Source organism: Mesorhizobium sp. M8A.F.Ca.ET.165.01.1.1, assembly GCF_004792065.1.
Lineage (GTDB): Bacteria > Pseudomonadota > Alphaproteobacteria > Rhizobiales > Rhizobiaceae > Mesorhizobium.
In genome coordinates this window covers 1-57,671 of sequence record NZ_SRTH01000025.1, presented here as the reverse complement: position 1 = coordinate 57,671, position 57,671 = coordinate 1, and the positions used below count along the sequence as shown (strand labels likewise).

At 64.2% G+C, this 57,671-nt stretch carries 42 protein-coding genes, 1 tRNA gene and 1 pseudogene (1 of these 44 running past the window's edge); 25 read left to right on the top strand and 19 right to left on the bottom strand.

From position 1 onward, the window contains the following. Positions 1–43: the 5' portion of a winged helix-turn-helix domain-containing protein gene (locus EN808_RS33255; protein ID WP_135883964.1), read on the bottom strand. 641 nt of this gene lie to the left of the window's left edge; 43 of the gene's 684 nt are visible here — the first part of the coding sequence; the start codon lies at positions 41–43; its stop codon lies off the left edge, out of view. Between the two features lie 107 nt (positions 44–150). Continuing rightward, positions 151–936, bottom strand: a complete 786-nt coding sequence (locus EN808_RS33250; protein WP_135918077.1) for a hypothetical protein — start codon at positions 934–936, stop codon at positions 151–153. 234 nt (positions 937–1,170) lie between these two features. On the opposite strand from EN808_RS33250, the gene EN808_RS33245 reads away from it, so the two are divergent. Beyond that, positions 1,171–1,806, top strand: coding sequence for an isoprenylcysteine carboxylmethyltransferase family protein (locus EN808_RS33245; RefSeq protein ID WP_127278164.1), 636 nt, complete (start codon positions 1,171–1,173; stop codon positions 1,804–1,806). 4 nt (positions 1,807–1,810) lie between these two features. Here the strand turns inward: EN808_RS33245 and EN808_RS33240 are convergent, their stop codons facing one another. After that, complete coding sequence (locus EN808_RS33240; protein ID WP_127873604.1) at positions 1,811–2,296, bottom strand: hypothetical protein; 486 nt, start codon at positions 2,294–2,296, stop codon at positions 1,811–1,813. 219 nt (positions 2,297–2,515) lie between these two features. Between EN808_RS33240 and EN808_RS33235 the strand changes: the two genes are divergently transcribed. Both EN808_RS33235 and EN808_RS33230 read left to right on the top strand, forming a co-directional pair. Further along, positions 2,516–2,881 carry a RidA family protein gene (locus tag EN808_RS33235; RefSeq protein ID WP_135918076.1) on the top strand — a complete coding sequence of 122 codons (366 nt, stop codon included), beginning with the start codon at positions 2,516–2,518 and terminating at the stop codon, positions 2,879–2,881. 30 nt (positions 2,882–2,911) lie between these two features. Beyond that, positions 2,912–4,147 (top strand): amidohydrolase/deacetylase family metallohydrolase, encoded by a 1,236-nt coding sequence (locus EN808_RS33230; RefSeq protein ID WP_135918075.1) that lies wholly within the window; start codon positions 2,912–2,914, stop codon positions 4,145–4,147. 194 nt (positions 4,148–4,341) lie between these two features. Here the strand turns inward: EN808_RS33230 and EN808_RS33220 are convergent, their stop codons facing one another. Together EN808_RS33220 and EN808_RS33210 are read right to left on the bottom strand one after the other, a co-directional pair. Beyond that, entirely contained in the window at positions 4,342–6,132 is a 1,791-nt protein-coding gene (locus tag EN808_RS33220) for an NAD(P)/FAD-dependent oxidoreductase (RefSeq protein ID WP_135918074.1), read from the bottom strand. A 234-nt stretch (positions 6,133–6,366) separates the two neighbouring features. Further along, complete coding sequence (locus EN808_RS33210; RefSeq protein ID WP_127872734.1) at positions 6,367–7,305, bottom strand: MurR/RpiR family transcriptional regulator; 939 nt, start codon at positions 7,303–7,305, stop codon at positions 6,367–6,369. A 314-nt stretch (positions 7,306–7,619) separates the two neighbouring features. Between EN808_RS33210 and EN808_RS33205 the strand changes: the two genes are divergently transcribed. From EN808_RS33205 to EN808_RS33180, 5 genes are all read left to right on the top strand, one after another. Next, complete coding sequence (locus EN808_RS33205; RefSeq protein ID WP_135867728.1) at positions 7,620–8,447, top strand: ABC transporter ATP-binding protein; 828 nt, start codon at positions 7,620–7,622, stop codon at positions 8,445–8,447. Then, on the top strand, positions 8,444–9,286 hold the full coding sequence (locus EN808_RS33200) for an ABC transporter permease (RefSeq protein ID WP_127872736.1): 843 nt from the start codon (positions 8,444–8,446) through the stop codon (positions 9,284–9,286). The genes EN808_RS33205 and EN808_RS33200 overlap by 4 nt, the downstream gene beginning before the upstream one ends. A 66-nt stretch (positions 9,287–9,352) precedes the next feature. Continuing rightward, on the top strand, positions 9,353–10,516 hold the full coding sequence (locus EN808_RS33195; protein WP_135918072.1) for an ABC transporter substrate-binding protein: 1,164 nt from the start codon (positions 9,353–9,355) through the stop codon (positions 10,514–10,516). 260 nt (positions 10,517–10,776) lie between these two features. Continuing rightward, complete coding sequence (locus EN808_RS33185; RefSeq protein ID WP_135918071.1) at positions 10,777–11,865, top strand: Gfo/Idh/MocA family oxidoreductase; 1,089 nt, start codon at positions 10,777–10,779, stop codon at positions 11,863–11,865. A 304-nt stretch (positions 11,866–12,169) separates the two neighbouring features. After that, entirely contained in the window at positions 12,170–13,606 is a 1,437-nt protein-coding gene (locus EN808_RS33180) for an amidase (protein ID WP_135918070.1), read from the top strand. Between the two features lie 226 nt (positions 13,607–13,832). Here EN808_RS33180 and EN808_RS33170 read toward each other — a convergent pair whose 3' ends face one another. Beyond that, positions 13,833–15,077, bottom strand: a complete 1,245-nt coding sequence (locus EN808_RS33170) for a Xaa-Pro peptidase family protein (RefSeq protein WP_135918069.1) — start codon at positions 15,075–15,077, stop codon at positions 13,833–13,835. A 70-nt stretch (positions 15,078–15,147) separates the two neighbouring features. Beyond that, complete coding sequence (locus EN808_RS33165) at positions 15,148–15,693, bottom strand: invasion associated locus B family protein (RefSeq protein WP_245512167.1); 546 nt, start codon at positions 15,691–15,693, stop codon at positions 15,148–15,150. Positions 15,694–16,027: 334 nt separating this feature from the next. Between EN808_RS33165 and EN808_RS33160 the strand changes: the two genes are divergently transcribed. The 6 genes from EN808_RS33160 (at position 16,028) to EN808_RS33135 (ending at position 31,830) form a co-directional block, all read left to right on the top strand. Beyond that, a complete protein-coding gene (locus EN808_RS33160; RefSeq protein ID WP_189524225.1) occupies positions 16,028–28,261 on the top strand; it encodes a hypothetical protein in 12,234 nt (4,077 codons plus the stop codon). Positions 28,262–28,461: 200 nt separating this feature from the next. Further along, positions 28,462–28,959, top strand: coding sequence for a tail fiber protein (locus tag EN808_RS33155; RefSeq protein WP_135883949.1), 498 nt, complete (start codon positions 28,462–28,464; stop codon positions 28,957–28,959). 12 nt (positions 28,960–28,971) lie between these two features. Then, positions 28,972–29,481, top strand: coding sequence for a tail fiber protein (locus EN808_RS33150; protein ID WP_127276705.1), 510 nt, complete (start codon positions 28,972–28,974; stop codon positions 29,479–29,481). A 10-nt stretch (positions 29,482–29,491) separates the two neighbouring features. Then, positions 29,492–30,025 carry a tail fiber protein gene (locus tag EN808_RS33145; protein ID WP_135867719.1) on the top strand — a complete coding sequence of 178 codons (534 nt, stop codon included), beginning with the start codon at positions 29,492–29,494 and terminating at the stop codon, positions 30,023–30,025. A 30-nt stretch (positions 30,026–30,055) separates the two neighbouring features. Beyond that, complete coding sequence (locus tag EN808_RS33140) at positions 30,056–31,294, top strand: hypothetical protein (protein ID WP_189524224.1); 1,239 nt, start codon at positions 30,056–30,058, stop codon at positions 31,292–31,294. A 17-nt stretch (positions 31,295–31,311) separates the two neighbouring features. Further along, positions 31,312–31,830, top strand: coding sequence for a GNAT family N-acetyltransferase (locus EN808_RS33135; RefSeq protein WP_245525179.1), 519 nt, complete (start codon positions 31,312–31,314; stop codon positions 31,828–31,830). A gap of 230 nt (positions 31,831–32,060) precedes the next feature. Here EN808_RS33135 and EN808_RS33130 read toward each other — a convergent pair whose 3' ends face one another. Continuing rightward, positions 32,061–32,336 (bottom strand): hypothetical protein, encoded by a 276-nt coding sequence (locus tag EN808_RS33130; RefSeq protein WP_135918068.1) that lies wholly within the window; start codon positions 32,334–32,336, stop codon positions 32,061–32,063. Between the two features lie 319 nt (positions 32,337–32,655). On the opposite strand from EN808_RS33130, the gene EN808_RS33125 reads away from it, so the two are divergent. Next, the gene (locus EN808_RS33125) at positions 32,656–33,462 is read left to right on the top strand and encodes a SapC family protein (protein ID WP_135918067.1); all 807 of its coding nucleotides are present in this window, start codon (positions 32,656–32,658) and stop codon (positions 33,460–33,462) included. 241 nt (positions 33,463–33,703) lie between these two features. Here the strand turns inward: EN808_RS33125 and EN808_RS33120 are convergent, their stop codons facing one another. The 4 genes from EN808_RS33120 to EN808_RS33105 form a co-directional block, all read right to left on the bottom strand. After that, a complete protein-coding gene (locus EN808_RS33120; RefSeq protein ID WP_135918066.1) occupies positions 33,704–34,066 on the bottom strand; it encodes a hypothetical protein in 363 nt (120 codons plus the stop codon). A 42-nt stretch (positions 34,067–34,108) separates the two neighbouring features. Continuing rightward, positions 34,109–34,705 carry a hypothetical protein gene (locus EN808_RS33115; protein WP_127276719.1) on the bottom strand — a complete coding sequence of 199 codons (597 nt, stop codon included), beginning with the start codon at positions 34,703–34,705 and terminating at the stop codon, positions 34,109–34,111. 27 nt (positions 34,706–34,732) lie between these two features. Beyond that, complete coding sequence (locus EN808_RS33110) at positions 34,733–36,064, bottom strand: hypothetical protein (RefSeq protein ID WP_135918079.1); 1,332 nt, start codon at positions 36,062–36,064, stop codon at positions 34,733–34,735. A 138-nt stretch (positions 36,065–36,202) separates the two neighbouring features. Beyond that, positions 36,203–38,080, bottom strand: coding sequence for an adenylate/guanylate cyclase domain-containing protein (locus EN808_RS33105; RefSeq protein ID WP_135918065.1), 1,878 nt, complete (start codon positions 38,078–38,080; stop codon positions 36,203–36,205). Between the two features lie 888 nt (positions 38,081–38,968). On the opposite strand from EN808_RS33105, the gene EN808_RS33095 reads away from it, so the two are divergent. Further along, complete coding sequence (locus tag EN808_RS33095; RefSeq protein WP_127276725.1) at positions 38,969–40,498, top strand: lytic transglycosylase F; 1,530 nt, start codon at positions 38,969–38,971, stop codon at positions 40,496–40,498. Between the two features lie 482 nt (positions 40,499–40,980). Here the strand turns inward: EN808_RS33095 and EN808_RS33090 are convergent. Continuing rightward, positions 40,981–41,055, bottom strand: a tRNA-Gly gene (locus tag EN808_RS33090). 317 nt (positions 41,056–41,372) lie between these two features. On the opposite strand from EN808_RS33090, the gene EN808_RS33085 reads away from it, so the two are divergent. From EN808_RS33085 to EN808_RS33070, 4 genes are all read left to right on the top strand, one after another. Continuing rightward, positions 41,373–41,870 (top strand): prolyl-tRNA synthetase associated domain-containing protein, encoded by a 498-nt coding sequence (locus tag EN808_RS33085; RefSeq protein WP_127281199.1) that lies wholly within the window; start codon positions 41,373–41,375, stop codon positions 41,868–41,870. A gap of 84 nt (positions 41,871–41,954) precedes the next feature. After that, on the top strand, positions 41,955–42,962 hold the full coding sequence (gene trxA / locus EN808_RS33080; RefSeq protein WP_135867713.1) for a thioredoxin: 1,008 nt from the start codon (positions 41,955–41,957) through the stop codon (positions 42,960–42,962). A 107-nt stretch (positions 42,963–43,069) separates the two neighbouring features. Beyond that, the gene (locus tag EN808_RS33075; protein ID WP_127281055.1) at positions 43,070–43,741 is read left to right on the top strand and encodes an LON peptidase substrate-binding domain-containing protein; all 672 of its coding nucleotides are present in this window, start codon (positions 43,070–43,072) and stop codon (positions 43,739–43,741) included. Between the two features lie 168 nt (positions 43,742–43,909). Next, entirely contained in the window at positions 43,910–44,152 is a 243-nt protein-coding gene (locus EN808_RS33070; protein WP_127872755.1) for a Trm112 family protein, read from the top strand. 235 nt (positions 44,153–44,387) lie between these two features. Here the strand turns inward: EN808_RS33070 and EN808_RS33065 are convergent, their stop codons facing one another. Genes EN808_RS33065 through EN808_RS37395 form a run of 3 tightly spaced genes read right to left on the bottom strand, consistent with a single transcriptional unit; the run spans position 44,388 to position 50,186 of the window. Then, positions 44,388–47,738, bottom strand: a complete 3,351-nt coding sequence (locus EN808_RS33065; RefSeq protein ID WP_135867712.1) for an error-prone DNA polymerase — start codon at positions 47,736–47,738, stop codon at positions 44,388–44,390. Further along, positions 47,735–49,213, bottom strand: a complete 1,479-nt coding sequence (locus EN808_RS33060; protein WP_135867711.1) for a DUF6504 family protein — start codon at positions 49,211–49,213, stop codon at positions 47,735–47,737. The genes EN808_RS33065 and EN808_RS33060 overlap by 4 nt, the downstream gene beginning before the upstream one ends. Continuing rightward, on the bottom strand, positions 49,155–50,186 hold the full coding sequence (locus EN808_RS37395; protein WP_135883925.1) for a hypothetical protein: 1,032 nt from the start codon (positions 50,184–50,186) through the stop codon (positions 49,155–49,157). The genes EN808_RS33060 and EN808_RS37395 overlap by 59 nt, the downstream gene beginning before the upstream one ends. Positions 50,187–50,363: 177 nt before the next feature. On the opposite strand from EN808_RS37395, the gene EN808_RS33050 reads away from it, so the two are divergent. Continuing rightward, positions 50,364–50,786 (top strand): metallopeptidase family protein, encoded by a 423-nt coding sequence (locus EN808_RS33050; protein ID WP_127280999.1) that lies wholly within the window; start codon positions 50,364–50,366, stop codon positions 50,784–50,786. Between the two features lie 92 nt (positions 50,787–50,878). Here EN808_RS33050 and EN808_RS33045 read toward each other — a convergent pair whose 3' ends face one another. Both EN808_RS33045 and EN808_RS33040 read right to left on the bottom strand, forming a co-directional pair. Then, positions 50,879–51,085 carry a DUF1737 domain-containing protein gene (locus EN808_RS33045; RefSeq protein ID WP_027145959.1) on the bottom strand — a complete coding sequence of 69 codons (207 nt, stop codon included), beginning with the start codon at positions 51,083–51,085 and terminating at the stop codon, positions 50,879–50,881. A 37-nt stretch (positions 51,086–51,122) separates the two neighbouring features. Beyond that, a complete protein-coding gene (locus EN808_RS33040) occupies positions 51,123–52,013 on the bottom strand; it encodes a CoA ester lyase (RefSeq protein ID WP_135918064.1) in 891 nt (296 codons plus the stop codon). A gap of 459 nt (positions 52,014–52,472) precedes the next feature. Between EN808_RS33040 and EN808_RS33030 the strand changes: the two genes are divergently transcribed. The 4 genes from EN808_RS33030 to EN808_RS33015 are packed head-to-tail and all read left to right on the top strand — an operon-like array spanning position 52,473 to position 57,505. Then, positions 52,473–54,008, top strand: coding sequence for a DUF4173 domain-containing protein (locus tag EN808_RS33030; protein ID WP_245525178.1), 1,536 nt, complete (start codon positions 52,473–52,475; stop codon positions 54,006–54,008). 3 nt (positions 54,009–54,011) lie between these two features. Next, positions 54,012–54,704 carry a response regulator transcription factor gene (locus EN808_RS33025; protein WP_127276548.1) on the top strand — a complete coding sequence of 231 codons (693 nt, stop codon included), beginning with the start codon at positions 54,012–54,014 and terminating at the stop codon, positions 54,702–54,704. Continuing rightward, positions 54,695–56,311: an ATP-binding protein gene (locus tag EN808_RS33020; protein ID WP_135918062.1), complete on the top strand. Its 1,617-nt coding sequence runs from the start codon at positions 54,695–54,697 to the stop codon at positions 56,309–56,311. The genes EN808_RS33025 and EN808_RS33020 overlap by 10 nt, the downstream gene beginning before the upstream one ends. 27 nt (positions 56,312–56,338) lie before the next feature. Then, complete coding sequence (locus EN808_RS33015) at positions 56,339–57,505, top strand: FAD-binding oxidoreductase (protein WP_135918061.1); 1,167 nt, start codon at positions 56,339–56,341, stop codon at positions 57,503–57,505. 61 nt (positions 57,506–57,566) lie between these two features. Here the strand turns inward: EN808_RS33015 and EN808_RS37875 are convergent. Further along, positions 57,567–57,671 (bottom strand): annotated as a pseudogene (locus EN808_RS37875) (IS110 family transposase); the annotation flags it as partial.

The window sequence follows — 57,671 nt, the reverse complement described above, 5'->3', positions numbered from 1 at the left end:
AATCGGCCGTCCTTTGGTCGTCCTCGACAAGAAGAAGTCGCATCGCTGTTCCGGTTGATTGCCGATGTCGGGGGCAGGCTATCACCGGCACGGGTTGGTTCCTAGGACCGCGGTGAAGCTGGCCGATCCCGCGGCGCTCGCCGCCTGGGTTCAATCCGAGTCCAGCAACATCTCGTCGAGCTCGTCGGCATTCTTTCTCAGCGTCATGTAGAGAACCAGGGCGACGATGCAGCCGAGGAAGGCCAGGCTGGTGAAGGTGGTGCCGAAGCCGAGGCCGCCATATTCGACGGGCTGCGACAGCCAATCGCCGAAGGACGCGCCAAGCGGCCGCGTCAGGATGTAGGCGAGCCAGAAGGCCAGGATGCCGTCCAGACGGAGCAGATAGTAGGCGAGAGCGATGAGCGCGATGACGCCGCCGAACAGCAGGCCCGTGGTCAGATAGCCCATGTCGAAGCTCTCGGCGACCAGATCGCCGGCGGCGGTGCCGAGCGAGAAGGTGAAGAGGATCGCCAGCCAGTAGAAGATCTCGCGCCGGGTCGTGAAGATGGTGTGGATCGACAGCGTCCGTTCGGCTGCGTACCAGACCGCGAACGTCGCCGCGAGCACGACGCTGAAAGCAATCGTGGTCGTTTCGAGACGCACGCCGAAAGTGTCGACGAGATTGTCGGTGATCAGCGTGCCGACGACGCTGATCAGCACCACCGCCAGCCAGTAGGCCCAGGGCACGTAGCGCTTCTGCGCGAACTGGACGGCAAGGGCGACGATCAGGACGCCGGTCATGATCAGCGAGGTGACGGTCAGCCCAAGACCGAGGTTGACTGCGAGATAGTCGGCCGCCGTCTCGCCCATGGTGACGGCCATCAGCTTGATCAGCCAGAAATCGAGAGTGACGTCGGGAACCCTGTTTTGGTTTGGTGCGGTGGGAAGCGCGAGCATGGCAGATATCCCGATGTCGATGGTTGCGGTGGCGATCCGGCATCCGGACAATAGGCAAACGGCTTCACCCCAGCCTGTCCGCTGGCATACAAATTCGTAAGGATCGCTGTCGTTGACGCAAAAGGCCTTTACGAAAGCCTCGCGGTGCGCTGATAGAGGGCGAGCGCCTTGTATCCGCCATCAATGGCGTGCCCCAGTGGCCGGGCTCGCACGGAGCGCCCCAGGAAAACCCGAATGACCTACGCCTCCCTCAAGCCGGTTTCGAAGGCTTTCGATCAGCGCAAGCGGCTGATTTTCATCCGCATCGCGGCGGCGCTGGCGGTGCTGCTCCTGTTCCTGACCAAACCGGCGCTCAGCGAAGGCTCGGATGGGCACGAAACGCTCGAACTGGTCGGCTTCTGCCTGGTGCTGATCTGCGTCGTCGGCCGGCTGTGGAGCATCCTCTATGTCGGCGGCAAGAAGAATGAGGAGCTGGTTTCGACGGGACCGTTCTCGATGAGCCAGAACCCGCTCTACTTCTTCTCGACGGTCGGCGCGGTCGGCATCGGCCTGCTCTACGGCTCGCTGGTGGCCGCCGCCGCCCTTGGCGTTGCCAGCTTCCTCATCTTCCGCGTCACGGCGCGCAAGGAAGCCGAATATCTCCTGGGCAAGTTCGGCGCGGCCTATACAGCCTATATCAAGGCGACGCCCCGGTTCTGGCCGAACCCGCTGCTCTACCGCGACAATGACGAGCTGCAGTTCTCGACGCGCGCGCTGCGGCGCACCTTCTTTGACGGACTCTATTTCCTCGCCATCTTCCCGGCCATCGAGCTTATCGAGTATTTGCGGGAGACCGGCGTGATGTTCCCGGCCTTCGTCACGCTTTACTGAGCGCCTAGCCGCCCAGCGGATAGGGCATGTAGCCGACGAAGCCTGATATCTTCCAGTTCGCCCCGACCTTCCGGCAGAAATACAGCGTCTGCCATTTCAGCCGGTCGACGCTGCCGTCTGCCTTGGCGACGCTGCCGTCGAACTTCTTGTGCAGCACGGCGCGGTCGCCGTCGACATCGATGTCGCGCAGATTGGTGACGCGAAACAGCGCCTCGCGCAGCGGCTCGGCGAATTTGGTCGCCGCCGTCTCCTTGGCCTGGCGCAGCCACTCGTCGCGATAGATTTCCAGCCTGGGGAATTGCAGCCGCCAGGCATCGGCGTTGGCTAGGAAATGCGCGTGCATGCCAAAGAAGCTCTCGGCGACGAAGTCGTTCTCGACCATGGACCAGTCCTGGCCGATGAAGGCGTCGATGTCGCGCCGCACCAGCATCTCCCACAGCGCGTGGCGGTCGGCGTCGCCTGAAGGAAACGGGTTCTTGTCGAAGGTCATTGTCGGGGTCTCCGTCTCGCAAGGGCGTCTGTCCGTCGTGGCGTCGAGCCCGTCCGGCAAGCGCGTACGATGCAAGCGCTTCTGTAATAAAGCAACACGGATTTCGAAGAATGTTGCTTTCCAACAAGGCCCCTATCGGGATCGCCCCGATCGCGGTAAATCTCCCCCCAAAGCGGGGGCCGCCTCGGTGCCTCGCCGCGTCATCGGAGGAGCCATCCCGTGCCCAAGCAGACTTTTGGAACGTCCCACGTGCCGCTGTCGCCCGCCGTGCGGGCCGGCGATTTCGTCTTTATCTCGGGCCAGGTTCCGGTCGGCGGCGACGGCATCGTGGTCAAGGGTGGCATCACGGAACAGACCGAGCAGGTGCTCGCCAACGTCAAGGCCGCGCTGGCGCTGGCCGGCTGCACGATGGACGACGTGGTCAAGACCACTGTCTGGCTGGAGGATGCGCGCGACTTCGGTGCCTTCAACGCGGTCTATGCCAAGCATTTTCCAAAGAATCCGCCGGCGCGAACCACGGTCGAATCGCGGCTGATGATCGACATCAAGATCGAAGTCGAGGCCGTCGCGTACAGGCCGGCCTGAAAGACGAAGCAACAAGGCGGAGGCATCTCCATGCAATTCGACCTCCTGCTGAAGGGCGGACGGCTGATCGATCCGGCGTCCGGCATCGACGCGCCGCGCGATGTCGCCATCGCCAATGGCCGTGTCGCCGCGGTCGACGCCGACATCCCCGTGACCAGCGCCGCGCAGGTGGTCGATGCGACCGGTTGCATCGTCGCGCCCGGCCTCGTCGACCTGCACAGCCACGTCTATTGGGGCGGCACCTCGCTCGGCGTCGATGCCGACCGGCTCGCAGCGAAAAGCGGAACCACCACCTTCATCGATGCCGGCAGCGCCGGTGCGGGCAATTTTCTCGGCTTCCGCCGCCATGTCATGGAGCGCTCGAAGGTGCGCATCCTGGCCTATGTCAACGTTTCCTTTGCCGGCATTTTCGGCTTCTCGCAGACGGTGTCGGTCGGCGAATGCAGCGATCTCCGGCTTTGCGAGCCGCGCGAGGTGGTGGCCGCGGCGCGCGAGCACGCCGACGTCGTGGTCGGCGTCAAGGTCCGCTCCGGCAAGCATGCAGGCGGCACCAGCGGCATCGCGCCGGTGGATCTGGCGCTGGAGGCCGCCGACAAAGCCGGACTGCCGCTGATGGCGCATATAGACGAGCCGCCACCCGGCCGCTCCGAAGTGCTGCCGCGCCTGCGCCGGGGCGACATCCTCACCCATTGCTTCCGGCCGTTTCCCAACGCGCCGGTCTTCGCTTCCGGCATGGTGCGGCCCGACATGCGGCTGGCGCGCGAGCGCGGCGTCATCTTCGATCTCGGCCACGGCATGGGCTCGTTCGACTTCGACGTCGCGCGCGCGATGCTGGCCGAAGGGCTGGCGCCCGACGTCATTTCGAGCGACGTGCATCTCTACTGCGTCGACGGGCCGGCCTTCGACATATTGGTGTGCATGTCGAAGCTGATGGCGCTCGGCATGCCGCTGGTCGAGGTCTTGCGCGCCGCGACGCAAGCGCCGGCGCGGGCGATCGCGCGGCCGGACCTCGGCACGCTGGCGGTCGGCAGTGTCGGCGACGTCGCCGTGCTGCGGCAGCGGCCAGGCCGCTTCACCTTCGTCGACGCGGTTGGCACCTCGCTGGTCGCCGATCAGCGGCTGGTCTGCGAAGGCATTGTCATCGGCGGCACCTGGTGGCCGAACGAAGCGGTCGACGATGTCGGAGAGACCGAGCGTTTCGCGGCGCATGCGCGACATACGCATGTCGAGGTGGCGGCCCGGCATTTCGGGCACCGGCATGAATGATCAGCCAATCTCCCCCTCGTGGGGGAGATGCCCGGCAGGGCAGAGGGGGGCGCGAAGGAACGCAAACCCTGGCCATCCTGCGACCTGCAAAGAACCTGTGCCAAGCGCAATTGCAATCGGCTGAGAGGCCGGCGGGACAGCGCCCCCCTCTGGCCTGCCGGCCATCTCCCCCACGAGGGGGGAGATCAGCAGCTTCACTGCCTGGCGTTACTAGGCTTGCCATAAACCGGCGTATCGATCCCTTCCATCCGCGCCTTGATCTGCAGCGCGACATACTTCGAATAAAATCGCGACAGGGCCAGATTGCCGCCGTGGAACCATAGGGCTTCCTGTGCGGTCGGTTTCCACATGTTGCGCAATTCGCCTTGCCAGGGGCCGGGGTCGCCCTTGACGCCGGAGCCGAGGCCCCAGCAGGGGCCGACCTTGTCGGCGACCTCGCGCGAGACAAGCGCCGCCACATTCTCGTTCATCGACTGGTAGCCGGTGCAGGCGACGATGGCGTCGGCCTCGAGCTCGCTGCCGTCCTCGAACAGGATGCCTTTCGGCGTCAGTGATTTGATGGCGACGCCGCTGCGGATGCCGACCTTGCCGTCGATGATCAGGTCCGAGGCGCCGACATCGATGTAATAGCCCGAGCCGGTGCGGTAGGCCTTCATCAGCAGGCCGGTTTCGTCGTCGCCGAAATCCAGCGCGAAGCCGGAGGCGGCGAGACGCTCATAGAAGGCCGCGTCGCGCGCGCGGATGACGTCGTAGAGCGCGCGCTGGCCCTTGGGCACCAGCGCGAATGGCGTCGAGGCGACGATCATGTCGGCCTTTTCGGTGGTGATGCCGCGCGCCAGCGCATCCTCGGAGAAGATTTCGAAGCCGACCTGCATCAGCGTGTCCGACTTGACCACGGTGGTCGGCGAGCGCTGGATCATGGTGACGTCGGCGCCGCTCTCCCAGAGATCGACGCAGACGTCGTGCCCGGAGCTGGCCGCGCCGATGACGGCGACCTTTTTGCCGCGGAATTTCTCGCCGCTGGCATACTGGCTGGAATGCAGCAACTCGCCCTTGAATTGGTCCGCGCCGGGCAGCTCGATCTTGCGCGGCGGACCGTAGGCGCCGGTGGCAAAGACGATGTGCTTCGGCTTCAGCGTGATCTGACGACCGACACGATCGACCACCACGGTCCATTCTTTCTCCGCCTCGTCGTAACTGGCGCTGAGGCACCTGGTGGCGACCCAGTAATTCAGCTCCATGACGCGCGTGTACATCTCCAGCCAGTCGCCCATCTTGTCCTTGGGCGTGAAGACGGGCCAGTTGTCGGGGAACGGGATGTAGGGCAGATGGTCGTACCAGACCGGGTCGTGCAGCACGAGGGTGCGATAGCGGTTGCGCCAGGAATCGCCCGGCCTTGCGTTCTTCTCGATGACGATGGTGGGCACGCCGAGCTGACGCAGCCGTGCGCCGAGCATGATACCGCCTTGGCCGCCGCCGATGACCAGGCAATAGGGCTGCTCCGAGACGCCGAGCTCGCGCGTCTCGCGTGCCCGCGCCTCCGACCAGGTCTCGCGTTCGGGATCGGCCTTGTGGCGCACGCCGAGCGGCCGCGTCGGTCCCTTGCGCTCCTCGAACCCCGTGAGGTCGGTCATCGCCGTGAACAGGGTGCGGCAGCGGCCATCGCGCAGACGCATGATGCCTTGTCCCGTGGCCACCGCCGTTTCGAAGGTGAACCAGGCCTCGATGGTGCCTTCATCCGAGGTCGCTTCGCCGGTGATCCGCCAGCCGGTTGGCCTGGTCGTCGCCAAAGTCGACTTCAGCATGCCGGCGATGGCCGCGCGGCCTTCCATGGTGGTGACGTTCCACGTGAAGGTCAGCAGGTCGCGCCAGTAGCAATCGTCGACGAACAGGTTGCTTGCGGCCGACACGTCGCCGGATTCGAGCGCCTGCGCCAGGGATGCGAGCCATGCGGCTGCCTGTTTGGATGGTGACATTTCGAGCATCTGTTTTCTTTCTTTCCTTTCACATTGGCGCCGTCCGGTCTTCCCTTCTCCCCTTGTGGGAGAAGGTGGCCTCGCAAAGCGAGGTCGGATGAGGGGTGCTCCACCTTGGCGCCGACGGCATTCCGGCACCCACCCCTCATCCGTCTCGGCGCTGCGCGCCGATCCACCCCCGGGGCGAGCCACCGGTCTCGCCCGTCCTTCGGACCCCACAAGGGGAGAAGGAAGAACGCCTCATCAATCTCCGAGCGGCTCCATTTCCTTGCCCGTGCGGTGGATCTGGGCGTTGTATTTGATGCGGCGGACCGTCTCGCGGGCCGAGCCGTCGAGTTTGTAGGCCGATGCGACCGCCAAAAGGTCGATCATTGCCAGGAAGGCATAGCGCGAGGCGGTCGGCTTCAGCGTGTCGGGATATTCGGGCACGGCGACCGTCAGCCTGACGTCGCAGGCACGGGCGAGCTCGGTGTCGGGCGCAGTCACGGCGATCGCGTTGGCACGGTAGTGTTTGGCCAGTTCGACGGCCTCGATCACTTCGCGGGTTCGCCCGGTCGCGGAGATGGCGATCACCAGGTCGCTGGGCTTCAGCGTCGAGGCGGTCATGCGCATCAGGTAGGGGTCGCATTGGGCGCTGATCGAGATGCCATAGCGAAACAGCCGGTACTGCGTCTCCTGCGCCAGCGCCGAAGAGCTGCCGCCGAGCCCGAACACGGTGACCTGGCGGGCCCGGGCGATCAGCTCGGCCGCCTTTTCCAGCTCACCCGGATCGAGCTGCCGCTCGGCCTCCTGCAGTGCCCGCCGCGCTTCGCCGAACACGGCGTTCCAGAACGGCATGCCGGTGTCGCCCTCCCTGGCCGGCGAGGTGTCCAGATAGAGCGCGCCGACGACGAGGCTCTGTGCCAGCTTCAGCTTGAAGTCGCGCACGCCCTCGCAGCCGATGGCGCGGCAGAAACGTGTCACCGTCGGCTCGCTGACGCCGGCGCGCTGGGCCAGCGCCGCGTTGGAGGCGTCGACCGCGTATTTGACATTTTCGAGCACGACATCGGCGACGCGGCGTTCGGCCGGGCGCAATTCCGCGTAGGAATCCTTGACGAGCGAGATGATGTCGGGAATGCGCCGGACGGGCTCGCCCCCGGCTCCTTCTTCGTCCACGATCGGATGGCTGGCAGCTTCGGTCATGAAGGCGGTGTTCCCTAGCCCGTTTTCGACCTGACCTCTTAACATGTTTGCACGCCGTCGTTCCATGCGCCCGGCACTGTTGCAGCCGATCCGTGCCGCAAGGACGGCGCCGTGTGCGCCTATCTAACTATGTAGGAAAGCAACAAGGATTTCAAGGCAAAGAAAACGTGGCAAAAACAATCGGATAACTTGCATCTACGATTTTGATGATACGCTTACCACCACCGGCGCTTGACAGCAAAGTAGGATAGTTACACACTGATTTCTGGCAGTCTGATGACCTATTGGATCATCACGCAATCTCCGAGGGGCGGATGAACGCGGGCGAAGCAACAACGCCGAAGCTTGGCGTGCAGGCAGCGACCAAGATCTATCACACGGCGTCCGGCGACCTCCTGGCGCTGGACCGCTGCAGCCTCGACGTCAGGGCCAATGAAATCGTCTCGATCGTCGGCCCGTCGGGTTGCGGCAAGACCACCCTTCTGTGGTCGATGTCGGGCCTGCACAGCCTGACCAGCGGCGAGATCCGGCTCGATGGCAAGGCGATCACCGGGCCACATCCCGATATCGGCATCGTCTTCCAGGAAGCCAACCTTCTGCCGTGGCGCAATCTCGACGCCAACATCCGCTTTCCCTTCGAGATCAAGGGCGAAAAACCCGACCGCGCCTGGATCGCGCACCTCCTGAACCGCGTCGGCCTCGATGGTTTCGGCGGCAAGTTCCCGCGCGAGCTTTCGGGCGGCATGCAGCAGCGCGCGGCGATCGTGCGGGCGCTGGCACTGAAGCCTTCGGTGCTGCTGATGGACGAGCCGTTCGGCGCGCTCGACAGTTTTACCCGCGAGGAGATGAACCGGCTGGTCGAGGAGATCTGGCTCGACACCAAGACCACCATCGTCTTCATCACCCACTCGATCGAGGAAGCGATTTTTCTCTCCGACCGCGTGGTCGTGCTGAGCGCGCGGCCGGGCAAAGTCGCCAAGGAATATCGCGTGCCGTTCGCGCGGCCGCGTTCGCTGGAGATCATGGCGACGAAGGAGGTTTTCGACCTCACCAACCGGATCAAGATGGACATTGTCGGTGAGCGCACCAGGCCGAAGGCGCCGGAACGCCCGAGCGCCGAGATCGTGAGGATCAGGCCGTGAGCGACGCCATCCCGGAATTCTCCAAGGCCAAGTCGGGTGATGGACAGGACGTCAGCCTGACCAACCTCTCGGCCTTCGCCAGCGGCCCCGGCATCAAGTCCGGGAAAGAGGTGGCGGCTATCGTCGCCGTCGCCGTCTTCATCATCGGCGGCATCGAACTGGCGCTGCGGCTGTTTCATGTGCCGCTCTACATCATGCCGCCGCCGAGTTCGATCGCCTATGCGCTGTTCGACGAGTTTCCGCTGATCGCGCCGCATCTCGGCTACACGCTGGTCGAGCTGGTGTCCGGCTTTGCCATCGGCGCGGTGATCGGGCTGGTGCTGGCCGCCGTCATCACCCAGTTCCCCTTCGCGGAAAAGATCGTCGCGCCCTACATATTGCTGCTGGTCACCACGCCGATGCTGGCGCTGGTGCCGCTTTTGATCCTGCGCTTCGGCTTTGGCTACACGCCGCGCATCATCGCGGTGGCGCTGGCCGCCGGGCCGATGGTGATGATCAACGCCGCCACCGGCTTTCGCCGCGTCGACAGCGCCAAGATCGCGCTGGCACGGTCCTACGGCGCCAGCACCTTGCAGATCTTCTGGAAGATCCGCGCGCCGATGGCGCTGCCGATGATCCTGGTCGGGCTGATGATCGGCGCCATCTTCGGCCTGCTCACCGCGGTCGGCGCCGAGATGGTGGGCGGCGGCTTCGGCCTCGGCAACCGGCTCACCACCTATTCGTCGATGATCCAGATGCCACAGTTCTTCGCCGTGGTGCTGATCCTGTCGATGCTCGGCATCCTGATCTACGTGCTGTTCTTCCTCATCGGCAAGAAATGGGCGAGCTGGGAGGCTTGAGCAGAGGGCAATGACCGCGCCCCGGAGGAGGGCGCCTGACCAACATCAAACAAAAAGGGGAATGCCATGACCAACGACAATTTCATCCACCAGGCGGGAATGAGCCGCCGTACCTTCCTGCAGGTCACCGGCGCCGGGTTGGTGACGGCGACCGCGCTCGGCGCGTCGGGCCTCAAGGCCAAAGCCGAGGCCTATGGAAAATTCACCTGGATCTCGCCGCGCGGCACGCTCGAAGTGCTCGACGATTATCCCTACTGGGCGGCCAAGAAGGCCGGCTATTTCGACGGGCTCGACACCGACATGCAGCCGGGACCGTCCGACGGCACGGCAACCGTGAAGTTCGTCGATGTCGGCCAGGCCGACATGGGCTTTCCCTCGCCCGGCGTGTTCTCCTTCGCCATCCAGAACGGCATGAAGCTGAAGTCGGTGTTCCACATGGGCGCGCGCGACACGTTCTCCATCGCCTTCCGCAAGGGCGAGGGCTCGAATGACCTGAAGAAGCTCGAAGGCAAGACTATCCTGCTCGGTTCCGCCGCCTGGCAGTCGATCACCGATCCGCTGCTGGCCGCGCAAGGCGTCGACATCAAGAAGGTCAAATATGTCGAGGCCGGCTGGCCGACCTGGGGCACCGCGCTGGCCGGCGGCCAGGGCGACGCGGCGCTGTCATGGGAAGGCTTGCGCGCCGAATGGATCGCCAAGGGCCTCGACTTCGAATACTGGCTCGGCGTGAAGAACTCCAAGCTGCCGGCGAACACCTTCGTCGTGCGCGCCGCCGATCTTGCCGATCCCGACAAGAAGGCGTTCCTGGAAAAGTACCTGCGCGGCTGGGCGATGGGCCTGGAGTTCGGTTATCAAAATCCGCGCGCGGCGGTCGAAGCGGTGTTCGAGCAGTTCCCGACGCTGGCCAAGAATCTCGGGCCGGAACTCGGCACCACGTCGATCCTGCAGCAGATCAACGTCTTCCGTGGCGACATGGACAAGCGCGGCGGCTGGGGTTCGCACGACATGGCGAGCTGGCAGGGCTTCTTCGACGAGATCCACAAGATCGGCCAGATCACCAACCCGGTGAAGGCCGAGGATGTCTGCACCAACGATCTCATTCCCGCGGCCAACGGCTTCGACAAGGCCAAGATCAAGGCCGATGCCGACGGCGTCAAACTGTCGGAAGGCTTCGCCGCGCTCGATGTCGAGAAGATCAAAGCGCATCTGTTCGATTCCGCGGTCAAGTAGCACCGGCAATTGCCGAAGTCGGCGCCGCCCCTCACCTGCCGGCCGGCATCCTCTCCCCGTAACGGGGAGAGGGGCGCTCGCGTCGATGATTTCGCCAATCGCTAACGTTGCGGCCAGCTACTTTCTCCCCGTCACTATACGGGGAGAAATGCCCGGCAGGGCAATGAGGGGCGGCGCCAACCTGGCGTGATTTGCTCTGGACGAAGCAACAAGGGCGGCAGCGCGCCGCGCACGATTCAATCAGGAACTGGGAGGCTGATGTGGCCGACAAGGTAAAAGTGCTGGTGGTGGGTCTGGGCAATATGGGCGCGTCGCACGCCAGCGCCTATCACCGCTCCGAGGGTTTTCAGATCGTCGGCATCATGAGCCGCTCGATCAAGAGCAACACCAAGATCCCGGCCGAACTTGCCGGCTATCCGCTCTACGAGGATTTCGACCTGGCGCTGAAGGAGACGAAGCCGGACGCCGTCTCGATCAACAGCTGGCCCAACACGCATGCCGAATACGCGCTGAAGGCGATCGCGGCGAACTGCCATGTGTTCATGGAAAAGCCGCTCGCCACCAACATCGAGGATGCCGAGAAGGTGGTGGCCGCCGCGCGGGCGAAAAACCGCAAGCTGGTGCTCGGCTATATCCTGCGCGTCCATCCCTCGTGGATCAAATTCATCGAGGTCGGCAAGACGCTCGGCAAGCCGCTGGTGATGCGGCTCAACCTCAATCAGCAGAGCAGCGGCAGCGCCTGGCACTGGCACAAGAACCTGATCGATTCGCTGATCCCGATCGTCGATTGCGGCGTGCATTATGTCGACGTCATGTGCCAGTTGACCGGCGCGAAGCCGGTCCGCGTGCACGGTATCGGCGCAAAGCTGTGGGCAGAGGCCGACAAGCAGAATTACGGCCATCTCCACGTCACCTTCGATGACGGCTCGGTCGGCTGGTACGAGGCCGGCTGGGGGCCGATGATGAGCGAGACGGCCTATTTCGTGAAGGACGTCGTGGGGCCGAAGGGTGCGGTGTCGATCGTCGCCGGGCAAGCCGGCGGCACCGCCTCCGAGGCTGAAGTGTCGAACTCCGCCGACATCGATCGCCACACCAAGACCGATGCGCTGAAGATCCACTATGCCGCGGTCGACGGCGACAAGAATTTCAAGAAACCGGACGAGATCGTCAGCATGGAGGACGAGCCCGGCCATCAGGAATTGTGCGACCGCGAGCAGGCCTTCTTCCTGAGCGCTATCCGCGAGGACCTCGATCTGACCGAGCAGATGGACGCGGCGGTCAACAGCTTGCGCATCGTGCTCGCGGCGGAACAGAGCATCGAGCTGGGGCGGACGGTCGAGCTGGGCTGACGCAAATCCGGCCGCTGGCGCTGGAGGAGGTGCCGGCACGGCCTGATCTTCCAGGGCAAAGATTGGAGCCTCCACAGGGACAATCGTTTCAGGTTCGCGCTGCCCCTCATTGCCCTGCCGGGCATTTCTCCCCGTATAGGGACGGGGAGAAAAACGCGGTCGCTGATGATTTCGCCAATCACCAGCGTTGCAGAAAGAGCGCCGACGATCGCGACAGCCCCCTTCTCCCCGTCACTATACGGGGAGAAGGTGCCGGCAGGCGGATGAGGGGCGGCGCCAGCCTTGGCAAATTTGGGAGAGAGACATGATCACCGACAGTCTGTTGAAAACCTACGCTGACTCAGACGCGCTTGACCTGGCCGCGCTGGTGCGTGGCGGCCAGGTTTCGCCGGCGGAGCTGGTCGAGGCGGCGATCACGCTGGTCGAGCGGCTCAATCCGGCGCTCAACGCGGTCATCCACCGCCTCTACGACATGGCGCGCGCGCAGGCCGCGACGGTCGACAAATCGGCTCCCTTTGCCGGCGTACCATTCCTGCTCAAGGAACTGGCCTCCTCCTGGACAGGCGCGCCGAACACCAATTCCTGCCTCTATCTGAAAGACGTCGTCGCCGACTTCGACACCGAAGTCGTTCGCCGCATGAAGGCGGCGGGACTGGTGCTGGTCGGCAAGTCGAACGCGCCCGAAAACGGCTGGTCGATCACGACGGAGCCAAAACTCTACGGCACGACGAAGAACCCGTGGAAGGAAGGCATCACGCCCGGTGGATCGAGCGGCGGTGCGGCGGCGGCCATCGCCTCGCGCATGGTGCCGATCGCGGAAGCCAGCGACGGCGCCGGCTCGATCCGCATTCCCGCCTCCTGTTGTGGCATTGTGGGTCTGAAGCCGTCGCGTGGCCGCGTCAGCCTCGCGCCATTCGGCGACTATTGGTATGGCGGCGCCTATTTTCTCTGCTGCTCGCGCACGGTGCGCGACACGGCGGCCTATCTCGACGCCGTCGCCGGCGCGCTGCCCGGCGACCCCTACACGCCGCCGGTGCCGGATGCGTCCTGGCTCAGCCTGTCGGCGAGCGCGCCGAAAAGATTGCGCATCGGCTTCACCGTCACGCCGCCCAATGGCACGGCCATCGATCCGGAGGTGAAGGCTGCGGTGCTGGCGACCGTGGCGACGCTCGAGCGGCTTGGCCATGACGTCGACGAGCACGACATGCCGCTCGATGCCAACGGCGTGTGGACGACCTACACCAACATGACCTGCGTGCAGACGGCGGCGACCTTCGACTATCTCGAAACGGTGATCGGCCGGCCGGTAACGCCTGGCGATGTCGAGGCGGTGACCTGGGCGATCATCGAGCGCGGCCGCGCCACCAGCGGCATCAGGCACATCTGCGATGTCGAGCAGCTCAGGCAGGTCGGCCGCGACATTGTCGGCGACCTCAATGGCTACGATCTTTTCGTCACGCCAACCTTGACGCAATTGCCGCGCCCGTTCGGCTATTACGACATGTCGGAGACGGACATCGACCGCTACAACGCCAAATGGACGGACGCCGTCTTTGCCTTCCCGTTCAACATTTCAGGCCAGCCGGCGATCTCGCTGCCGCTCGGCTGGTCGAAAGGCGGCGTGCCGATCGGCGTGCAGCTGGTCGGCCGCTACGGCGACGAGGCGACAGTGCTGGCGGCGTCGGCGCAGCTCGAGCAAGCGATGCCTTGGAGGGATCGCAGGCCGCCGGTGAGTGCTTAGCAGCCAAGGGCCTAAGCATCGGCGTTCGCGCTCTACGGCGCCCCCCTCTGGCCTGCCGGGCATCTCCCCCACGGGTGGGGAGATTGGCGGCTTCGGCGCCGGCTCCTCTTCTTGCCATGTTGAAGATTGGCGACGGCGGCTACGACAGTCGATCTCCCCCCTCGTGGGGGAGATGCCCGGCAGGGCAGAGGGGGGCGCCGTAGAGTGCCAACGGCGATAGGGACCGCTACCCAATTCTCTCCAGCCGCCTCGGCAGCCGGTTCATGGCGACCGGTCCATCCGGCGTGATCAGGAACTGGTCCTCGAGGTTGAAACTGGCGACGCCGTCGATGTAGAGCGGGATCTCGAAGGCCAGCACCATGCCTGGCTCGATCACGACATCGCTGCCGGCCGCGATGAACGGCCATTGTTCGGAAAAAACCGACTGGCCGACGCCGTGGCCGAAATGGCCGCGGCGGTAGGAGCGCAGGCCTTGCCGGGCCAGGCTGTCGGTGGCGACGCGATGCACATGGGCGAGCGTGTTTCCGGGGACAAGCTCGGCCAGGCCATCCTCGAAGGCGCGCTCGGCGATGGCGTGCAGTTCGGACTGATCGGCAGAAGGCGGGCCGAAGGTGAAGTTGCGCGACATGTCGGAGGCGTAGCCGCCGACCGTGCAGACCATGTCGCATTTCAGCGGATCGCCAGCCACGGCCCTGGCTTCGGCGCCCTTGGCCCGGGCACCCAGCGTCATATATTCGGCCGTGATGACCGGATGCGAAAGCCCGGCCGCCGCCGTGGCGACGCCTTGCCGGTAGAGCGCGACGAGGTCGCCCTGACGCATGCCGGCCATGGCATCGACCTGCAGCCGTTCCAGGCCGGCCTCGGACAGGAGGATGCCTTGCCGCAGGAGGTCGATCTCGCGCTGCGACTTGACGGCGCGCAGCCGGTCCAGCACGGGCGAGCCGTCGACGACGGGGCAGTTCGGCAACAACGCCCGGATGACGGCAAAATCGGCGGCGGCAATGAAGTCGAGGTCGAGGCCGAGCGTGGCGCGCTCCAGCCCGAAATCGAGAAGCATGGCTTGCAGCTGGCGCACTGAGCCGGCGAGATCGAAAGTGGCGGACCGCGAGAAATCCGGCGCGCGGTCGAGCGAAGCCAGGCCAGCCTCGATACGCTCCGCCAGAGGAAGGCTGTGAGGCCCTGTCTCGACCGGCGCGGATTCGATCCAGATCGGGTGCGAACGCACAACCATTTCGGGCGCCGAGGTCCGCAGCTGCGCCGCGTTGAAGTCCGCGACCACGACGCCGATCGGCAGGTCCTGACGGGCGGGGATGACGACGAAGCCGGCGCCGGCGCGCCGGAACAGGCCGGCCGGGCCGATCGACGCGCCGGTCGCATAATGGAAGGCCTCGGGCGCGCAGAGCACCAGCGCCGCGATGCCGGCGCGTTGCATCAAATGTGTGGCGCGCTGGCGATCGACAAAGCCCGTCATGAAATTTCTCCATATGCCCGAACCGGCAACGGAGCATTAAGGGTGCGGACAATCAAGCGGCCGACAATGGCTACTTGATCGATTCCAGCTTGGTCAGCGCGGCGGTGAAGCCGGCCAGCGATACCGGGATGGTGACCGGCTTGCGGGTGACGGATTCCATGCCGATGTTCAGATTGGTTCCCGATTTCATCGCCTTGACCAGATCCGGCGGCAGCGGCGTGGCGGCATAGGCGCCGTTCTGGTCGCTGGTCTGGATGGCGATGGTCGTCTTCTGGCCCTGGTCGACCTGATAGCTGGCGCCGGACGGCAGGAACAGGCCGTGCGGCAAAGCGAGCAGCATGGCAAGGCTGCCATTGGCATTGTCGCGGCGCACCGTCACGGTGAGCACGCGCTGTCCTGTCTTGGCTTCGGTCAGGTTCTGCGACAGCTGGCATTGAAGCTCGGCGTTCGCCGAGCCGCTGGAGCAGTTCACCGCCCAGGGATTGGCGTCGGCCGGCTTGGGCGGGGCCGATTGGGGCTGGGCTGGTTGGGGCTGGGCCGGCTTGGCCGCGTCCTCGGCAAGTGCGGGTCCAGCGACCGACAGGATGAGCCACAGAGTGACAATACCTACGGCCAAGCCTGAAATATTAGCTCTCGCTAAAGCAACTGTCATATTCCTTGTGCCCCGGCTGGTATTCCCGCAGTACGGCTTGATACAACACTCCAACCCGGCCTGGAAGCCGCGAGTCTAGCCAAGCAAGCCGGCAAATTTACTGTGTCCATATTGCCACAGGGAAGAACTTTGGCGGACGACCACAGCAGCCGGATCTTTAGGGACTCGCTATACAATAGAATTCCAGTAAATATCGGCACGCGGGACGTGTTGTCCCAGAAGGGCTCGCCAGGGGATGGGAACTACCGAGAAGTCTCGGCAAGTTGGTGGGATGGCGGCGCGTGGGGAGGGTTTCCACGTGCGCGCCGGCTATCGCCGTTCGAGTATTGCCAGGCATCTCTGGAAGACGACGGCGCTTACGTCGCTGGCACTGGCGCTCTCGGGCGCGGCTGCCTATGGCGACGATGCCGGTCTCTGGCAGCCGCAGATCCGGGCCATTATCGGCGCCGACAACAATGGCGGCAACGCTGCGCTCGAAGGCTTCATCCCGATCAAGCAGACCGCCGAATCGGTGCTGTTCCTGGATGTCCGGGCCAAGCACGATTTCAAGGACGCCTTCGGCCAGGATATCGGCCTCGGCATCCGCCGCATCGTCAACCCCGACCTTATGCTCGGCGGCTACGCCTATTTCAATGCCGAGAGCTACGGCGGCACTCAGTTCACCGGCGGCACGCTGGGCGTCGAGGCGATCACGCCGAATTTCGACGCGCATGTGAACGTCTTCGTGCCGATCAAGGGCGACTCGACCGACCAGTCGACCAGCTCGACCCTTTCGATGGTCTCCAACCAGCTGATCGAGCAGATCTCGGTGCTCGACCATCGCGATTACGCGGCCTGGGGCATCGAAGGCGAGATCGGCGCCCAGGTTCCGGTCAACCTGCCCGACAAGCATTCGCTGCGGCTGGATATTGGCGGTTATCATTTCGAGGATCCGCACGGCGATGACGGCAGCGTCACCGGCGCCAAGGCCGGCATCGAATATGAGATCGGTGATGTCTTCGGCACCGGAACGTCGCTGACCTTCACCGGTGAGGTGCGCAACGACAACCGCGACGACACCCAGTTCGCCGGCAGCGTGCGGCTGAACATCCCGTTCAATCCGGGCCACGGCTCGGACAGCACCGGGGCCATCGGCACGGACCCGGTCTATCCGGCCAGCGAAGGCCTGCGCAAGCGCGTCAACGAGCGGGTGCGCGGCGATATCGGCGTCAGGGTCCAGTCGCAGGACAAGATCGGCGGCTCGACGACGCGCGTCGCCATCAACGCCGCCACCAATGCCGCGTTCGGCAAGTTCTATTTCGCCGATGGCGGTTTGGCCGGCGCCGGCACGCAGGCCGACCCGACGACACTGGACGACGCGGTCACCAAGGCCGGCAATGGCGGTTTTGTCGTTGCCCTGGGTGGCAGTGGCAATCTGACGACTGCCGGCGTGACACTTGCCACTGGCCAGACCGTGATCGGCGGTGGCCAAAGCGTCACCGCGAAACTGTCCGGCGGCGGCACCGCCACCTTCAATCTGGGCGGCAGCGACGGCACGATCCAGGGCACCAACGTCGCCAACAACGTCATCACGCTCGGCACCGGCAACACGCTGAACGGCATCACCATCACCGGCGGTGCTGACGGCATCTTCGGCAACAACGTCACCGGCACGACGCTGACCAAGGTCACGGTGACGGGCGCCGGCGGCAACGGCGCCGAGTTCACCGGCAATTCGACCAACGTCAAGGCGTCCGATTTCACGTCCACGAATAACGGTCTCGACGGCCTGCACATCGAGGACAACGGCACCTACAATTTCACCGGCACGACGCTGCTGTCGGGCAATCTCGACGACGGCCTCGATATCACCGGCCAGGGCACCTACACCTTCGCGACGGTCAATGCGCTTGATAATACCGACCGCGGCATCACCGTGCAGGGCACGTCGAGCGGCGGCAGCTTCACCACCACCGGCGGCACTATCTCCGGCAATGGCGGCGTCGGCGTCTACATCGACCCGATCACCGCGCATGTGGTGCTGGATTCGATCAGCCAGACCGGCGGCACGTCGGGCGTGGTGCTCGACCACGTCTCGGGCAGCTTCACCGTCAACGGTTCGACGACGATTTCCAACACGACCGGAGCGGCGATCCAGATCACGGATTCGCCGGCGACAATCCGCTTCGGCGACATCAAAATCACCAATCCCGGCGCCGGCGGCATGTCGTTCAGCGGCGTCAACGCCGCCGTAGTGGCCGGCAACATCGTCATTTCCGGGCTGGGCGTCGGCTCTGGTCTCGACTTCTCCGGCAGCCAGACCAATTTCACCGCGCAGTCGCTCAACATCACCGGCCCAGGCGCCGCCGGCACCATCGGCATCGACCTCGCCGACACCACCGGCGGCGCCTCGATCATCATCACCAATGGCGGTTCCATTTCGGGTGTCGACACCGGTGTGCGCTTCGGCATAGCGGGCTCGCTGGCCCATTCGGCCAATGCCGAATTCAGCTTTGGCGGCGGTTCGATTGCCGGCAGCACCGCTTCGCTCGACGCGCGCGGCCTCAACCAGACGCTCGGCCACTACGCGTTCGGCTCGACCACTTTCAGCGGCGATCAGCTGTTCGACCAGCAGAATGTGATCTTCGTCGGCGGCGTCGGCTCGTCGGGTGACGGTTCTTCGACATCGAGCCTGCTCGCGATAAACCTGGCCGACGCCAACACCCAGAACAATGCGATCTTCGTGCTGGTCAACGAAGGATCTCCCATCGATACCGCCAACGGCTTCTCGCTCAGCGACGGCCAGACGCTGGCCTCGTTCGGCAATGGCCGCTCCTTCTCGCTCGGCGGCATTCCGGTCAACATCACCGGCAACAATGTCCAGCACGACCAGGTCGTTTCGGATCCGGGCGGCGGCGCGGCGACGCTGACCAATTCCGGCTCCGGCGGTGTCGTGACAGTGGCCAACGGCAATTCGCTGCTCGACTTCAACATTTCGGGCGGCAGCGACGCGGGCATCAACGCAACCTTGATCAACGGCCTGACGATCCAGGGCGTGACCCTCAGCAATGTCGACACAGGTCTTTTCCTCGGCAGCGTGACCGGCACGGTTTCGGTCCACGATCTCAATGTCCAGAATGCGAGCCAAACCGGCATCGAGCTTGTCGCCTCGAGCGCGACCGTCAATTTCACCGGCAACACGACGATCGGCAATGCCACCAATGTCGGGCTGTCCGCCAAGAATTTCGATGGCACCGCCACTTTCGACGACCTCGATATTACCGGCGGCGGCATAGGCGTCTCTATCGTCAACGACTCGAGTGCAACCCTGACTTTCGGGGCCGGCAGTTCCATCACCGGCACGAGCAGCAACGCCTTCTCGATCAGCAGCTCCACGCCCAACGTCACCTTCAACGGCACCATCAATCAGACCGCTGCCGCAAGCGCGGTGACAATCTCCAACATGACCGGCGGCACCGCCACCTTCGGCGGCACGATCACCGCCAGCACCGGCGCGGCCAATGCGATCGACCTGACCGGCAACACCGGCGGCACGATCAACTTCACCGGCGGGCTCGACCTGACCGCGGATGGCGGCTTCGCCTTCAGCGCCGTCAATGGCGGTACGCTGACGGTAACTGGCTCCGGCAACACGGTAGCGACCGGTCTCGGACCGGACGAGAAGGGCATCCAGATCGCCGGCATGACGATCGGGACGGCCGGGGTGAACTTCTCCAGCGTCACCGTGGATGGCTCCGGCGGGGGAGCTTCGACCGGCATCGCCATCAGCAACACCAGCGGCGGCAACGTCACCTTTGGTGGCGTCGACCTGTACCGTATCAGCGGCGTCGCCATCAGCCTCAACAACGTCGCCAGCGGCGTCTACAGCTTCAACGGCACGACGAAGATCGACACCGTGGTCGGCGGAGGCCCCGGCTTGCTGGTTCAAAACAGCGCCGCGACCGTCAATGTCGGCAATCTCGTCACCACCAATATCGCCGGCGCCGATGTTAGCCTGACCAACAACACCGGCACGATCGGCATCGGCGGCACCATCACCAACAGCGGCACGGGCGATGGCGTCGTCGTCTCCGGCGGCACCGCCGCGATCACCATCGGCGCGACCATCAACAGCTCGGCTGGCACGCCCGGCACGGCAGTCAAGATCGACGGCATCACCGGTGGTTCGGTTGCCTTCACCGGCGCGGTCACCTCGACCTCTACCGGCAACCTTTTCGCAATCGGCTCGACCACGGCTCCGACGGTGGGCGCGATCAGCTTCACCGGCTCGGCGTTGACGGCCAGCGGTGGCGGCGGCGCGGTGATCGCCGGCCTTGGCATCGATTCGTCCTTCAACGCGACGGCGCCATTAACGGTCACCAACGCGACCGGCAATGGCGTCTCCGTCTCGAACGTAAACGCTGAAGCCCACTTCGGCGCGATGACGGTATCGGGTGCTGGAGGCAATGGCATCGACATCGGCGGCAATCCCGGCCTGGTGACTTTCGGCACAACGAATGTGACGCTCGGTTCTGGCGCCAACACCGCTGGCGTCAATTTCAGCGGCACCAATGGCGGTGTGACCTTTGGCACCACGACCATCGGCAATGTCGGCGCCAACCAGACCGGTTTCGACTTCAGTGGCTCATCCACATCGACCGATTTCGGCGTGACCACCATCACCGGCACCGGCGACCTGACCTCGCGTGGCATCGATCTGTCGTCGACCACGGGCGACCTGACTATCGTCTTCCAGCGCGGCTCCAGCATCAGCAATGTCGGCGTCGGCGTCGAACTGTCGTCGGGCGGCACCACCGCGACATCGGCCAACGCCAACTTCACCTTCGGCGACGGCACTTCCGCCGACGGGCGGCAATCCTCGATCAGCGCGGCGGCTGGCGGCTACACCGTCAACACGATCGGGCTCGATCCGACGCTCGGCAATTATGATTTCGACGACGTCGTCTTTACGGGCACCGCTCATCTGGCGAGCGCCGTCGGCGGCGTCATCATGGTCTCGCAGAACGGCGGCGTCATCGCCGCCGGCACGGATGGGCTGAGCGCGGATGTGAGCACCATTTCGGTGACCGCCGCCGACGCCATGAGCGGCAGCGGTGTGGTCTTCGCCTTTGTCGGCACGGTCGATCTCAGCGGCACGCCGTTCACGCTCGATTCGGGCCAGTCGATCACCGGCTTCGGCAACGGCAACTCGATCCTCACCTCCGGCACGGTCCAGCCGATCAACGTCCAGGGCAATCTCGGGGCAACCGGCGGCAACGTCACCGGCGACGAGGGCGTGGTCAAGAGCACGGGCAGCGATACCCTGCACCTGCTCGGCAGCAATCAGGTGAAGAACACCGCTTTCGACTTCAGCGGCGGCAGCGGCTCGGTCTTCCTCATCGACGAGAGCGCGGTCGGCTTCGGCAATGCCGGCGGCATCGTCGTTGACGGCGTCACGGTCAGCAATGTCGCCGTTGGCCAGACCGCCTTCAAGGTCGACGGCCTCACCACCAACGTGTCGATCACCAACAACAACATCAACGTCGCCGGCACGCTGCTCGCCGCCGATAGCGGCAATGGCAACATCACGCTCACGCGCGGCAATTTGCCCAACAGCGGCCCGGCCGGCACGCTGACCGGCGGCGGTGTCACGATCTCCAACCGCACCGGCGGCCTGGTCAATTTTACCGACAAGGCGACCATCGGCGGCAACGGCGTTTCGCTGACCAGCAACACCGGCTCCACCATTACCTTCGCGGATGTGGACATCACCACCAATGGCGCGACGGCTTTCACCGCCACTGGCGGCGGCACGGTCAATGTCACGACGGGCACGATCAGTGCCACGGGCGCCCAAGCGGCGGCGCTCGACGGCATCACCGCTGGTATCAACTTCGCCTCGACCAACGCCACGTTCGGCTCGGGCAACGGCATCGACCTGCAGGCTCTCAGCGGCACAGCCGCTTTCGGCACCGGCACGCTGACCAACACCGGCGCGGGCACGTCCTTCAATATCGGCTCGGCGACCGATCAGAGCGGCGGCAACGCCGTTATCTCCTATGGCGGCACCATCGCCAGCAACGGCACGGGCGCGGCGGTTTCGATCCAGGAACTGACCGGCGGCTCGGTGACGCTGTCGGGCAACCTCACCGACAACAACGCGGCAGCCGGCGGCAACATCATCGTTGCCGCTATCGACAACGGCACGGCGGCGACCGTTGCCTTCTCCGGCGCCACCAAGCAGATCAGCTCGGGCGCGACCGACGGCGTCAGCCTGACTGGCAATCCGAACGGCACGATTGACTTCAGCAATGGTGGCCTTGCCATTACGACAACGACCGCAACGGGCTTCCATGTAGCCTCCGCCGACACGGTCAGCGTCAGCGGCAGCGGCAACACCATCACCACGACGACCGGCACCGCGCTCGACCTCGGCAACGCGACAGTCGGCGCCGGCGGCGTCACCTTCGATTCCATCACGGTCGCCGGGGCGGCGACCGGCATTGCGCTGAACAATGTCAGCGGCGGCGCCGTGAGCCTCGGCGTGGTCGACCTGCAAGGCATCACGTCGCGCGGCGTCGACATTTCCGGCACGCTCGCCTCAACGCTTGATTTCACCAGCCTCAACATCGGGCTCGGCGCCACCAACGCGATCGGCCTCGACCTCAGCGGCGCCGCGCTCGGCGCCAGCAACATCACGGCTGGCGATCTCGACGTCGATGGCGGCAGCTTCGCCAGCACGATCGGCATCGACATGGCCGGCACGACCGGCACCGGCACGATCCAGCTCGGCGACCTCGTCAACAACAACCCCGGTCCGAGTGGCCAGACCTCGACCATCGCCAATGTCGGCTATGGCGTGCAGTTCTCCAGCACCACCAACGCCAAGCTGGTCTTCGGCGATGGCCAGGGTCCGGCCGAATCGTCGATCGCCACCACCGGCGGCCAGGTCATCCACGCCACCGACACGCTGCCGACCAATGGCAACTACAATTTCAACGACGTCAATTTCACCGGCGACATTTCGAACCTGTCGACGATCAGCGTCTACTACGTCGTTGAAGGCGGCACCGGCGACGGCAGCCTTGCCAATCCGGGTAGCTATATCAGCGCCCAGGCGTCCACTGCCAACGTCGTGGTGCTGATCGACAAGAACGTCAACGGCAGCCAGGAAACCATCGATCTCAGCGGGACGTCGTTCCAGCTCGACGACGGACAGGTGCTGCTCGCCTTCAAGAGCGGCGACGCTGCCGTCGATGTCTCGCAGCTCGGCGTCGACGCCAGCGGCGGCGCCGGGGCGTCGTTCCATTTCACCACCGTGCAGAACTCGACGGTCGTCTCGGCCCCCGCCGGCATCGATACGCTGCGGCCTGTCCTGCAGAGCAACAACGCCGGATCGGTCGTCAGCCTGGCGACATCAGGCTCGGGCCTGATCACCGGTGGCGTCCAGAACCTCATCATCAGCAACACCGGCACCGGCGCCGGTATTTCCGGCAGCGCGTCGGCCGCCTCCAGTTTCTTCCTGAGGAACAACGACATCGCCGCCGGCGGCAGGGCGCTCGATTTCATCACCAGCGGCGGCGCAACGGCCGACAAGCTGCTGCTGTCGATCGACGGCAACACGCTGAAATCGACGGGATCGGCGCTGGCAGCGTCGTTCGTCGGCCAGAACATCAACGCGACGCAGAATTCGATCGCTGTCAGATCTTTTGCCGGCAACACGGTCACCGGCGGTACCGGCGGCGGCCTCGCCTTCAGCAATGTCACCTTCGATTCGACCGGCGCCGGCGGCACGGTCTCGGTGGGTACGCTCGACATCGGCACGACAGGCGCGCGGGTCCAGGGCGACGGCCTCAGCCTGACCAGCACCAGCGGCGCGCTCGATCTCGGCACGTTCACCGTCTTCAACAACAACGGCACCGGCCTTCTGGTCGATGCCAAGGGTCCGCCAGCCACCACCTTCACGCTCAACAGCAGCGGCGGCTCGGTCGACACCACGGCCGGCACGGCCATCGATCTCGACCCCTTGACGGTTGGCATGACGATCGGCAGCGTCACCGCGACCGGCGGCGCGAGCGGCATCATCTTCGACGGCGTCGCCGGGACCTTCACCGTCACCGGCGCCACCAACATCTCCGGCATGGCGGACGCCGGCATCAGCGCGATAAACACCAATGCCGGCACCTTCAACTTCAACACGGTGACGGTGAACAACGTACTGTCAACCGGCGGCGGCATCGGTTGGGCCAGTGGTACGCTCAACGTCACCGGCCTCGCCGACATCGACACGACGAGCGGCGCGGGCCTTACGCAGACCGGCGGCACGACCAGCTTCACCGGCGGCGTAACGATCGATACCACGACCGGCGTCGGCATTTCCGGAGGGGGTGGCGCCACGATGGGCATCACCGCCACTGGCGGCACCGAAAGCGTGAATTCAACCAGCGGCACGGCGATCGCCTTGTCCAACGTCGCTGCAACCATCGCCCTGGATTCGACCTCGTCCGGCGGCGGCAGCACCAATGTGAACCTTGTCAACACCAGCGGCACGGTTAACCTTGGCTCGGGCGCGCTGACCGGCGCCGCGGCTGTCTCGTTCATCGTGAGCGGGGGCACGGCGGCAGTCAGCTATTCGGGCAGCGCCACCATGTCGGCCGCCGCCGGCACAGCCCTTGAAGTGCAGAACCGATTGGCCGGGGCCGGGCTCGTCTCGCTGAGCGGCAACCTGACGTCCAATGGCAATGGTATCTACCTGAACAACAATACCGGCGGCACAGTGACCGCCTCGGGGGCATCCAACAATTTCACCGGTGCGGGTTCCGGCGTTACGATAGTCAACAACACCGGCGGCACCTTCAACATCAACGGCGCAAGCTATACCATCGCTATGAGCTCGACCGGCGCGGGCGTCGCGATCAGCGGCAACAGCGCCCCTGTGGCGATCAATTTCGGCGGCGGTGGGCTGGCGATCACCACGGCGGCGGGCACGGGGTTCAGCGCCACGGGCGCCGGCACTGTTACCGCCGGCGGAAGCGGCAACACGATCGCCACCACCAGCGGCGGCACCGCACTGAACCTCAGCGGCATCACGATCGGCGCGGCGGGGCTCAACTTCTCCTCGGTATCCACCACCAGCGCCACGACCGGCATTTCGCTGGCCAATGTCGCCTCCTCGGGCGGCGGCGCCATAGCGCTCGGCACGGTCAGTCTGCAGGGCATCACCTCTCGCGGCGTCGACGTCACCGGCACGCAGGGTGCGGCGCTTTCCTTCAACGGTCTCGACATCGGCCTGAACGATAACGCGGCCGTGGCTCTCGACCTCAACGGTTCGACGATCAACGCGGCGATCACGGCCAACGATTTCGACGTCACCAATGCCGCCGCCGCCGGCACCTCGATCGGCGTCGACCTGCGAGGCGCCACCGGCGGCCAGACGGTGCGGCTCGGCGATGCGAACCTCGCCGGCAACAGTTCGAGCATCGCGGGCGTCAACACCGGCGTGTTCCTGAACGGCACGACGAACGTCGCCTTCACCTTTGGCGACGGCGATACCGCCGACCAGTTGTCGACCATCAGTGCCAGTGTCGGCATCGACGCTTCCGTCGCGCCGGCCGCGGGCACCTACAATTTCAAGGATGTGAACTTCCAGGCCACGCCTGGCCTCGGCTTCGGTGTCGGCAAGGTTTATTTCGTCGGCGCGGCGTCGACCGGCGACGGCAGCGGCCGCGACCAGAATAATCTGGCGACACTGGCCGACGCCGAATTCAACGCGGCCGCAACGGACATCATCGTCCTCGTCAACGATGGCGGCACCATCACCGCACAGGGCACCAATGGCAACGACACGCTGAACCTGCTGACCGGCCAGCAGGTGCGCGGCTTCGACAATGGCAACATCAACCTGGCGCTGACGGTGCCGTCGACGATCCAGCTGGCCAGCAACACCATCTCCATCGCCGATCAGACGCCGGGCGGCACCACCACGCTGACAAGCGCCGATGGCAGCAGCGTCATCACGCTTTCGGCCAGCGGCAACATCATCGACGGCTTTACCATCAACGGCGACGACGGCGCGGGCGTGAATGCCGCGATCGGCATCAGCGGCGCGACGGCGAATGCCACGATCAGCAACATGACGATCAGGAACGTCACGGCCGCCGACATCGACTTCGGCGCCGGCGCAACCGGCACGACGACGCTGACCAATGTCTCCCTCATCGCGGCCTCGGCCGCGACCGGCATCAAATTCGGCGCGGCCTCCGGAACGGTCACCGCCACCAATGTCGATACCACGGGCGGCAGCGGCCTGTCCGTGATCGGCGGCAATGCGGCGTTCGGCTTCGACAGCACGAGCTCGGTCACCAGCGTTATCGGCACCGCGGTCAGCATCACCAACCGCACCGGCGGCAGCTTCGGCTTTGCCGGCGCGGTGACGTCGAACATCGGCGCCAGCGGCGTCGTCATCTCCGGCGCGACGGCAGCCAACACAGTCAGCTTCACCGGCGCCGTCACCCACAATAATGCCACCGGCGCCGCCGTCTCGATCAACAATGGCGGCCAGGCCTCGACCGTTAGCTTCGCCAACCTCGTGGTCACAACGGGCGGCTCCAACATGGCCTTCACCGCGACCAATGGCGGGACGGTCAATGTCACCACCGGCTCGATCAGCGCGAGTGCCGCCCAAGCGATCAACCTCAACGGCATCGCGGCCGGCATCAATTTCACCTCGACCACTTCGGGCGGCGGCGTCAACAATGTCGCCCTGACCAACGTCACGGGCACGGTAAACCTGGGCACCGGTGCGCTGAGCGGCGCCTCGGGCACCGCGTTCGATGTCAGCGGCGGCACCGCGGCCATCACCTATGGCGGGTCGATCGCCAAGACGAGCGCCGTCGGCAACGTCATCAGCATCGCAGGCCGCACCGGCGGCACGGCCACCTTCAGCGGCACGGTGTCGGCAACCGGCTCAAGCGCCGGCATAGCGCTTTCCAGCAACGGCGGATCGACGATCAATTTCACCAACACGCTGACGCTGACCGGCTCGAACGTCGCCGGCTTCAGCGCGACGGGCGGCGGCACGATCAGCGCCACCGGCACCGGCAGCGTGATCAGCTCGGGCACGGCCACAGCACTCAACGTCGCCAACACGACGATCGGTGCGAGCGATCTGACGTTCCAGCGCATCAGTTCCAGCGGCGGCAGTGCCACCGGCATTATCCTCGACACCACGGGTGCCCTGGGTGGCCTGCATGTGACCGGCAATGGTGCAACGGTCGGCGCCTCGGGCGGCGGCGTCATCTCCAGCAAGACAGGCGCGGATGGCAGCACCGCGCAAGGCGTCGGCATCTACCTGAACGGCACGACGGATGTGCAGCTCAACGGCCTGCAGATGAACGACTTCCAGAATTACGGCATTCTGGGCAACAACGTCACCGGCTTCACGCTGGACCATACGATCATCAACGGCAGCAATGGCACCAGCGTTGCCGGCGTCGGCGAAGGCAATGCCTATTTCACCGGCCTCAAGGGCACCGCTACGGTTTCGAATTCCACCTTCACCGGCGCGGCGCTGGACGCATTCCACGTCTTTAACAACAATGGCGAGACTCTCAACCGGATCACCATCACCGGTTCGACCTTTGCGACCAACGCCGCCGCAGGAAACTCGTCAGGCGACGCGCTGGTGTTCCAGGCGACGAACGGCGTCTTCAACGCGACCGTCCAGAGCTCGACATTCACCTCCGCGCGCGGCGACCTGTTCCAGCTCGATCTGCACGGCAACGTCCAGTCGGATCTGGTGTTCGGCGGCGCCACTGGAGCGCTGGGCAACACGCTGTCGAACAACAACCAGAACATCGTCTCGGGCGGCGGCGGCATCACGATCAGTTCGGGCGGCGCCGGCGACGTGGCGAACCTGACCTTCAACATCGCCCACAATACGATGCGCGATGCGCTGGGCACGGCTCTGGGCATCAGCACCGGCTCCGGCGCCAGCTCGTTCAACGGCACGATCGATTCGAACACGATCGGCGTCGCCGGCGTGGCGAACAGCGGATCGGCCCAGGGCAGCGATATCGGCTTCGTCACGTTAGGCGGCGCCGATTCCAGCGTGACGATCACCAACAACCTGCTCTATCAGTACAACAATGATGGCATTCTGCTGCAGACGGGTGATGCGGTCGACGGCGGCAACCACAAGCTGACGGCCGTGGTACAAGGCAACACCGCCAGCAATCCAGGCACATTCGGCAACCACGGTTTCGAACTGAACGCCGGCACGGTTGCTGGAGACGCCCAGACGGTCTCGCTGACCCTCGGCGGTGCTGGCGGCCTGGCCAACAATTTCACAGGTTCGGGTGCCAATGGTGGCACAGACATCCGTCTCCGCACGCGGTTCGATGTCCATGTTGGCTTGCATGGCGGCGCCGCGGCTTACGCGGGCGCGGCAACCGATGCCGCGGCTGTCATGAGCTATGTGCAAGCCATCAACAGCGGCACCGTCAGTGTCACGATCGGCACCGGTGGTACGGCGGGCTTCTATTCGACGCCATAGTCTGAACGGGCGACGAACTCGCCAGGCGATTCTTACATACGCCTCAACCGAGGCTTGTAAAGTATATAGTTAACAATATACTTGAAGTTGCTAGTAGGCGATCCGGAGGATATTTATGAAAATTTATCCGGAATAAGTATTGCCAGTAGACTTATAATTCGTGACGTGTATAGTCTGAAGCGGCAGTGGGAGGGTATCGCATGTCAGAGCCGTTTCTGTCCGAAATCCGCATCATGTCCTTCGGTTTCCCGCCCAAGGGGTGGGCGTTCTGTGACGGCCAACTGCTTCCCATAAATCAGAACCAGGCTCTGTTTTCGCTGCTCGGCACGACCTTTGGCGGCGACGGCCGGGTAAATTTCGGCTTGCCGGATTTCCGGGGCAGGGTCCCGATCCATGTCGGCAACGGGCATGACCTCGGCGGGCGGGGCGGCGAGCAATCCCACACGCTGTCGATTGCGGAATTGCCGACCCATGTTCACCAGGCGAGAGCGACGAACGCCAACGGCACGGTGCCCCTGAACTCCGGGAATTTCCTGGGGGCTTTCAACAATGGCTATGCGCAGGCTACCAGCCTGACCTCGTTGCACCCTGCCAGCATCGCCAATGTGGGCGGTTCGCAGGCGCACCTCAATATGCAGCCTTTCCTGACATTGAACTTCTGCATCGCCCTGCAGGGCATTTTCCCGTCGCAGACCTGAGGAAACGCGATCATGGCACAACCCTATGTTGGCGAAGTTCGCATGTTTGCCGGCAATTTCGCGCCGGCCGGGTGGATGTTCTGCGAAGGGCAACTGCTGCCTATCTCGGAAAACGAGACGCTGTTCCAACTGATCGGCACCACCTATGGCGGTGACGGCGAAAGCACTTTTGCGCTGCCCGACCTGCGTGGGCGACTACCGCTCCATCAGGGCAACGGCTTCACCCTGGCCGAGACTGGCGGCGCGGAGGAAATCACGCTGTCGATCCAGCAGATCCCGGCTCATTCGCATCCCATGCTGGCATCGGGCCAAACCGGCACCGGGACCAATCCGGGCGGGAATGTCCTCGACCAGACGACGGGGACGATCTTCATGTACATCGATGGCCAGGCGCCCGATGGGCCGATGGCCGCGACCATGGTGTCACCCGTCGGCGGCAGCCAGCCGCATAGCAATTTCCAGCCGTATCTATGCATCAACTTCATCATCTCGCTGTTCGGCATTTTCCCGTCGCAGACCTGAGAGGACCGTCATGGCCGATCCGTTCGTTGCGGAAATCCGCATTTTCCCGTTCAATTTCGCGCCCAAGGGCTGGGCGCTGTGCGACGGGCAGATTTTGCCGCTGTCGCAGAACACGGCGTTGTTCTCGTTGCTCGGCACGACTTATGGCGGCGACGGCAAGTCGAACTTCGCGCTGCCCAATCTCCAGGGCAGCGCGCCAATGCACCCCGGTCAGGGACCTGGCCTGTCACTGCACGATCTCGGAGAGAGTAGCGGCTCGGAGACGGTGACGCTGCTCCAAAGCGAAATACCGATCCATGCGCACAACGTTATGGTCGGAACCCAGGACGTCGCCGACGTCCAGGTACCCAGCCCGTCGAGAATTCTCGGCAAGTCCGGTGGCGCTTTCGCCTATGTTCCAGGGACGCCGATACCCGCGCTGACGCCAATGAACGACAACATGCTCGCGCCTGCCGGCGGTGACCAGCCGCACAACAATCTGCAGCCTTATCTCACCTGCAATTTCTGCATCGCCCTGCAGGGCGTGTTCCCACCGAGAACCTGATTTTCGAGCCAACAAGGCGGGGCCGTTACCATGGCTAACGAAGACGCTCACTTACCCTCCCATGCGGCGCCAACCGGGCACGTGCCAGGCGTGTCGTTCTTCGAACTGTCGCGGCTGATGGTCGTCGGCATCGATTCCGCGGCGGGACGGCTGATCCAGAAGGCTCAAGTCGCGCCCAACGGGGCGTGGCCTGCCGCATGGTCTCCCATCGCCGCCGGCGCCTGGGTGATCATGACCGCAGGCCTGACCAAGGACGGGCGCGTCGCCGTGGTGGCCCAACCGACCGGCACCACCAACCTGTCTTTCATCACGGAGGACGCCAACCAGGTCGGCCCGGTCGAAAAATGGAACCCGCCGGTCGGAATTGGCGCCCCGCCCGGCGCAACAAGCTACCAGAAACTCTCGATGGCGCGCGACGTTGACGGCCGCGTCGAAATCTTCCTCACCGACAATCAGGGCCGCATCTGGTGGATCTACCAGAACCCGGACGTGATCGTTCAGGTTCAGAAAACCATCACGCCGCCCGGCACCACGACGCCGATCGTCGTCACCGTCGACGAGCTTAGGCCGCCCGCACAGCCCTGGAGCGCCTGGATACAACTGACCGGCCAGCTCGTGGCGGTCACGGCGCTGCGCCAGGCGGACGGCCGCATTGCGCTCTTCGGCATCAACTCAGCCCTTCATCTCTATCGCTGCCAGCAGGCCAAGGCCCAAGCGCTGACGGTGGCCGACTGGACGCCATGGGTGCAGATCGACGCCGGCTATCCTTTCACGGAAATGGCGCCGATCGTCGGCCCGCTGGGCGCCACCAATCTTTTTGCCATGACGCAGCCGGGCCAGGTCCTGCATACCAAGCAACTGCCGGCGGGCTCCGACACCTGGACGAACTGGGCGACGCCCGGTTACAGCAGGGTTCCCAGATACACGCTCTGCGCCGGCATCCAGGGGGACGGTGACATTATGCTGGTGGCTTCCGACCAGCAGCATGTCCACTCGTTCAACGCCCAATACGACGCGGCCACCCAAAACTGGTCTGGATGGCGTGATTTCAGCGCCTCCGGCGCCAACACACGGCTGTCGCTCGACTACAATGCCGATGGTCGGCTTGCCTTGTTCAGCATGATGATCACGAACGATGGGACCAATGGTCTGTGGACGATCAACCAGATGGCCATGGACAGTTCCGAATGGGAGTGGAGCTGGACGGCGCTGGCCACCGGCAACCTCAAGCAGATCGCGGTGGTGCGCGACCTGACGCCGCCGGTCTGACGTTGACCGCAAGCGGCGTGGCTTTGGTCTATCCCGCTCCGGCGTGGTCCCGGTCACGGCAGGCCGGACTCGCTTTCCGTGCCGCCGCGGAGGCGGACATTGCCTTCCTGTCGCGGCTCTATGCCTCGACCCGCATGGAAGAGCTCGCCGTGACGGACTGGAGCGAGGCGCAGAAGGCCGCCTTTCTCGACATGCAGTTCCAGGCGCAGCACGCGCACTACCACAAGCACTATCCGCAGGCCGACTGGCTCGTGGTGAGCCATGCCGGGCAAGACATCGGCCGGCTCTATGTCGAGCGCTGGCCAAGCCAACACCGCATCATCGACATCGCTTTTTTGCCTGTGCATCGCCGCAAGGGCTATGGTGGCGCCCTGTTGCGCGACCTGATAGACGAGGCATGCTTAGCCGGCAAACTAATATCGATCCATGTCGAGAAGAACAACCCAGCAAGGCGGCTCTATGTCGATCTCGGCTTTGTCGTCGTCGAGGACAAGGGCGTCTACGATTTGATGGCTTGCGCGCCAGCGGATCCATGATCGTTGGTTGGCGCTGCCCCTCACCTGCCTGCCGGCATCCTCTCCCCGTAAACGGGGCGAGGGGCGCTGTCATCGCCGCTTTCGCCAATCACAAGCGTTGCAGAAAATGCGCCGGCGTTGCGGCCAGCCGCTCTCGCCCCGTTTACGGGGAGAGATGTCCGGCAGGACAGTGAGGGGCGGCGCCGACGGCTAAGATTGTCGCTTTTCGGCCCTGCAGCTCAAAACCGGCGTTAATTGAACACCGCTTCGTAGGTCCGGCCGGTCGCGTCGGCCGCAACCGGCACGATGAAGATGTCGTGGACCCCGCTGGTGCCGGCAAGGCTGTAGGTCGCCTGCGGCAGCGCGATCCCGCGCGGTCCCCGGAACAGCAGGGAAAAACCGCCGCCCGGGCGCGGGCTGGCCGCGATACGGTTGACGGCGCTCAGTTCGAGCGAGATACGCCCGCCTGTGGTCTCGACGATGAACGCCTGCCCGATCGCCTGTTCGAAATCCGCCGCCGCCGCCATTGCGCTCGCCTCAAAGCCGTTTGCGCGGCACTGTCGCCGCTTCGCCGCGAGCTGTCCAGAACTCATTATTTCCGGAGTCCAGGACGGAAGAACGTCGAACACTTTCCTGGGATTGTGCGCCATCGCGCGAAGCGCTCGGCGCCCAAGACAATTCACCGCCGCAAACCGCAAAATACAGCAGCCCATGTCCTTTTGCGCGTGCCGGCGACGCTGTAGTACTTTGTTCCGATACGCGCCTGGCGCAACAAGACAGAGCTTCGCAGCGACGCCGGACGCTGATTGGCCGGCTTGAACGGCTTGCGGGAGAAAAGGACGGACGATGGCTGAAAGTGGTGCGAAAACAGGGACGGCGCCGGCAAAGGGGGGCGATGCCATGCCGTTGTTCTATACGAGGCCAGAGGCGCTCAACCCGATCCGGCACGGCTCGCTGGGGCTGACCGCGCGCAGCGATTTTTCCTTCGCGCGCTCGGCGCACGCCATTCCGGTGGTGGCGTCGGAGATGCCGGCGGCGATGCGCTCCTACCCGATCGTGTTCATCGGCGCCGGCAAGGCGCCTGTCATCATCACCGGCGTGCGCCAGGACGAAAATCTGTTCGTCGATGCCGACGGCATGTGGAACGCGCCGCATTACATCCCGGCCTATGTCCGCCGCTATCCCTTCATCCTGGCCGAGGACCCGACGTCGGCCGGCCGGCTGACGCTGTGCGTCGACCGGGCGAGCGAGCGTGTCGTCGACCAGCTCGTGGCACCGTTCCGTGACGACAAGGTGCTGCCGTTCTTCAGCGGCAACGAACCGACCGAGGCGACCAAGCAGGCGCTCGCCTTCTGCAACCAGTTCCAGATCGACTTCAGGGCCACCCGCGAGATGGTCGACAAGATCGACGCGCATGGCCTGTTTTCGCCGCGCCAGAGCAAGGTGACGCTGGAAGGCGGCGAAGTGCTCAACCTCACCGATTTCCAGGTGATCGACGAAGCGGCCTTCAACAAATTGAGCGACGAGGCTTTCCTCGACCTGAGAAAATCAGGCGCGCTCGGCCTGCTCTATTGCCACCTCGCCTCGACCAACAGCTGGACCTCGCTGGTGCACCAGGCGTCGGTCCGCAAGGCGGAGGGGGCGAAGGGCTGATTTCTGGCGCTCATGGTTGGGGCTCTCAAGAACGCCCAAAGTCGAACGGCCTTCCGGGAGCCGGGGTTCGTCCGTAACAAGGAGCGAGCTGAAAGACTTGGGGGAGGCCGCCGCGGAAGCCGCATGATCAAGTAGATGCTTGGCCCGCGGACATCATGAACCCCGGCAAGATTTCGCCGGCATGAGGGCAGAGCCGTTGATACCGATGTGACTTGTGACTTTACGGCTAGTCACAGCTTTTTTACTTGGAAGTGACCAACTTCAGGGACACAGTGATGGTTCCATCCTCAGAGCCGCTTACGATGGTTTCCTCGAAAGTTTCATTCTTGATGCGAACATAGTATTCCCCGGGTGAAGCCCCGTCTTGTGCTTTAACTTTAAAGGTAATTGTCGTCGTATCTTCGATGGTTACGTCGTTGTCGAATACCACTAGATATGGCTCGCTCTTTAAAGTGCCAGCATCGATAAAGTCAATTACCAGGTATTCCGTGTCGTTAAACCAACCACGGTCTGGGGCTACCGTCACACTGACCGTAACCGGATCTCCGCCTCTTACAGCATTCCCTTCAGGTGTATCGACACGTACTATATCTACTCTCGCCATGGCCCATCTCCCTTCGGCCTTCTCAATTAACGATCGAAAACGCTAGTCCATATCGCCGCGCCCGCCGCGGTTCATGGCGCCACCGGACCGTCCCATCGCACCGCCGGACCTGCCCATGGCGCCGCCGGATCGCCCCATCGCACCGCCGGATCTGCCCATTGCTCCACCCGATCGACCAAACGAACGCGGGTCCAGCTCCGCACTCAACAGGACATCCTCGAGCGTTCCGGTGTCGAGTTCCAGCCGCATTGTCAGGTCACTCTTGTCGTAGACCCAGACCTGCATTCCGCGCGCGAACGAGCCTATCTGCGATGACAGTCCGGTATAGGCAGGGTCGCTTGGACCGCGGCTCATGACCTTGAGATCGGTGTCCCCCGGGGCCGGATAATCAACGACAGTGCCAGGCCCATGGACAAGAAGTATGGTCGGTCGGGCCAGCTCGTAGAACTGCGCTTCAAAGGTGAACGCATAGATCCTTGCTAGCAGGCTACCGGAAGCGTCGATCTGGTTCTGCAGGAATCTATTGTTGCCAAGCCTTGGAGGCCGTCCCCCATCGACCCTCTTCTTGAGCTTCAAATCTTCAAGAACTCTACCGAACAAATGTATGGCTGAGGTATTTAGAATGGTTTCAGTGGTCATGGATCACCCCCATCATCTGTATGTCGATCAAAGATCGGCGCCACTTCTGGACATCCAATATTTCTCGAAATAGCTCATGTCCGGCAGGTGCGCCTGGTCCAGTGGACGGGCGGTTCGGCCCTCATGAACATGGCTCTTTCGGTTTGGCTTCGTCAGGCGAGGCCCGGCACGGTAGCGAAAAATCCCTCTTCGGTCGAAATCCCGGAAGATGATCCTCGATAGTTCTCCTCCGGTCATGCTGTCGTCGACCGCGAGCATCGTTCTCGCCACGTCACCGTAGTCCAGGAAATCCGGGGCGAGAGCCCAAAGCGTCTCGGCGAGATAGGTACCCACGATATCCCGCGCGTCGAGCAGGGCTTCGACGAAACCTTCCGGATTGCGAGCGAAATCGCGGTCAAAGACTTCCTGCATCGGCAGCTCGGCGGCCGGATCGATCTCGGCGAGGTCGGCAAGATTTTCGGCCTCCGGCGAGATCAGTCCTCGAGCCACCAAGCTCTCGTGAAAGACATCGACCAGAATGTCGAAGACGGCGCCAGTGAGAGGTTGTGACAGTGCATGCTCGTCGGTCCAGCCGTCGGCAAAGTCGGCCATCGTCCGCTTGTTGTTGGCCTCGCGTATCTGGCGGTGCGGCGAGAATTCCGAGAATCGAGAGAGCTGGTTGGCGAGGTAGAGGTTCCCATGCGTCACCGTCAGGACATTATCGATCACGGAGGGAAAATGCATGGCCGCGATCAACGAAACGCAGTCCGAAAAGGCCTCCTGAAAGCCCAGATATTCGGGGAACTCAGCGCCCGGGTTCGGTATGCCAAGGACGCTGTAGACGAATGCATGGCCAACCTCGTGCGCGATAATATCGAAGTCGAGGCTGAACGGGAGCGTGCGTCCGTCCTTCACGAATTGGCTGCCGAGCTCAAGGAAGCCATAGCCGTATTGGGCGTTGTCCCAACCTGGCAGGATCGAAATTTCCAGACGGTCGTAGTGATCGTGGAAATGCCAGGTGATCGGCTGGCCGATGTAACGCTCCCAAACGTCGAGGGTGAAGCGCGCGCACCCGAACGCGTGGGCTGCTTCGAAGCCGGGCGTCGAGGGCTGATAATGATCGAAATTGCCGTCCTCGTCGGGAACAGCCGGATCGAGGATCGCTCGCGTCCAGGGCGGCAGGGAGATAACGGGCGTGCCCAACGGGCCGTGGTTGACGCCATAGGGCCGCGTCTTGCCGACCGGCTCGACGACATACATACGATCGTCGGACGGGCCAGGTCCGACGCTGCCTCGCGGGGAAGAAACCGCAATGATCTCAGGGCTTGACGTAGGGTCTTCGAACGGAGGCTGAACAAACAGCCTGAACCGGGTACCCATTCCCCACCTCTCGGTTATATTAGTAACATACCATAATAACCGTGAGGTGGCGAGGGCGTTGGTTTGTCGGGTTAATTCTGCGTGAAGGACGGTTCTTGATTGTCGGCAACAAAATTGCCTCAAGAACAATGCGCATCGCTACTGCAGGAGCTCGAGCAACTTCTGGTAGCGGGGATGACTGCGAACAGAGGCGAAATCGGAATCGTTCTTGAACCAGAGTCTCATCTCGGCGCCAGCCTGCGGTAGCCAGACTTCCAAAAGGTCGATCGAGCGTTCGAATTCCCCCAGCAACGCATAGGTACAAGCGGCGTTGTATTGGACGTTGATATCGCTAGGGTCGATTTCCAGAGACCGGCCAAGCCACTTCGCGGCCCTGTCGCGTTCACCGAGGAAGGCCAGCACGATCGCTCCCAGGCAGGCACAATTGGCGTTCTCCGGATGCAGACGGAGTTCCTCTTCCGCTCTCTCCAATGCGATCCGCGCATAAAGCTCCGCGTCGTTCTGTTGGCCGAGAGTGCGGAAGACGTTCACCAGCATGACCGGTGCGCCGTAGTCGGTCGGTTTAATCTCCATCGCGCGCAGGAAGTACGTCGCGGCGAGCTCGAACTGGCCGCCGGTCACGCAGAACTCGGCATAGTAGCGGTTGGCCTCGTGGCAGTTGGGGTCGAGCGTCAGGGCCTGTTCGAACGCCGCCGCGGCCTCGGAGCGGCGGTCGGCGAGGGACAGGGCAAAGCCCCTGGCTGAATGCGCCTCGGCCAGATTCGGGTCCAGAGCCAGGGTCTTGTCGGCGGTCGCGAGAATGTCGTCCACCTGGATCGAAGAGCCGTAGATCGACTGAAGGCGTACGTCGCAGACCGCCAAGCCTGCATAAGCGCGGGCATATCCCGGATCAAGCTCGATGGCCCTGATGTAGCTTTGTCTGGCCATCAGGTGGTTCGCTCTGGTCGCGATGTGGCTGTAATCGCGGCCTCGAAGATAATGCGTATAGGCTTCGACACTGTCCGTCGGCGCCAGCTCGATAGCCTTCTTCTCTTCGGGCAGGAGCCTGACCCTGAGCTGCGCCACGACCGCCTTGGCGATTTCGTCCTGCACGGCGAAGATGTCGGTGAGGTCGCGGTCGAAGCGGGCAGCCCAGACGTGTCCGTCCGTGGCGCCCTCGATCAGCTCGGCATTGATCCTGACCCGGTTTCCCGCCTTGCGGACGCTGCCCTCGACAATGTAGCCGACGCCAAGTTCCCTGGCGATGCGTTCCATCTTGTCGGTCCTGCCCTTGAAGGCGAACACGGTATTGCGGCTGAGCACGAACAGGCCGGAGACGTTCGAGAGGTCGGTTATGATATCTTCCGTGATGCCGTCGCTGAAATACTGCTGGTCGGGATCATTGCTCAGATTGGCGAAGGGGAGGATCGCCACCGACGGCTTGTCGGACCGCACCAGTGTCTGGACGCTCCTGGCTGCAATATGCGTCTCGACTTGCGAGACGCCCTGGTCCCAATTGGCGAAATAGACGTGCACCGGCTGAGCAATGTTCTTGACGGTCCTGGCGCCCTGATCGGCGAAGTCGACGCCCAGCTTGTTGCCGACCTCATGGCGCACCACTTCCGAGCAGGCGATGCCGCCGGGTATTGCGAGCCCCTGCAGCCGCACCGCAAGATTGACGCCGTCGCCATGGAAATCATCACCGTCGACGATGATGTCGCCAAGGTTGATGCCAATGCGGAACTTGAAATGCCGGGCCTCGGGGATGCCGACATTCCGCTCGGACATGCCGCGTTGGATCTCGACCGCGCAGCGCGCCGCATTGATTACGCTGCCGAACTCCACCAGGAAGCCGTCACCCATCACTTTAAAGATGCGCCCACCGTGCTTGGTGACGGTCGGATCGAAGAACTCCCGTCGATGCTGCCGAAGGAGATTGAGCGTGTGCTCCTCGTCGGCCTCCATAAGACGGCTATAGCCGACCACATCAGCCGCCAGGATCGCCGCCAGCCGACGCTCAACATGCTCCTCGGACATGTCGTCTCCTGAAATCGCGGACAATAATTCCGCCTGATTTAGTTTTAACTGATTTACCTCCTCGGCGCCAACGTCGCTGAAACGGTCGCTCGCGGTCGCCGACCGGGTGGCGCGGCGCCAGTCGCACCCCAAGCGATCCGGCCGTACGGTCGACGTCGTTCACGGGAATAGCAACGAACGGGGGTGACCCAGAACATCGTTCCTCGACCTGCGCAAAACCGGCACGCTCGGCCTGCTCCATCGCCATCTTGCCTCAAGGTTCTGATTTGTCCATGTCGTGGTTCCGGAACGAGGACACTTCCGGGCGACATGCATCAACTGGTTGTTTTCGCCGCAATTCCCCCTACATGCGGCGGCTTTCATGCCTTCAGGTCAGTGTGACTGTCGAAACGTCGTCGTGATCCAGTTCTTGCTGCAGCATGATCTTGTCCGAAAGCAGTTCCATTGCCGCGACGGTCTTGCGGGCCGCCCTTGGGCGTGGCGCTGCAACGCCAAAACTGCTATTTAGGGCAGCGAACCGCAAGCTGGCGACCAGGCACCGCCATGCGGATCGCAATGAAGGAGCGGGTGGCATCGGTGGGTACGCCGGTGCAAGGGTCGTGGAGGCGGGGGGCAATGTCAACTTCATTGCGCGTGGATCGCGCCGGTTGGCGCGCTGGCGTTTCTTTGTTCCGTGGCAAATGGCCGATCGCTTCCAATGAGCATGCCTCAATGGAGAACACATGCTCCTGGCCGAGTTTCCGCCATCTGGCTCGACTTGGCCAAGATGCGGGCTTTTGTCGTGCACAAGAAAACTCGAATACCATACTCCAGCAACAGTTGGCTCAGGATGACGTTCGATCCATGATCTGATGGCTCGGCGAAGCAGAGGGGTGAACCGGGATGATAATGGCCGACTTGATACTCGATACTTTTCAGTTCTTCCTTCTGGTGACAAGGCGAAACAGCCGTGGCGCGGCTTTGATCTTCCGGAGGGCCGTAGCGCGCATCGTGCCGGCCCTCATCGTGCTTGCCCTGGCCTCGCTGCTTTTCCCCAATCTCTCACAGTCCAAAGAGGCCGCTTTGCGCCCCGGATTTGACGCCTGGACCGGCGACTACGGCGGAATGGAAAAGAGACGTCTTATCCGAATCCTGGTCCCTTACAGCAAGACGATCTACTTCATCGACCGTGGTGAGCAACTTGGCACGGCGGTCGAGTTTGGCCAGGCGCTTGAGCGGCAGATCAACAAGAACAAGAAAAAGGAAATCGAAAAAATTCGTGTGGCCTTCGTGCCGGTGGCCCGGGACCGGCTGCTTCCCGCGCTCATCGAAGGGCGCGGAGACATTGTCGCGGCAAATCTGACGATTACCCCATCACGGCAGCAGATCGTCGACTTCACGGATCCCCTGGCGAGCGGCGTGAAAGAAATCCTGGTCACCGGCCCGGCCGCGCCGAAAATCGCCGCCATCGACGATCTCGGCGGCAAGGAAATCCGCGTTCGCGCGAGCAGCAGCTATTTCGAGCATCTGCAAAAGCTCAACAGCGACCGGCGCGCGGCGGGCCAAGCCGAGATCGGCATCGCGCCGATCGACGAAAATCTCGAGGATGAGGATCTTCTGGAGATGGTCAATGCCGGCCTGCTGCCCTGGTGCGTGGTCGACGGCCACAAGGCGCGGATCTGGTCCAGGGTCTTCGATAACATCGAACTGCACGATGACATTGCGATAGCGCAGGACGGGGAAATCGCCTGGGCGGTCCGTAAGAACAGCCCGGAACTGATGAAAAGGCTCAACGCTTTCGTCAAGCAATACAAGGTCGGGACGACCTTCGGCAACATTTTGAAGAAGCGCTACTACCAGGATGACAAGATGGTGCGTTCCGCCTACGAGCAGTCCGAGGTCGATAAATTCCAGGCTCTGCGCGACGCCTTCGAGAAATATAGCGCTGCCTACAAACTCAATGCGTTGCTGCTGGCCGCGCAGGGATACCAGGAATCGCGTCTCGACCAGAGCGAACGCAGCTCTCGGGGCGCCGTCGGCATCATGCAAATGTTGCCGTCGACTGCTGCCGATAAGGCGATAGGCATCAGCGGCATAGCGGAAAGCTCGGATCGCAATATAGAAGCGGGCGCAAAATACATGCGTTATTTGTCGGCAACCTATGTGAACGATGCCGAACTCGACCCAGTCAACAGGGCGCTGTTGACGCTTGCCGCCTACAATGCCGGGCCTGGCAACTTGCGCAAATTTCGCAGTGCCGCGAAGACGATGGGCCTCAACCCCGATCTATGGTTCGGCAATGTGGAGAACGGCGCCGCGAAGGTGGTTGGGCGCGAAACGGTTCAGTATGTCGGAAATATCTACAAATATTTTGTGGCTTATACGCTGCTCGAGGAGCAGAAAGCGCGGCGTGGCGTGAACAAGGCGCAGTCAGAGTAAATCAGCTCGTATTTCGGCATGGCTGGCTCAATGATATGGATATGCAAGAGCTGACCGACCGTTCCTACCGGCATCTGCAGGCCATGAACTGACTGGGGCGACGAGGCCGCGACTTGCGCCGCCACCGATGAATAGTTTGCCGGCCTGTCACCGGTCGGTCATTTTTGAAGAGAGCGACGCTCACGGCAGCGATAGCCAATACCAACGCGATCCATTGCCGCGTGAGCTCGTCTGGCCGCCACGTTGATCAGCTCGACCATGACCCGGCCTCCCGGGACGGCAGGCTCCTGACGCTGGATGAGCCTCCGCGACATGGACGCGCTGCCGCTGCGTCGGCTCATGTCGGCGGAAGCCCAGGCCCATCCGATTTGCCTGCGCCACCGCCCTTCGCAGGCTTGAGGTGGCTGCGCTTCAACCGCCACAGAAAACGAAAAAGCCGCGGCGAACCGCGGCTTTTCGATGCTTGATCCCCTGAAGGAAATTGGAGCGGGTGAAGCGATTCGAACGCTCGACCCCAACCTTGGCAAGGTTGTGCTCTACCCCTGAGCTACACCCGCTCACACGGCGTCTTGGCCGCAAGCCGGGCCTATATGGCTGAAGAGCGCGGCGATTGCAACAGGGAAATAACAGGCTTTTTGCTGCCCGGCGCCATGATGCAGGCAAGCCGCCCGTGACAAGGCTTCTCGCCGGATCTGGGGGCCGTGTTGGGCGGCGGCCCGACCATTGCCGCCTCGTCGCGGCGCGCACCATCGCCGCGTGCATGGGAATAACCGGCTTTCGCGGCGGCGCGCACCAGGCTTGCGCAAAAATGATTCCGATTCCGTGGCCGATGCGATAAACGGCATGGCCGCAAACCAGCCGAAGAAGAAATCCAATGCCGAAGACCGAAGCCGAGCTTTTCGCCTTTCTCGCCGAACTGGGCATCGCCGTTTCGACGAAACGCCACCCGCCGCTCTATACGGTGGCCGATTCGCAGGCGCTGCGCGGCGAAATCGCCGGCGGACACACCAAGAACCTGTTCCTGAAGGACAAGAAGGACAATTTCTTCCTGGTCACCGTCGGCGAGGACGCGGTCGTCGATCTCAAGCAGATCCATCAGTCGATCGGCGCCGCCAGCCGGGTTTCCTTCGGCAAGCCGGAAATGCTGATGGAGCTTTTGGGCGTCACGCCGGGCGCCGTCACCGTCTTCGGCGTCATCAATGACAGGGAAAACAGGGTCAAGCTGGTGCTCGACAAGGATTTGATGGCGCATGCCGTCATCAACGCGCATCCGCTGACCAACGAGGCGACGACGTCGATCGCGGCGGCCGATCTCATCAGATTCGTCGAGGCAACCGGGCACGATGCTGCTATCTTGAAAGTCTCGGCATGATCGCCACATGGATGGCGAAGCCGATTTCCAATTGAGACATGGCGCCGAGCCGCGGGCCGGCAGCGCGACCGAAAGGGTGACGAGATGAGCGACAACAATCCGTTTGGCGGATCATTCGGAAACAATGGCGGCCAGTATGCCACCACGGTGCAGTATGGCGGAACGGCCACGGCGCCGGCGAAGGCAGCGCTTGGCGATGCGCCCGCGGGCGCCCGCGCCGGCGATGTCATCAAGGACACGACGACCGCCGCCTTCGCCGCCGACGTCATCCAGGAATCGCGCCGCCAGCCGGTGCTGGTCGATTTCTGGGCGCCGTGGTGCGGCCCTTGCAAGCAGCTCACGCCGCAGCTGGAAAAGGCGGTCAAGGCCGCCGGCGGCAAGGTCAAGCTGGTCAAGATGAACATAGACGACCATCCCTCGATCGCCGGCCAGCTCGGCATCCAGTCGATTCCGGCGGTCATCGCCTTCAAGGACGGCCAACCGGTCGACGGCTTCATGGGCGCCATTCCCGAGAGCCAGATCAACGAATTCATCACCAAGGTCGGCGGCCAGGGCAATGGCGCGCCGCCGGTGGCCGAGGCGCTGGCGGCGGCCGTGGAAGCGCGCGACGCCGGCGACATGCAGGCCGCCGCCGACATTTATGACGCCATCCTGGCGCAGGCGCCGGAGACGGTCGAGGCGATTGGCGGGCTGGGCGAGCTGCTGTTCGAAGCCGGCGACACGGAAGGCGCCGAGGCGTTGCTGGCAACGGCGCCCGAGGCCAAGAAGGACGCGCCGGCGCTCGCCGCCCTGCGCGCCAAGATGGCGCTTGCCGCGCAGGCGGCCGAACTCGGCAACCCGGCCGAATTCGAACGCCGGCTTGCAGAAAATCCCAAGGACCATCAGGCGCGTTTCGATCTGGCCATGATCCAGAACGCCAGGGGCGATCGCACCGCGGCGGCCGACAATCTGCTGGCCATCATCAAGGCCGACCGCGCCTGGAACGAGGACGGCGCCAGGACCCAGTTGCTGCAACTGTTCGAGGCTTGGGGCATGACCGACGAGGCGACGCTTGCCGCGCGCCGCAAATTGTCGGCGTTGCTGTTTTCCTGAGCCGGTTATCGGTTGTTTTGTCGCAGAGGCTTGCGGCGTCGGGCCTGAGCGCCAGATAGGACAGGGCAGGGTTGACGCTTCGCAATCGAAGCGATCGGAGGAATGAGGTGCAAGCGGGAAACGCGCATTACCGGCTCGCCAAGGATTTGCCGTTGACGATCCCGATCTTTCCGCTCGAGGGCGCGCTCCTTTTGCCGGGCGGCCGCATGCCGCTCAACATCTTCGAGCCGCGCTACCTGCAGATGGTGGACGAGGCGGTCGCCGGCTCGCGTCTCATCGGCATCATCCAGCCCGGTCTCAATGGCGCATTGCGCGAGGATGGCGAGCCGGAGCTTTGCAATGTCGGCTGCATCGGTCGCATCATCGCCTTTTCAGAGACCGGCGACGGTCGCTACCTGATTTCGCTGCAAGGCGTGTGCCGGTTCCGCATCGCCCACGAGCTGACGGTCAAGACGCCGTTCCGCCAGTGCAAACCGGCACCCTTCCTGGCCGATCTCGACGAGGAGCAGGCGGCTGATGAAATCGACCGGCCGGCGTTGCTGCGGGCCTTTCGCGCCTATCTGCAGGCCAACGATCTGGAAGCCGACTGGGAAAGCGTCAGCCGGGCCGAAAACGCCATGCTGGTCAACGCGCTGTCGATGATGGCGCCCTATGGACCGGCCGAGAAGCAGGCGTTGCTGGAAGCCGCGGACCTGAAGACGCGGGCCGAGACGCTGATCGCCATCACCGAGATGACGCTGGCGCGCGAGAATGAGGATTTTGGCTCGAGCCTGCAGTAGGATGTGCCGATATTCAGGTGATGCGGGCCTGCAAATGGCGGCTTTCTGCGCTTCCGGGGCTCACGTGCGAAAAGTACGCTCCGCTCCGGTTCTCGGAAGCCGCCATTTTCGACTTGGCCTGACCTGAATCTCAACACATCTTCCGATAGTTGGTCAGGAGGCGACACGATGGCGGCGGATGGGCGTGACGGAAAGAATTTCAATGTCGACCCCAAGTTGCTGGAACTCCTGGCCTGCCCGCTGACCAAGGGGCCGCTAGCCTGGGATCCGGAGCGGGGCGAACTGATCTCGCGGGTCGCCAAGCTTGCCTATCCGGTACGCGACGGCATACCGATCATGCTGCCCTCCGAGGCGCGAACCATCTCGGCCGAGGATGTGCTGGCGCCGCCGAGGCTGGGTGGGCCGAGTTAGAGTTCTTAGCTGATAGTAGAGTTGCGAGAGGCTGGCGGGCCAGCGCCCCCCTCTGCCCTGCCGGGCATCTCCCCCACAAGGAGGGAGATTGGCTGTTACCTCGGCTTTCGCCAACCTTCAACTTTGTCAGAGGAGGCGGGGCGGCGACGCTGCTAATCTCCCCCCATGTGGGGGAGATGCCCGGCAGGGCAGAGGGGGGCGCCGTAGAGCGTCCACGCGGCTTGTTCCCACGTGCTTACTGAAAATTCCGTCCCTTGGGCATGACGCGTTCCGCCTCTTCCGACAGCGTTGCGAGATCCTGTCCGGCCGGCGCATTGCGTGGCGCGGGTCTGCTATCTCGATCAGGAGCCTCTGCCTTCGCGGCCGCAGAGGAGGCACCCGGCGCCCCGGCCCCGCTCACTTTCTCCAGCAGCACGGTCAGCCAGGGCGTCAGATCCTCGATCTTCTCGGCGACGATATGGACGACACCTGATTCCGACTGCAGCTTCCCGGTGACCTTCACAAACCGGGCGCCCATGACGATGGGCCGGAAGCGGGTGAAGGTCCTTTCCCAGAAGATGACATTGGCGACGGCCTTGTCGTCTTCCAGCGTGAGAAAGATCGCGTTGCCCTTGCCGGGGCGCTGGCGCACCAGCACCAGGCCGGCAACGGAGACCCGCCTGCCGTCGCGCACGGAAGGCAGGCTGGCATTGGGGGTGACGCCGGCGCGGTCGAGCCGCTCGCGCAGGAAGGCGACCGGATGCGCCTTCAGCGACAGGCCGAGCGAGCGGTAATCGTGGATGACATGCTCGCCGAGCGGCATTTTCGGCAGTCTCGTCTCGGGCTCCAGCTCGCGTAGGCTGAGTGCCGGCTGGTCGAACAGCGGCAGTTTCTCGGCGGCGCTCTTGCCGTCGAGCGCGCGGACCTCCCACAGTGCCGCGCGGCGGTCGAGGCCGATGGACCGAAAGGCGTCGGCCTGCGCCAGCTTCTCGATCTCGTCGACATTGAGGCCGGAGCGCAGCCAGACATCCCGGACGGTCGAGTAGCCGGCGCCGCGCCGGGCGACGAAAGCCTCCATGCGTTCCTTGGAAAGTCCCTTGATTTGCCTGAAGCCGAGCCGCAGCGCATGGCTTGTCTCGATGACGCCGCGCATCCCGGCATGACGCGGCAGGATGCGGGCCGGGTCGAAAGGCGCCTTTTCCAAAGTGCAGTCCCAGACGGAGAAATTGACATCGACCTCGCGGATGTCGACGCCATGGTCGCGGGCGTCGCGCACCAGCTGCGCCGGCTGGTAGAACCCCATCGGCTGCGAGTTCAGGATCGCGGCGCAGAACACGTCGGGATAGAAGGTCTTGAACCAGCAGGAGGCATAGACGAGCAGCGCGAAGGAGGCGGCGTGGCTTTCGGGAAAGCCATATTCGCCGAAACCCTCGATCTGCTTGAAGCAGCGCTCGGCGAAGTCCTTTTCGTAGCCTCGGTCCGTCATGCCGTCGATCATGCGCTGGCGGTAATTGCCGATGGTGCCGGTGCGCTTGAAGGTGGCCATGGCGCGGCGCAGTTCATCGGCCTCGCCCGGCCTGAAGCCGCCGGCGACGATGGCGATCTTCATCGCCTGCTCCTGGAACAGCGGCACGCCCAGCGTCTTGCCGAGTATTTTTTCCAGCTCCGGCTTGGGATATTCGGCTTTTTCCTTGCCTTGGCGGCGGCGCAGATAGGGATGCACCATATCGCCCTGGATCGGGCCTGGCCGCACGATCGCCACCTCGATGACCAGATCGTAGAATTCGCGCGGCTTCAGCCGTGGCAGCATCGACATCTGGGCGCGCGATTCGATCTGGAAGACGCCGAGCGTATCGGCGCGGCAGATCATGTCGTAGACACGAGGGTCCTCCTTGGCGATCGTATCCAGGGTCAATGGCCTGCCATAGTCGTCTCTCACGCCGTATTGGGTTTCGAGCAAGGTGAAAGCGCGCTGGAGGCAGGTCAGCATGCCGAGCGCCAGTATATCCACCTTGAGGATCTTCACCGCGTCGAGATCGTCCTTGTCCCATTCGACCATCTTGCGCTCGTCCATCGCCGTCTTGACGATGGGGACGATTTCGTCGAGCCGGTCCCTGGTGATGACGAAGCCGCCGACATGCTGGGAGAGATGGCGGGGAAAGCCCATGATCTCGTTGGCGCGTTCCATCACATGCCGCGATATGGGATCGCTGCGGTCGAGGCCGCCGGCCCTGGCTTCCTTCTCGCCGAGCTCCGAGGTCGACCAGCCCCAGATCGAGCCGGAAAGCGACGCCCGGACATCCTCCGACAGGCCCATCGCCTTCGACACTTCGCGCAGCGCCGAACGGCCGCGATAGCTGATGACGGCGGCGGCGAGCGCCGTGCGCTTGGAGCTGTATTTCGTATAGATGTACTGCATCACCTCTTCGCGCCGCTCATGCTCGAAATCGACATCGATATCCGGTGGCTCGTTGCGTTCCTCCGAGATGAAACGCTCGAAGAGCGTGTCGATCTTGTCCGGTCCCACCTCGGTGATGCCGATGCAGAAGCAGATGATCGAATTGGCGGCGGAACCACGGCCCTGGCAGAGAATGCCTTGGCCGCGAGCGAATTTGATGATGTCATGGACGGTCAGGAAATAGCGGGCGTAATTCAGCCGCTCGATCAGGGCGAGTTCTTCCTGAATGCGTTTTATGACGCTGGAGGGGACACCAGCGGGAAAGCGCCGGGCCGCTCCCTCCCGGGCCAGGCGCTCCAGCTCCGCCTGCGGGCCGAGGCCCGATTCCGTCGGCTCGTCGGGATAATTGTACTGAAGGTCGCCGAGCGAGAAGGTCAGCTCTTCGCCGAAACGCAGCGTCTCCGCCAGCGCCCGCGGATGCCTGCGGAACAGGCGCGCCATCTCCAGCGGCGGCTTCAGATGGCGTTCGGCATTGGCGGTCAGCTCCAGCCCTACCTCGGCGACCGGAACATTGAGGCGGATCGCGGTCAGCACATCCTGTAAGGGGCGGCGTTCGGCCGTGTGGTAGAGCACGTCGTTGGTCGCCATCAGCGGAATGCCGGTGCTTTCGGCAAACGCCGCCGCCTGCTCGATCCTGAAGCGGTCATGGCCGGCATAACAGGGCGAGACGCCGAGCCGCAGGGCGCTGCCGAACCGGCCCTCGAGTTCCCGCAGCAAGGCCAGACTGTCCTGCGCGTCCTGCGCCAGATCGGGCAAGACCGCCAGCGACATCCGGTCCCCCCATTCGAGCAAGTCGCCGCGCTGGAGCAAGGTGGCGCCCTTTTCGGTCTCGTCGCGCAGATTGGCCTGGGTGAGCATGCGGCACAGATGCCCCCAGCCCGTGCGGTCCCTGGGATAGGCGAGAATGTCCGGCGTGCCGTCGCCAAAAACCAGCCGGCAGCCAGGATGATAGGCAAGCTTTTCGACCTTGGCCTGCTGCCAGGCGCGCACCACGCCGGCCACGCTGTTGCGGTCGGCGAGCCCGATCGCGGAGAAACCCATGAGCTTGGCCGCGACCACCAGTTCCTCCGGCTTGGAAGCGCCGCGCAGGAAGGAGAAATTCGACTGGATGCCGAACTCGGCATAGGGGATGACGGTCAGCGCGTTCATGCGAAGACCCCGTGCATGAACCAGCGCGGCGGGATCTGCGAGGCGCTGCCGTAAAGGCCTTGCCGGTAGAGCCAGTAGCGGCGGCCATCGGCATCCTCGATGCGGAAATAGTCGCGTGTCGATGCCGCCGGATCGCCCGGCGCCTCGCGCCACCATTCGGCGGCGATGCGTTCCGGACCCTCGGCACGGGTGACGCGGTAGAGCGCGCGGCGCCAACGAAAATGCAGCGGCGGTCCCTCCGGCATTTCGGTGGCCGGCACATCGATGGGCTCGGGCGCGCGGAACAGCCGGATTGGGCGTTCCGGCGGGAAGATGGTCATCGGCGCCGGCATCCTGTCCGGCTTCTTCGGCGGCGTGGTCCGGCGCGGCGCCTCGCTGAAGGGGACGATGGCGACGGCGCGTTCGGGCAGATGGCTTTCCACAGGGACAGGCTGGAGAACCGCGCTCTCGCCGAGGCGGGCGCGGATGCGGTCGGCGAACAGGGCTATGTCGGCACCGTCGTCGGCCGCTTCACCGGTCAGATCGGTCTGCTGCGTGTCGAAAGCGGCGACAGCCAGCACCGAGAGGCGCACCAGGTCGAAGCCATAGCCGGCATCGATATGCTGCTCGAGTGCTGCCAGCCTTTCATGGAACAATTTCCGGATCAGCAAGGGTTCGCGCATCGGCCGCGAGGTGCCGAGCGCGATGCGGCTGACGGCGCCGTCGACGCGAAAGAGCAGCAGCGCCAGCGTCCGGGCGCCTTCGCCGCGGCGTTCGAGGTCGGTCTTCAAGGTCGTCGCCAGCATGCCCACCAGCCGCTCTATCTCCTCCGTCAGCGTGACGGGTTCGGCGAGATGGCGTTCGACTGAAAGCGGCGCGACGGGAAGGCGCGGCGAGATCGCTTCGTCGAGACGGCCAAGCGCCTGGTCGAGGCGCTGGAGCAGCAAGGCGCCGAAGCGGCGGGCAAGCGGCGCGCGCGCCGCGGCCATGACGGCGCCCGCCGTGCGCAGCCCGACGCTTTCCAGGCTGGCACGGGTTTCCGGCGCTATGCGAAGGGCGGCCAGCGGCAAGGGAGCAAGCAAGGCTTCCTCCTCGCCCGATAGAACGATGCGGTCGCCGCAAAAGCGTGCCGCCGCCCAGGCCGCCCCGGGCGTGCCGGCAAGCCCGGCGCGGACGTCGAAACCCTGATGCAAGAAGCGCGACAGGATTTCGTCGAGCATGGCGCGTTCGCCGCCGAACAGATGGGTGCAGCCGGTGACGTCGAGGAACAGGCCGTCGATGCTGTCCAGCGCCACCAGCGGCGTGTAGCGGTCGCACCAGTCGGCAAGGCCCTCGAGCAGGCGCCGGTCGGCCTCCGGATCGGCTTCGACGATGTCGATCGACGGATGCATGGCGCGCGCATCGGCAATCCCCATGTCGCGCTTCAGGTGCAGCGCCTCAGCCCGCTCGTCGAGGGCTGAGATGCGCTGCGCGTTGCCCTGGCGGTGGCTGATCACGAGCGGTGGGTGAGATGGCGACGGATGATCCGAGGGTCGGGAACGCCAGGATTTCCCCAGACGCTGCCGCAGGATCCTTTCGGCCGCCAGATAGGGAAACCACAGGGACAGGATTCTCTGCCCGCTCTTCCTCGCCCCTTCTTTCGTCGAATACGCGTTCATCGGGGTTCCACTCCAGTATGAATTGTCCAGGCAAGGCCGTGCGGCTCTTGCCGATGCTGATGGTGAAGGCAGGGTGGCCGATCGAACCGGCGAGCGGCCCGGCGACCGTGGCGCGCGGCACGGCCGGCGCCGACGCGGCGATGAGGCGGATAGGCGCCGCCGTCGGTTCCGGCTCGGCCGCCTGCCGCAGCAGGAACACCGGCCGGCCGGCACCTTGCGCCCGCGCATGCAGGCGGCGTGTCGCGGTCAGGTCCAGCCGCTGCGGATTGCCGCGGATTTCCAGAATGACGGCGGCAAGCGCCGTCATGCGTGCCGCCTCCTCGGCGATCCACAGCGCATCGACAAGCCTGGGCGCCTCGGAAAACAGCAATTGCCCGGGCTCGATGCCGAAGGCGGCATGCAGCCCCCTGGCATAGGGAAAGCCGGCCTCGTGGAAAATTTCCGATGTCCCGATCCATAAGATGGGCAGCCCCTGCGCCTGGTTGAGGATCAGGCTGACGAGCGACAGGGCGAAGCCGGCCACGGCTCCCGCATCGCGGGTTTCCAGGCCATGGATTTCGGTCAGGGCGGCTTTCGGCAGGCCGCCGCCGAGCGCGGCATCGAGCCGCTCGACGCCGATGGGCAGGAAGGCATCCGGCAAGGCCGCGGCAAGCCCGCGCCGGACAATCGTCAGATCGTTGCCAGTGCCGGTGCCGGCATCAAGGGGCGCCGCCGCCGGCGCCTGCAGGCGCTCGGGCAGCGTTCCCTCGATCTTCGCGATCTGGCGGCGCAGGGCAAAAACAGTCTCCCGCGCCACGGCGGTCATCGCCATGACGGTCAGCTTCCACTCACAATTGTTCCTGTTATGTTCCTATTGATTCCAGAGGGCGCTGGAAGAGTCAAGCAGAGTCATAAGGAATTTATTCCTCTCCCGGCGCGACGCCGGCGTATAGGCGTCATTTGCCTCGACCGGTGCGAACACCTATATGCCGGGATTAAAGGACAAAGCATGGCCCGCATCTACAAGACCCGCACCTGGCATGGCGAACTTGCGCCCTCGATGGAAGAATTGGAGTTCCTGGCCCTGGAGGCCTACGCCCATCTGCCGGAGGATTTTCGCAAGCTGACCGGCGAGATCGTCATCCAGATCGCCGAATTCCCGACCGACGAGATCATGGACGATTTGTCGTTGGAGACGCCGTTCGACCTGCTCGGCCTGTTCGAGGGGCGCGGCATCGCCGAACGCTGGAACCCGCAAACCGGGGAAGGCCCCAACCGCATCACGCTCTATCGCCGCGCCATGCTCGACTACTGGGCCGAGAACGAGGAATCGCTGGGCGACATCGTCACCCACGTGCTGATCCACGAGATCGGCCACCATTTCGGCCTGTCGGACGATGATATGGAAAAGATCGAAGAGGCTGCTGAATAGGCTGTGCCTTCGTCATCCTAGGGTCTGCGCCGCGTCGCTTCGCTCCTTGCTTCGCCTAGGATGACGAAGAGAGAGGGCCGCGGCGCTTTCCCCTACCAGTCGCTGAGCTTGGTATCCGGCCCGTATTCCTGGCCGTCGACATCCTTCACCACGGCCTGGCCGCAGCGCATGGTCTTGGCTTTCTTGTCATAGGCATAGGTCGGCGAGCCGAACAGGTGCCAGCCCTTGTTCAGCGCCGCCGTCACCTTGTGGCAGAAGCTGGCGTCGTCCGGGGCGGTGAGAAAGCGGTAGAGTTTCATCGTCCAATTCCTGTCGTGTATCCCAAGTCGGCGAATATCATGCCCCGATGGCGGCCGCCTTCGCCAGCAGTTTTTCGGCCTGAGCCAGGTGCAGCCGCTCGACCATCCTGCCGTTCAGCGCGATGACGCCCTTGCCGCTGTTTTGCGCCAGCGCGAAGGCATCCTTCACCGCGCGCGCCTCGGCCAGTGCCTGCGCCGACGGGGCAAAGGCGCGGTTGGCGGTCTCGATCTGCGATGGATGGATCAGCGTCTTGCCGTCAAAGCCCATGGCGGCGGCCTGCGTGCATTCGCGGGCAAACGCGTCCGGGTCGCGAAAATCGTTGAACACCCCATCGAGCATGTCGAGGCCGCCGGCGCGCGCCGCCAGCAGCATCTGCATCAGCCATGGCAGGAGATAGGCGCGGTCGGGCGTCGCCAGGACACCGGTATCCTTGATCAGATCATTCGTTCCGGCAATGAAACAATCCATCCGCGAGGCGGGGTCGCGGCCGAGTTCGGCGATGGCGCCGATGTTGAGCATCGCCTTGGGCGTCTCGATCATCGCCCATAGTTTCACGCTGTCGGGGGCAAAATTGTCGTCCAGCACATCGCCGACCTCGAGCACGTCGCGCGGTGTGTCGACCTTGGGCAGCAGGATGCCGTCCGGTTCCGCCTTGGCCACGGCGGCAAGATCCTCAGTGCCCCATTCGCTGGACAGCGCATTGACGCGCACCACCATCTCGCAGCGCCGGCCATTGCGGTCGGCACCAGGGCGATTGGCGAAAATGCCGGCCAGTTTCTCGCGCGCGGCGATCTTGTCGGCGGGAGCGACGGCGTCCTCCAGATCGATGATGACGGCGTCGCAGGCAAGCTGCGCGATCTTGGCCAGCGCCTTGTCGTTGGAGGCCGGGACATAGAGCACGGAGCGGCGCGGACGGTAGGTTTCCATGCCCGATCTATGCCGGTTGCGGTCGGGCGAGGCAAGCGTCCGACCGATACCTGATACGAGCCAACCGCGAAAGCTTGCGCCGTCCCTTGCCTGTCCTCCGCAGCCGTTGCCGAAGGGCGCCCTTCCTCTCCCCCCTCCGGAGGGAGAGGAAAGGAGCCTCGCTGGGGTACGCCAACGCGTCCGCAAAGAATGGCGGGCAGTGCACCAGCCCTGCACGAAAACTGCACGCGCATGCCGAAAACCTCCTCGTATCTGCCCCGCCAACTTCATGCCGGCCCGCCACAAGGCGGCATGCAAAAGCGAGCAAAACCCCGTTGGTCCCTGCCCCACAGGCTGCGCAGCGAAGGCTGGTGGCTGGCCGATCCACCACGTGCGACGGCAACCCTCATCCCTTTCGTCCGCAGACGCCCTCCGACGGCCCGACTGGAAGCCATGGGGACGATCAGGTCATGACACCTGTTGCTCACCTCGGCGCCAAGCTATTGCAGCCGCTTCGGCGTTGCCCTGCTGTTGGTCGCGATCGCCGATTTCCTGTTCTACGGCCAGCCCGCCGGCATCACGGTTCTCCTGTTCGCCATCCTGATTGCCGCGGCGGTGGTGGCCGTGCATCCCGCCGCGTTCAACGATGGCAAGGTGTGGCTCAAGTCAGCCGCCTTGCTTGTCGCGCTGCTGCCGCTGGCCGAGACTGTCAGCCCCTTGTCCGTCTCGATCGCGCTCGCGGCCCTGGTGGCGTTCGCGCTTTCGCTGAGTGGCCGGCTGCGGCACCGCATGGCGCGCATTACCGGCCAGGTCGTGCTGTTCGGGCTGGCGGCGCCGGTGCGGTTCCTCGGCGATTTTCTCCAATGGCGAAGGGCGGCGCGGCGGTTCGGCGGGCATCGCATAAGGCTGGCGGCGATCGCGGTCTGGGTGATGCCTCTGACGCTGGGCGCCGTCTTCGTCGCCCTGTTCGGGGCCGCCAACCCGGTCATCGAATACTGGCTGTCGCTGATCGATCTCATCAAGCTGCTCGACCTGATCCAGCTGACGCGGATTGCCTTCTGGCTGTTCGTGCTTGCCGGCGTCTGGGCCTTTCTGCGGCCGCGCCTGCCGCGATTCCGGCGGCGTATTTTCCGGCCAGATCATCCCCCTGCCGATGCCCAGCCGGCGGCTGGCCCGGACAGGCATGTTGTCGAGGACATCGTCTTCGGCAAGGCGGCTATCCTTCGAGCGCTCGTTGTCTTCAACATCCTGTTCGCGATGCAGAGCGGGCTCGGCGCCACCTATCTGTGGGGCGGGGTCGCGCTTCCCGATGGCTTGAGCTACGCCGCTTACGCGCATCGCGGCGCCTATCCGCTTGTTGTCACCGCGCTGCTCGCCGCCGGTTTTGTCCTTGCGGCGCTGAGGCCCGGCAGCGAGGCATCGGCCGATCCGCTTATCCGCCGCCTGGTCTATGCCTTGGTAGCGCAGAACATCGTGCTGGTCGCCTCGTCGATCCTGCGGCTCGACCTCTATGTCGGCATCTATGCGCTGACCTACTGGCGCGTCGCTGCTTTCGCCTGGATGGGGCTGGTGGCGGCCGGGCTTGCGCTGATCATCGCCCGCATCGCGCTCGAAAAATCCAACGAATGGCTGCTCTCCGCCAATCTTCTGACGTTATCCCTGGCGCTTTATGCCTGCTGTTTCATCAACTTCGCCGCGCTGATCGCCAATTACAATGTCGCCCATTCCCTTGAAATGACCGGCCAGGGCATTCCCCTCGACGCCTGGTATCTGCGCTCGCTCGGCCCGGGCGCCTTTCCGGCGCTCGACCGCTTCTACGATCGTCAGGGCAAGACGGCCGATGCCGGCGCCGTCGGCGAACTGGCAAGGTTGCGCGGTGTCGATGAAGGCTGGTATCGCAGCATGCAGGAAAACTGGCGGAGCTGGAGCTTTCGCGACTGGCGCCTGCTTCGCTATCTCGACAGCAGGCAGCCGATCATTGTTCCTGGTGTCGCAGAACCCGTGCCGGATCGCTGAGCCATGCCGCATCACATCCTCGTCGCCGACGACGACCCGCATATCCGCGAAGTGATCTGCTTCGCGCTGGAAAAGGCCGGCATGAAAACGGCTGCCGTGGCCGATGGCGCCGCCGCCCTGCAGGCGATCGAACGGCGCACGCCCGACCTTGTCGTGCTCGACATCGGCATGCCTGAGATGGACGGGCTGGAGGTCTGCCGGCGGCTGCGCCACACATCCGACGTGCCGGTGCTGTTCCTGTCCGCGCGCGATGAGGAGATCGACCGCATCCTTGGGCTCGAAATGGGTGGCGACGATTACGTCACCAAGCCGTTCAGCCCGCGCGAGCTGGTCGCCCGCGTCAACGTCATCCTGCGGCGCGCCCGCCCCGTCGCGCCCGAACCCGCCGACGACAGGCAGTTCGCGCAGGGCAAGCTCACCTTGGCGCCGGCCAGCCACGCGGCCGCCTTCGACGGCAAGCCGCTGGCCCTGACGGGGATCGAGTTCTCGATCCTGAAAGGGTTTCTGGCGCGGCCCACCCATGTGCTCGACCGCGAGGCGGTGATGGCCAGTGCCTATGCGGGCAAGATCCATGTCGCCGACCGCACCGTCGACAGCCATATCCGCAACATCCGCGCCAAGCTGGCGGCGGTGGGTTGCCCGGAGGTCATCGAGACGGTGCATGGCGTCGGCTTCCGGCTCGGCCGATGCGGCTGACGACGTCCAGCAAATGGATTGGCAGCAAGTGGATCGGCCGCAAATGGCGGCCGCGCCTCGCCACGGTCGTCGTCGCCATCCTGATCCTGGTGATGGCACTGCCGCTGGTCGGCCTGTTCTTCTTCCGCCTCTATGAGAACCAGCTGATCCGCCAGACCGAGGCGGAACTGATCGCGCAGGGTGCCGCCATCGCCGCCATCTATGCGCAGGAAGTGCGCGACGCCGGCATTTTGCCGGAAAAGCTCGGCGCGCCGATGCCTGGGGCCAATGGCGGCGCGAGCCGAAGCGCCAATCCCGAATCGCCCTATCGGCCGATCGAGCCGCAGCTCGATCTCGCCTCGGATTACGTGCTTGCGACCCGGCCTGCCGGGACGCCCGCCACGGCCGATCCCGCTTTCGCCGCGATCGGCGCGCGCCTGACCGGCATTCTCGATGCGACGCAGAAGACCACGCTGGCCGGTTTCCGGCTGCTCGATCCCGCAGGTGTCGTCATTGCCGGGCGCGACGAAATCGGGCAGTCGCTTGCCGGGGTCGAGGAGGTGCGTGCCGCACTTGCCGGGCGCTATGCCAGCGCGCTCCGGCTGCGCATCCCCAACCAGCCGGCGCCGCCGCTCTATTCGGTCAGCCGCGGCACCAAGGTGCGCGTCTTCGTCGCCCTGCCGGTTGCCGTCAACGGCAAGGTCGCCGGCGTGGTCTATGTCTCGCGGACGCCCAACAACATCATAAAACATCTCTATGGCGAACGAGGCAAGGTGACGGCGGCGGCGATCGCCATCCTCGGCGGCACGCTGCTCATCGGCCTCGTCTTCCTGCGCACCGTCAGCCGGCCGATCTACGCGCTGATCGACCGCACCCAGCGCATCGCCGCCGGCGAGCGCGACGCGATCCGGCCGCTCGATCATCACGGCACGCGCGAAATGGCCGAACTGTCCGCCGCGTTTCTCGACATGGCGGAGAAACTGCAGGCGCGATCGGATAGCATCCAGACCTTCGCCACCCACGTCTCGCATGAACTCAAATCGCCGCTGACGGCGATCCAGGGCGCGGCCGAATTGCTGCGCGATTCCGGCTCGGCGATGGACGATGACGAGCGGCGGCGCTTCTCCAACAATATCGTCACCGATGCCGGGCGGCTCAACCTGCTGGTCCGGCGGCTGCTCGACCTGGCGCGGGCCGAAAACCTCGCGCCCAGCGGCGAAAGCACCTCGGTCAGGTCGGCGCTGGCGCTGCTTCCCGTCGACACCAGGCTGGCGGTTGGCGTCGAGGCCGGCGGCGATCTGGCCTTGCGCATCTCGGCCGAGAACGGAGCAATCGTGCTTGGCAATCTCATCGACAATTCGGCCAGGCACGGCGCGACGCAAGTTTCGATCACTGCCGCAAGCGCCGGCGGCAAGGCAACCGTGCTGGTCAGCGACGATGGCGCCGGCATTTCGCCAAGCAACCAGGCGCGCATCTTCGAGCCGTTCTTCACCACGCGGCGCGCTACCGGCGGCACCGGCATGGGCCTCGGCATCGTGCTGGCCCTCCTGAAAGCGCATGATGGTACGATCAGGTTGGTTGACTCCGAGCGCGGCACGCGCTTCGAGATCACTTTGCCGGTCGCGTAGAGTGTGGACGGCGGATCGGAGAAAAAAGTGCGCTACGACATCGTCATCATCGGCGGAGCCATCGTCGGCTCCTCGGTCGCCTACTATCTGCGCGAGGAAGGGTTTTCCGGCTCGATCGCGCTGATCGAGCGCGATCCGCAATTCGCCCATGCGGCGACGACGCTATCCATGGCCTCGATCCGCCAGCAATTCTCGATTCCGGAAAACATCCGCCTGTCGCAATTCACGCTGAAACTGTTCCGGCGGCTGAAGGAAGAATTCGGCGCCGAGGCCGATATCGGTTTTCGCGAGGGCGGCTATCTCATCCTTGCCGGCGAGGCCGGGCTGCCGATCCTCAGGGCCAACCACGAGGCGCAGGTCGCCGAGGGCGCCGACATACTGCTCGAGGACGCCGACCAGCTGACGCGCCGCTTCCCTTGGCTGTCGGCGGAAGGCATCACCGCCGGCGCCTATGGCCGCACCGGCGAAGGCTGGTTCGACGCGCATGCGATGCTGACGCTGTTCCGCAAGGCGCTGCGGCAGAAGAAGATCGACTTCATCAGCGCTTCGGTCACCGGTATCGAGCGGCAGGGCCACCGCGTCACCGGCGTCAGCCTCGATAATGGCGACCGGATCGTGGCCGGCACCGTCATCAACGCCGCCGGGCCGAATGCCGGCAAGGTCGCCGCCCTTGCCGGGCTGGCGCTGCCGGTCGAGCCGCGCAAGCGCAACGTCTTCGTCTTCGAGGCGCGCGAGAAATATGCCGACATGCCGCTGCTGGTCGATCCCTCGGGCATCTATGTCAGGCCGGAAGGCTCGGTCTACCTGACCGGCGGCGCCGAACCGGAAGAGGGCGACGGCCCGGCCGATCCCGGCGATTTCGACGTCGACTGGCCGCTGTTCGAAGAGGTGATCTGGCCGGTGCTGGCAACCCGCATCCCGGCCTTCGAGGCGATCAAGCCGACGCGTGCCTGGGCCGGGCATTATGACTATAACACCCTCGACCAGAACGCGGTGATCGGCCCGCACCCCGAGGTGACGAATTTCCTCTTCGCCAACGGATTTTCCGGCCACGGCCTGCAGCAAGCGCCGGCGGTCGGCAAGGCACTGGCGGAACTGATCGCGCATGGCGGCTACCGGACGATCGATTGCTCGGCGTTTGGCTACGAACGGGTGGCCGAGGGCCGGGCGTTCCGGGAATTGAATGTGATTTGAGGCGCCTGGCCTGGGCCTGCCTCTCCCTTCTCCCCTTGTGGGAGAGCGACTATCTGGGGTGTCAAGTTGCATTTGCGAATTCGCTTCTCGCGTCGCGTGCTTTTGCGTTGAGGATGACGAGAAGTTTTCTGGCGAGTGCGATGCGGATGAGCATTTTGGGCTTTCC

Bases quoted from the DNA above. Each gene is read 5' to 3' on its own strand.
- EN808_RS33130 (WP_135918068.1), bottom strand. From the start codon at position 32,336: ATGGCGGCGGCGGCGGATTTCGAACAGGCGATCGGGCAGGCGTTCATC.
- trxA (WP_135867713.1), top strand. From the start codon at position 41,955: ATGAGCGACAACAATCCGTTTGGCGGATCATTCGGAAACAATGGCGGC.
- EN808_RS33205 (WP_135867728.1), top strand. From the start codon at position 7,620: ATGAACGCGGGCGAAGCAACAACGCCGAAGCTTGGCGTGCAGGCAGCG.
- EN808_RS33150 (WP_127276705.1), top strand. From the start codon at position 28,972: ATGGCACAACCCTATGTTGGCGAAGTTCGCATGTTTGCCGGCAATTTC.
- EN808_RS33195 (WP_135918072.1), top strand. From the start codon at position 9,353: ATGACCAACGACAATTTCATCCACCAGGCGGGAATGAGCCGCCGTACC.
- EN808_RS33120 (WP_135918066.1), bottom strand. From the start codon at position 34,066: ATGGCGAGAGTAGATATAGTACGTGTCGATACACCTGAAGGGAATGCT.
- EN808_RS33020 (WP_135918062.1), top strand. From the start codon at position 54,695: ATGCGGCTGACGACGTCCAGCAAATGGATTGGCAGCAAGTGGATCGGC.
- EN808_RS33155 (WP_135883949.1), top strand. From the start codon at position 28,462: ATGTCAGAGCCGTTTCTGTCCGAAATCCGCATCATGTCCTTCGGTTTC.
- EN808_RS33070 (WP_127872755.1), top strand. From the start codon at position 43,910: ATGGCGGCGGATGGGCGTGACGGAAAGAATTTCAATGTCGACCCCAAG.
- EN808_RS37395 (WP_135883925.1), bottom strand. From the start codon at position 50,186: ATGGCGATGACCGCCGTGGCGCGGGAGACTGTTTTTGCCCTGCGCCGC.
- EN808_RS33180 (WP_135918070.1), top strand. From the start codon at position 12,170: ATGATCACCGACAGTCTGTTGAAAACCTACGCTGACTCAGACGCGCTT.
- EN808_RS33250 (WP_135918077.1), bottom strand. From the start codon at position 936: ATGCTCGCGCTTCCCACCGCACCAAACCAAAACAGGGTTCCCGACGTC.
- EN808_RS33115 (WP_127276719.1), bottom strand. From the start codon at position 34,705: ATGACCACTGAAACCATTCTAAATACCTCAGCCATACATTTGTTCGGT.
- EN808_RS33230 (WP_135918075.1), top strand. From the start codon at position 2,912: ATGCAATTCGACCTCCTGCTGAAGGGCGGACGGCTGATCGATCCGGCG.
- EN808_RS33095 (WP_127276725.1), top strand. From the start codon at position 38,969: ATGGCCGACTTGATACTCGATACTTTTCAGTTCTTCCTTCTGGTGACA.
- EN808_RS33220 (WP_135918074.1), bottom strand. From the start codon at position 6,132: ATGCTCGAAATGTCACCATCCAAACAGGCAGCCGCATGGCTCGCATCC.
- EN808_RS33050 (WP_127280999.1), top strand. From the start codon at position 50,364: ATGGCCCGCATCTACAAGACCCGCACCTGGCATGGCGAACTTGCGCCC.
- EN808_RS33105 (WP_135918065.1), bottom strand. From the start codon at position 38,080: ATGTCCGAGGAGCATGTTGAGCGTCGGCTGGCGGCGATCCTGGCGGCT.
- EN808_RS33110 (WP_135918079.1), bottom strand. From the start codon at position 36,064: ATGGGTACCCGGTTCAGGCTGTTTGTTCAGCCTCCGTTCGAAGACCCT.
- EN808_RS33125 (WP_135918067.1), top strand. From the start codon at position 32,656: ATGGCTGAAAGTGGTGCGAAAACAGGGACGGCGCCGGCAAAGGGGGGC.
- EN808_RS33240 (WP_127873604.1), bottom strand. From the start codon at position 2,296: ATGACCTTCGACAAGAACCCGTTTCCTTCAGGCGACGCCGACCGCCAC.
- EN808_RS33245 (WP_127278164.1), top strand. From the start codon at position 1,171: ATGACCTACGCCTCCCTCAAGCCGGTTTCGAAGGCTTTCGATCAGCGC.
- EN808_RS33065 (WP_135867712.1), bottom strand. From the start codon at position 47,738: ATGAACGCGCTGACCGTCATCCCCTATGCCGAGTTCGGCATCCAGTCG.
- EN808_RS33045 (WP_027145959.1), bottom strand. From the start codon at position 51,085: ATGAAACTCTACCGCTTTCTCACCGCCCCGGACGACGCCAGCTTCTGC.
- EN808_RS33040 (WP_135918064.1), bottom strand. From the start codon at position 52,013: ATGGAAACCTACCGTCCGCGCCGCTCCGTGCTCTATGTCCCGGCCTCC.
- EN808_RS33085 (WP_127281199.1), top strand. From the start codon at position 41,373: ATGCCGAAGACCGAAGCCGAGCTTTTCGCCTTTCTCGCCGAACTGGGC.
- EN808_RS33210 (WP_127872734.1), bottom strand. From the start codon at position 7,305: ATGACCGAAGCTGCCAGCCATCCGATCGTGGACGAAGAAGGAGCCGGG.
- EN808_RS33140 (WP_189524224.1), top strand. From the start codon at position 30,056: ATGGCTAACGAAGACGCTCACTTACCCTCCCATGCGGCGCCAACCGGG.
- EN808_RS33170 (WP_135918069.1), bottom strand. From the start codon at position 15,077: ATGACGGGCTTTGTCGATCGCCAGCGCGCCACACATTTGATGCAACGC.
- EN808_RS33145 (WP_135867719.1), top strand. From the start codon at position 29,492: ATGGCCGATCCGTTCGTTGCGGAAATCCGCATTTTCCCGTTCAATTTC.
- EN808_RS33025 (WP_127276548.1), top strand. From the start codon at position 54,012: ATGCCGCATCACATCCTCGTCGCCGACGACGACCCGCATATCCGCGAA.